Source organism: Streptomyces sp. CA-294286, from assembly GCF_050947155.1.
Classification (GTDB): domain Bacteria; phylum Actinomycetota; class Actinomycetes; order Streptomycetales; family Streptomycetaceae; genus Streptomyces.
Window position 1 is genome coordinate 4921404 of sequence record NZ_CP192005.1, and the last position, 55814, is coordinate 4977217.

Here is a 55814-nt window from a genome sequence, read left to right on the forward strand (position 1 = left end):
CGGAAGCGCCGAAGTGCTCCAGCGAGACGATCCGGCCCGCGTCGCCCACGTACTTGTGCCAGGTCAGACCGATACCGGCTTCGACCGCGACCCGCGCCTTGACCGACGGGGGAAGGACGGCCTCCCGGTACTCCTGGTCCTGCTCCTCGAACCACTCCACCGACGGCATCGACACGACACGCGTCGGGATGCCCGCGGCCTGGAGCTCCTCGCGCGCCTCGACGGCGAGCTGGACCTCGGAACCGGTGCCGATGAGCACGACCTGCGGCTCCGCGCCCCGGCCGTCCGCCTCGGCGTCGAGGAGCACGTAGCCGCCGCGCGCGGCGTCCTCGTTGCGCTCGTACGTCGGCACGCCCTGACGGGTCAGCACCAGGCCCGTGGGGGCGCCCTCGCCGAAGACCTTGGTGTAGCGCTTGAGGATCTCGCGCCAGGCGATCGCGGTCTCGTTGGCGTCCGCCGGGCGGACGACGTTCAGGCCCGGGATCGCGCGCAGCGAGGCCAGGTGCTCGACCGGCTGGTGGGTCGGACCGTCCTCGCCGAGGCCGACGGAGTCGTGCGTCCACACGTACGTCACCGGCAGGTGCATCAGTGCGGACAGCCGCACCGAGTTGCGCATGTAGTCGGAGAACACCAGGAAGGTGCCGCCGTAGATGCGGGTGTTGCCGTGCAGCGCGATGCCGTTCATCTCGGCGGCCATCGAGTGCTCGCGGATGCCGAAGTGGATCGTGCGGCCGTACTTGTCCGCCCCGGGCAGCGGGTTGCCGTCGGGGAGGAACGACGACGTCTTGTCGATCGTCGTGTTGTTCGAGCCGGCGAGGTCCGCGGATCCGCCCCACAGCTCGGGGATGACCGCGCCGAGCGCTTCGAGGACCTTGCCGGAGGCCGCGCGGGTGGCGACGCCCTTGCCGGTCTCGAAGACGGGCAGCTTGTCCTCCCAGCCGGCCGGCAGCTCGCCCGCGGCGATGCGGTCGAACTCGGCCGCGCGCTCCGCGTTGGCGGTGCGCCAGGCGGCGAAGCCCTTCTCCCACTCGGCCCTGGCCTCACGGCCCCGGTCGAGCGCCTCACGGGTGTGCGCGATGACCTCGTCGGAGACCTCGAAGGTCTTCTCCGGGTCGAAGCCCAGCACGCGCTTGGTGGCCGCGACCTCGTCGTCGCCGAGCGCCGAGCCGTGTGCGGCCTCGGTGTTCTGCGCGTTCGGGGCGGGCCAGGCGATGATCGAGCGCATCGCGATGAACGACGGCTTGTCCGTGACGGCCTTCGCCTGCTGGATCGCGTCGTACAGCGCCTCGGGGTCCAGGTCGCCGTCCGGCTTGGGCTCCACGCGCTGGACGTGCCAGCCGTAGGCCTCGTACCGCTTCATGGTGTCCTCGGAGACGGCCGTCTCCGTGTCGCCCTCGATCGAGATGTGGTTGTCGTCCCACAGCAGGACCAGGTTGCCGAGCTTCTGGTGCCCGGCCATCGAGGACGCCTCTCCGGAGATGCCCTCCTGGAGGCAGCCGTCACCGGCGATGGCGTAGACGAAGTGGTCGAACGGTGACTCGCCGAGCGGCGTCTCCGGGTCGAACAGACCGCGCTCGTAACGGGCCGCCATGGCCATGCCCACCGCGTTGGCCACACCCTGGCCGAGCGGGCCGGTGGTGGTCTCGACGCCGGTGGTGTGACCGTACTCCGGGTGCCCGGGGGTCTTGGAACCCCACGTACGGAACGCCTTCAGGTCGTCCAGCTCCAGACCGAAGCCGGCCAGGTACAGCTGGGTGTAGAGCGTCAGCGACGAGTGTCCGGCGGACAGGACGAAGCGGTCGCGGCCCGTCCACTCGGCGTCCGCCGGGTCGTGCCGCATCACCTTCTGGAAGAGGGTGTACGCGGCCGGGGCCAGGCTCATCGCCGTACCCGGATGGCCGTTGCCGACCTTCTGTACGGCGTCCGCGGCCAGGATGCGGGCGGTGTCTACGGCCCGCTGGTCCAATTCGGTCCACTCAAGGTCTGTGGTGGTCGGCTTGGTGCTCACCCTGGGTCAGGGCTCCTCTCCACAATGATTTGGGCCCGGTGACTATTCGCCGCACCGGGGCGTTGACGAGCCTACCCCCGTGCGAACGCGCGAGATTTCGAGTCCACGGCCCTGGAAAAAAGACGCGTACGTACCAGGGTGCGCGCGTGAAACGGGGTTCGCCTCCCGACGAACGCATTTCCGTATACATCGGGACACTACTCGTCGCGTACCCAGGGTCCTGGGCCGGTATCCGGCCGCTTCACGGGTGGCCCAACACGACCCCACCCCGGCGAAGGACGACGTATGGGCAAGGTCTACAGTGGCGTGGTACGCGCAAGTATTTACCGGGCCTTCACGTCCGGTGCTTGCTTCAGGAATTCTCTGTCAGGGGTGTGCGTGACGGCCGTCGAGTCCCGACCCGCAGGGGTCGCTTCGACTCCCAGCCCGGGGGGCCATCGGCCGTTCGGAGCCCGGGTCAAGGCGTTTGTTGCACTGACCAAGCCGCGGATCATCGAGCTTCTGCTGATCACCACCGTTCCGGTGATGTTCCTGGCGGAGCAAGGTGTCCCGGACCTGTGGCTGGTGCTGGCCACCTGTATCGGCGGTTACCTCTCCGCCGGTGGTGCAAACGCGCTCAACATGTACATCGACCGCGACATCGACGCGCTGATGGACCGCACGTCGCAGCGTCCGCTGGTCACCGGGATGGTGAGTCCGGGCGAGTGCCTCGTCTTCGGCTTCTCGCTCGCGGTGATCTCCACGCTCTGGTTCGGGCTGCTGGTCAACTGGCTGTCCGCCGCGCTGTCGCTGGGCGCGCTCCTCTTCTACGTGGTCGTCTACACGATGATCCTCAAACGCCGCACCGCGCAGAACATCGTCTGGGGCGGCATCGCAGGCTGCCTGCCGGTCCTCATCGGCTGGTCCTCGGTGACCAACTCGCTGTCCTGGGCCGCGCTGATCCTCTTCCTGGTCATCTTCTTCTGGACGCCGCCGCACTACTGGCCGCTGTCGATGAAGGTCAAGGACGACTACGCCCGGGTGGGCGTGCCCATGCTGCCAGTCGTCGCGGGCAACAAGGCGGTCGCCAACCAGATCGTGCTCTACAGCTGGGTCATGGTCGCGGTGTCGCTGCTGCTCCAGCCGCTCGGCTACACGGGGTGGTTCTACACCGCCGTCGCGGCCGTCACCGGTGGCTGGTGGCTCTGGGAGGCGCACGGGCTGCGGGCCCGCGCCAAGGCCGAGGTCACGGGCGCGAAGCTGAAGGAGATGCGGCTCTTCCACTGGTCGATCACCTACGTCTCGCTGCTCTTCGTGGCGGTCGCGGTGGACCCCTTCCTGCGGTAGGCCGGGTACGGCGTCCCGACGGGCGGGTCACGTGGTCAAGGCCACGCGACCCGCCCGTCGCGCGTTTCGCTACCCGTCGGTAGCATCCTGCTCATGGCAGACACGAAGCAGGCAGAGACGGCCACCCCGCAGGCGACCCTCAAGTCCGCCGAGCGCAGGACCGCCAAGCTGGCCAAGCAGATCGGCGCGTTCGCCGGCAAGCACGGCGGCGCCGAGGGCCAGCTCGCGTACCTCGGGCAGAAGGGCACCCGGATCGTCCTGGTGGGCGACGACGGCGCCTGGGGCGACCTGGTGGCCCCGACGTACGACGTGGCGAGGGCGGCCACCGAGCGGGCCGGCATCACCGTCCACGAGGACTTCGACGGCGAGTTCGCGGCGAAGGTGGAGACCGGCCCGTACGAGTGGAGCCGGATGGCCGGACTCCAGATCGGCGGCCCCGCCAACCCCTCTTCCGGCAAGCCGTAGCAGTACCCGTCCGCGGGGCTCACCCGTTAGGACCAGTGGAAGACGCCTTCAGTCCACGGTCTGCGCAGGGAGCCCCCGATGATCACCGCCCCGCCGTCGCTGGTGGACCAGTACTGCCACGGGGTGCTCCGCACCGAGCTGGGCCTCGGCACCTTCGAGGCCCACCTCGGCAGCACGCCCGCGCCGCCCGCACCGGGCACCACCTTCTTCGACACCCAGACCGGGTTCGCCGTACGCCGCTGGTGCCCGCCGCTGCTCGGCCTGGAACCGCACTGCCCGCCCGCCCGCTACCTCGCCCGACGCCGCGAACTGGGCGTCCTGGAATCGGGCCGCCGCCTGCTGCGCGGCTCCGGCATCGCCACCTACCTCGTCGACACCGGTCTGCCGGGCGACCTGACGGACCCCGGGGAACTCGCGGCGGCGGGGGACGCCGAGGCGCGGGAGATCGTACGGCTGGAACTGCTGGCCGAACAGGTCGCGGACACCTCGGGCACCGCGGAGGGGTTCCTCGCCAATCTCAGCGAGGCGATGCACGCGGCGACGAGGTCCGCGGTGGCGTTCCTCTCGGTCGCCGGAGTACGGGACGGCCTCGCGTTCGCCCCGTTCCCGCCGGGTCCCGGAGAGGTGCGCGGGGCGGCCGGGCGGTGGCTGGCGGGACGCCGGGCCGGGGAGGAACTGAGTGACCCGGTGCTGCTGCGGCACCTGCTCTGGAACGCGGTCGGCTGCGGGCTGCCGCTGCAACTGCACGTGGCGGGGGACCCGGCACAGCTGACGGAGTTCGCGGCCGCCAGCGCGGGCCTGGGCACGGACCTGGTGCTGCTGCACGGCTCCCCGTACCAGCGGGACGCGGCCCGACTGGCGGGTGTCTTCCCGCACGTGTACGCCGACCTCGGCCCCGCCGTGGCACACACCGGGGCGCGCGCCGCCGCCGTACTCGCCGGGATGCTGGAGCTGGCGCCGTTCGGGAAGCTGCTCTTCTCCAGCGGGGCGCGCGGCCTGCCCGAACTGCACGTGGTGGGCGCGCACCAGTTCCGCGACGCGCTGGCACGGGTGCTCGGCGGGTGGGTGGCCGACGGGGCCTGGTCGAAACCGGACGCGGAACGGGTCGCCCGGATGCTCGCCGCGGACAACGCCCGCCGCGTCTACCGGCTGGACGCCGGCGACCGGGCCGAACGGCCGGCGGCGTGACCGGACGGCGGGCGCCCGCCGGAGCCGCCCTGCGGCGCGGCTAGACGGCGGTGGTGACCGGGGCGTCCGGCTGCGCGGGGACTTCCGGAATCTCCTCCACAGGACGCTCGCGCAGGCTCAGGGCCAGCCGGAGCACCGCGATCCACATCAGCGACGACAGCAGCATGTGCAGGCCGACCAGCAGCTCCGGGACCTGCGTGAAGTACTGCACGTAACCGACGACGCCCTGTGCCACCAGCACGATCAGCAGGTCGCGGGAGCGCTTGCGGGTGTCGTCCGGGGCGTCCACCATGCGCAGCACGAACCACATCGCGAGGGCCAGCGCGCAGACCACCCACGCGGAGATCGCGTGGAGGTGGGCCGCGTCGGTCCAGTCCCACGGCATGCGCGGCACCTCGCTCTTGTCGCCCGCGTGCTTGCCGGAGCCGGTCACCGACGTGCCGAGGACGAGCAGCAGCACGGTGGTCACGACGATCGCCCACGACAGCTTGCGGACCGGGCCCGGCACGCGCGGCCGCGGCGGGCCGTCGCCCTCACGGGTGCGCTGCCAGGTGATCACCGCGACCGCGAGGAGGCCGTTGGCGGCCAGGAAGTGGCCGGCCACCGTCCACGGGTTGAGGCCGGACAGCACGGAGATGCCGCCGAGCACCGCGTTGCTCATCACCAGCCAGAACATCAGCCAGGCGGTCCTGGTGAGGCCGCGCCGCCAGGGCTTGGTGGAGCGGGCCGCGATGATCGCCCAGCCGACGGCCGCCGACAGGACGTACGTCAGCATGCGGTTGCCGAACTCGATCAGACCGTGGATGCCCTGCTCGGGCGTGGTGATCAGACTCTCCGACGTGCACTTGGGCCAGGTGTCGCAGCCGAGGCCGGAACCGGTCAGCCGGACCGCGCCGCCGGTGACGATGATGAGCACGCTCATCACGACGGCGGACAGCGCGGCGCGCTGGAGCGTACGGGGCGTGGGCGTCCATCGCTTGGCGATGAGGGCGAGGGGGGTCAACACGGCAACCATCGTAGGCCGGAGCTTGTGCAGCTTTTCACGAGGGGGCCCGGTACGCCGTGTGACGTCACTCGCAAGCCGCTTCGGGCCCTACTCCCAGCGGAAGAACCTCGCCGCCGCGCCCAGACCGAGCACGGCCCAGCCGGCCAGGACGCCCAGGTGGGCCCACGGCATCGACGCGCCGTGCTGGAGGACGTCGCGCAGCCCGTCGGAGAGGGCCGAGATGGGCAGCAGACCGAGCACGCTCTGCACGCCGTCCGGGAACTTGTCGAGAGGGACGATCACGCCCCCGCCGACGAGGAGCAGCAGGAAGACGAGGTTCGCGGCGGCCAGCGTCGCCTCCGCCTTGAGGGTTCCGGCCATCAGTAGCCCGAGCCCGGAGAAGGCCGCCGTGCCCAGGAGCAGCAGGAGGAGGACGGAAAGGGGGCCTCCCTGCGGCGACCATCCGAGGCCGAGGGCGATCGCGGTCAGCAGGAGCACCTGGAGCACCTCGGTGACCAGCACCGACAACGTCTTGGCGGTCATCAGCGCCCAGCGCGGCAGCGGAGAGGCGGCGAGCCTCTTGAGGACGCCGTAGCGCCGCTCGAAGCCGGTGGCGATGGCCTGACCGGTGAACGCGGTCGACATGACGGCGAGCGCGAGGACACCGGGGGCGAGGAAGTCGACGGACTCGCCCTGGCCGGTGTCGATGATGTCGACGGCCGAGAACAGGACGAGCAGCAGCGCCGGAATGATCACGGTCAGCAGGAGCTGTTCGCCGTTGCGCAGCAGCATCTTCGTTTCGAGCGCGGTCTGGGCGGCGATCATCCGGACGAGCGGGGCCGCTCCGGGCATCGGGGCGTAAGGGGCGGTACTCATGGGCGGAGGTCCTTACCGGTCGGCTCCAGGCTGTGCCGTTCCGGGGGCAACCCCCGGACCCCCGGCCGGAGGCGGTCGGGCGTGGCGGGGTTCATGGGCGCAGGTCCTTACCGGTCAGCTCCAGAAAGACGTCTTCCAGGGTGCGGCGCTCGACCGAGATGCCGTCCGGCATCACTCCGTGCTGCGCGCACCAGGTGGTGACCGTGGCCAGGAGGTGCGGGTCGATCTTGCCGCTGATGCGGTACGTCCCGGGGACCAGTTCCTCCGCGAGGGTGTCCGTCGGCAGGGCCTTCAGCAGCGACGCGAGGTCGAGGCCGGGGCGGCCCGTGAAGCGCAGGGTGTTCTCGGCGCCGCCCCGGGAGAGTTCGGCGGGCGCGCCCTGGGCGATGACCTTGCCGGCGTCGACGATCACGACGTCGTCGGCCAGCTGCTCGGCCTCGTCCATGAAGTGGGTGGTGAGGATGACGCTCACGCCGGATGCGCGCAGTTCGCGGACGAGGTCCCAGGTGGAGCGGCGCGCGTGCGGGTCGAGACCGGCGGTCGGCTCGTCGAGGAAGACGAGTTCCGGGCGGCCGACGACGGCCATCGCGAGCGCGAGGCGCTGCTGCTGGCCGCCGGAGAGGCGCCGGTAGGTCGTACGGCCGCAACTGCCCAGCCCGAGGCGCTCGATGAGCACGTCCACGTCCAGCGGGTGGGCGTGCAGTGTGGCCATGTGGCGGAGCATCTCGTCGGCGCGGGCTCCGGAGTAGACGCCGCCGGACTGGAGCATGACGCCGATGCGGGGACGCAGCTTCGCCGCGTCGGCGATCGGGTCGAGGCCCAGGACCCGGACGGTGCCCGCGTCGGGCTTGCGGTAGCCCTCGCAGGTCTCGACGGTGGTGGTCTTCCCGGCGCCGTTGGGGCCGAGGACGGCGGTGACGGTGCGGGGGGCGACGGTGAGGTCGAGGCCGTCGACCGCGGTCTTGGATCCGTACCGCTTGACCAGGCCGGTGACCTGGACGACGGGCTCATGTGACATGGGAGCGAGTCTAGGCGGCGGGGGACGGGGGCCCCGGCGGGGGGCGGGTGCGTGCGTAGGGGTGCGACGCGGCCGGTGGCGCGGGTCGCCGCGCCCGCAGGAGGGCTGTGTCATCTCCCGTGGCCGGTGCTTCCTCGGCCGCCCCGCGCGCGCACGCCACCGCATCGCCGAGCGGGTGGAGGCGGGACCTTCTCCCGTCGATTGATCCTGCGCGAAGCCTTTCCCCGAAGTGCGGGCGGGGGAGCGCCCGAGGACGGTTTGGCCGGGAAGTCCTCCCAGGTCACGCGGGTCGGCGGCCGGGGAGACGCGGGTGCGTGGGGGCGGGTGCGGGGAGGTGGCGGCATGCCGCGGGGGCGTCCGCGGCGGCTCGTGGGAGAGCCTCCGCTCCTGTCGCCCGATGATCATTTCCGCAGGTCAGCTTAGGTTTACCTAAGTGATGCAGTCCACGGATCTTGTTCCGGGACCGGGTTGTCACGCTCTGAAGAATTACGCAACAATGGTGTTGTGAAATACGACGGCGAGGTCCCCCAGGAGGACGTCGCGACAGGTGAGCGGTCCACCCGCAACCGTGTCGCGCGATCCATCCTGGACCACGGGCCGTCCACCGTCGCCGACCTGGCGAAGCGGCTTCGCCTCACGCAGGCAGCCGTGCGACGCCACCTCGACGCGCTGGTCGCCGACACCGTGGTGGAGGCCAAGGAGCAGCGCGTCTACGGTGCGCGTACGCGCGGGAGGCCCGCCAAGGTCTTCGCGCTCACCGACTGCGGCCGGGACGCCTTCGACCAGTCCTACGACACGCTCGCGGCCGACGCCCTCACCTGGATCTCCCGGGCGGCCGGCGGCGGCGAACAGGGCGAGGCGGCCGTCACCGCGTTCGCCCGCGCCCGGATCGCCGCGCAGGCCGAGGCGTACCGGGAAGCCGTCGAGGCGGCGCCCCCCGAAGAGCGCACCGAGGCTCTGGCGAGGGCCCTGAGCGCCGACGGGTACGCTGCTACGGCGCGAAGCGCACCGGTCGGAGAGCAGCTGTGCCAGCACCACTGCCCTGTCGCCCACGTCGCGGAGAAGTTCCCGCAGCTGTGCGAGGCGGAGACCGAGGTCTTCTCCGCACTGCTCGGGACCCACGTCCAGCGGCTGGCCACCATCGCCCACGGCGACGGGGTCTGCACGACGTACATCCCCAAGGTCAGTCACACCAGCCAGACCAGTCATTCAGCATCAGCAAGCACGGCCGGGAGGAACCCCGCATGACTCTCCCTATCGAGGAGACTGCCCACCCCGAACTCGAGGGTCTGGGTACGTACGAATTCGGCTGGGCCGACCCCGACGTCGCCGGCGCGGCAGCCAAGCGCGGCCTGTCCGAGGCTGTCGTCCGCGACATCTCGGCGAAGAAGAACGAGCCCGAGTGGATGCTGAAGCTGCGTCTCAAGGGCCTGAAGCTCTTCGGCAAGAAGCCCATGCCGAACTGGGGCTCGGACCTGTCGGGAATCGACTTCGACAACATCAAGTACTTCGTGCGTTCGACGGAGAAGCAGGCGCAGTCCTGGGAGGACCTGCCTGCCGACATCAAGAACACGTACGACAAGCTCGGCATCCCCGAGGCGGAGAAGCAGCGCCTCGTCGCCGGTGTCGCGGCCCAGTACGAGTCCGAGGTCGTCTACCACCAGATCAACGAGGAGCTGGAGGCGCAGGGTGTCATCTTCATGGACACCGACACCGCGCTGAAGGAGCACCCGGAGCTCTTCCAGGAGTACTTCGGCACCGTCATCCCCGTCGGCGACAACAAGTTCGCGTCGCTGAACTCGGCCGTGTGGTCCGGCGGCTCGTTCATCTACGTGCCCAAGGGCGTCCACGTCGAGATCCCGCTCCAGGCCTACTTCCGTATCAACACGGAGAACATGGGCCAGTTCGAGCGCACGCTGATCATCGTCGACGAAGACGCCTACGTGCACTACGTCGAGGGCTGCACCGCGCCGATCTACTCCTCGGACTCGCTGCACTCCGCCGTGGTCGAGATCATCGTGAAGAAGGGCGGCCGCTGCCGCTACACGACGATCCAGAACTGGTCGAACAACGTCTACAACCTGGTCACCAAGCGCGCCGTGGCGTACGAGGGCGCGACCATGGAGTGGGTCGACGGCAACATCGGCTCCAAGGTCACCATGAAGTACCCGGCCGTCTACCTGATGGGCGAGCACGCCAAGGGCGAGACCCTGTCCATCGCCTTCGCGGGCGAGGGCCAGCACCAGGACGCCGGCGCGAAGATGGTGCACATGGCGCCGAACACGTCGTCGAACATCGTCTCGAAGTCGGTGGCGCGCGGCGGCGGCCGTACCTCCTACCGCGGTCTCATCGAGATCGGCGAGGGCGCGCCCGGCTCCAAGTCCAACGTGCTGTGCGACGCGCTGCTGGTGGACACCATCTCCCGCTCGGACACCTACCCCTACGTGGACGTCCGCGAGGACGACGTGTCCATGGGCCACGAGGCGACCGTCTCCAAGGTCTCCGAGGACCAGCTCTTCTACCTGATGAGCCGCGGTCTGACCGAGTTCGAGGCGATGGCGATGATCGTGCGCGGTTTCGTCGAGCCGATCGCCAAGGAGCTCCCGATGGAGTACGCCCTGGAACTCAACCGGCTGATCGAGCTGCAGATGGAGGGCTCGGTCGGCTGACCGTCCCCCTCCGTCCGCACGTCCCGACTTCTTGATCCAGAGAGAGAGCACCACGACAGCCATGGCTGAGGCCCAGACCAACATCCCGGTGGGTTCCACCACCTCCGGCTCCCTCGCGGTGGCGGCGGAGTCCACCGTCGCCACCCGCATGAGTGCGCCGCCGTCCTTCGACGTGGCGGACTTCCCGGTGCCCCACGGCCGCGAGGAGGAGTGGCGGTTCACCCCGCTCGCCCGGCTGCGCGGTCTGCACGACGGCACCGCCGAGGCCGGCGGCGTGCTGACCGTCCGGGTCGACGCCCCCGAGGGCGTCACCGTCGAGACGGTGGACCGCTCCGACGCCCGCCTCGGCAAGGCCGGCACCCCGGTGGACCGGGTCGCCGCCCAGGCGTACTCGGCCTTCGAGAAGGCCTCGGTCGTCTCGGTGCCCAAGGAGACCGTCCTCACCGAGCCGATCCGCGTGTCGGTGCACGGCGAGGGCGGCACGGCCTACGGCCACCAGGTCTTCGAACTCGGCGCGTTCGCCGAGGCCGTGGTGGTCATCGACCACACCGGTGACGGCGTGCTCGCAGCCAACGTGGACTACGTGCTCGGCGACGGCGCCAAGCTGACCGTCGTGTCCGTGCAGGACTGGGCCGACAAGGCCGTCCACGTGGCGCAGCACAACGCGCTGGTGGGCCGCGACGCCTCCTTCAAGTCCGTCGTGGTGACCTTCGGCGGCGACCTGGTCCGGCTGCACCCGCGCGTCTCGTACGCCGGTCCCGGCGGCGAGGCCGAGCTGTTCGGCCTGTACTTCACGGACCAGGGCCAGCACCAGGAGCACCGCCTCCTGGTCGACCACAACGTCCCGCACTGCAAATCGAACGTGGCCTACAAGGGCGCCCTCCAGGGCCAGGACGCGCACGCGGTGTGGATCGGTGACGTCCTGATCCAGGCCGCCGCCGAGGGCACCGACTCGTACGAGATGAACCGCAACCTGGTGCTGACCGACGGCGCGCGCGTCGACTCGGTCCCCAACCTGGAGATCGAGACCGGCGAGATCGCCGGAGCGGGCCACGCCTCGGCGACCGGCCGCTTCGACGACGAGCAGCTCTTCTACCTCCAGTCCCGCGGCATCCCCGAGGACGAGGCCCGCCGCCTGGTCGTCCGCGGCTTCTTCGCCGAGCTGGTCCAGCAGATCGGCGTCGACGACGTCGAGGAGCGCCTGCTCGCCAAGATCGATGCGGAGCTGGAGGCTTCCGTCTGATGACGTTCGTACGAGTGGCCGCGCTGAGCGAGCTGGAGACCGACACCCCCAAGCGGGTCGAGGTCGACGGCACGCCGGTGTCCCTTGTCCAGACCGAGGGCGAAGTCTTCGCGATCAACGACATCTGCTCGCACGCGAACGTCTCGCTGTCCGAGGGCGAAGTCGAGGACTGTGCCATCGAGTGCTGGTTGCACGGCTCCAGCTTCGACCTCCGTACCGGAAAGCCGTCCGGCCTGCCCGCGACGCGCCCCGTCCCCGTATACCCCGTAAAGATCGAAGGGGACGATGTGCTCGTCTCCGTCACCCAGGAGTCCTGAGTACCCCATGGCAACGCTTGAAATCCGCGACCTGCACGTCTCCGTCGATGTCGAGAACGGCACCAAGGAGATCCTCAAGGGCGTCGACCTGACCGTGAAGCAGGGCGAGACCCACGCCATCATGGGCCCGAACGGCTCCGGCAAGTCCACCCTCGCGTACTCGATCGCGGGTCACCCCAAGTACACGATCACCAGCGGCACCGTCACCCTCGACGGCGAGGACGTCCTGGAGATGTCCGTCGACGAGCGCGCCCGCGCCGGCATGTTCCTGGCCATGCAGTACCCGGTCGAGGTCCCCGGCGTCTCGGTGTCCAACTTCCTGCGCACGTCGGCCACCGCGCTGCGCGGCGAGGCCCCCAAGCTGCGCACCTGGGTGAAGGAGGTCAAGTCCGCGATGGAGCAGCTCCAGATGGACCCGACCTTCGCCGAGCGCAACGTCAACGAGGGCTTCTCCGGCGGCGAGAAGAAGCGTCACGAGATCCTCCAGATGGAACTCATGAAGCCGAAGATCGCCATCCTCGACGAGACCGACTCGGGCCTCGACGTCGACGCGCTCCGCCAGGTCTCGGACGGCGTCAACCGCGTCCGCGAGACCGGCGAGGTCGGCACGCTGCTGATCACGCACTACACGCGCATCCTGCGCTACATCAAGCCGGACTTCGTGCACGTCTTCTCGGCGGGCAGGATCGTCGAGTCCGGTGGCCCGGAGCTGGCCGACCAGCTTGAGGCCGAGGGCTACGAGAAGTACACGAAGGGTGGCGCAGCCGCGTGACACAACTGCCGGGCCTCCTCGACACGGACGCGATCCGCAAGGACTTCCCCCTGCTGGACCGCATCGTCCACGGGGACAAGAAGATCGTTTACCTGGACTCCGCCGCTACTTCCCAGAAGCCGCGCCAGGTGCTCGACGCGCTCAACGAGTACTACGAGCGGCACAACGCGAACGTGCACCGCGGTGTGTACACGGTCGCCGAGGAGGCCACGGCACTGTACGAGGGTGCCCGCGACAAGGTCGCCGCCTTCATCAACGCGCCGAGCCGCGACGAGGTCGTCTTCACCAAGAACGCCTCCGAGTCGCTCAACCTCGTGGCCAACATGCTCACCTGGGCCGACGAGCCCTACCGGGTGGACCGCGACACCGAGATCGTCATCACGGAGATGGAGCACCACTCCAACATCGTGCCGTGGCAGCTGCTCTCGCAGCGCACGGGCGCGAAGCTGAAGTGGTTCGGCCTCACCGACGACGGCCGTCTCGACCTGTCGAACATCGAAGAGATCATCACCGAGAAGACGAAGATCGTCTCCTTCACGCTGGTCTCCAACCTGCTCGGCACGGTCAACCCGGTCGAGACGATCATCCGGCGCGCGCAGCAGGTGGGCGCGCTGGTCTGCATCGACGCCTCGCAGGCCGCCCCGCACATGGTCCTGGACGTGCAGGCCCTCCAGGCCGACTTCGTGGCCTTCACCGGCCACAAGATGGTCGGCCCGACCGGCATCGGCGTGCTCTGGGGCCGGCAGGAACTCCTGGAGGACCTGCCCCCGTTCCTGGGCGGCGGCGAGATGATCGAGACCGTGTCGATGCACTCCTCCACGTACGCCCCGGCGCCGCACAAGTTCGAGGCCGGTACGCCCCCGATCGCGCAGGCCGTCGGCCTCGGCGCGGCCGTGGACTACCTCTCGGCGATCGGCATGGAGAACATCGCGCGCCACGAGCACGCGATCACCGAGTACGCCGTCAAGCGCCTGCTCGAAGTCCCGGACCTGCGGATAATCGGCCCGGCGACGGCCGAGGACCGCGGTGCGGCGCTCTCCTTCGCGCTGGGCGACATCCACCCGCACGACGTGGGCCAGGTCCTCGACGAGGAGGGCATCGCGGTACGGGTCGGACACCACTGCGCGCGTCCGGTCTGCCTGCGCTACGGAATTCCTGCGACCACGCGAGCGTCGTTCTATCTGTACTCCACGCCCGGAGAGGTCGACGCACTGGTCGACGGGCTGGAGCACGTACGGAACTTCTTCGGGTAGGGCGGGGAACACTGTGAAGCTGGATTCGATGTACCAGGAAGTCATCCTGGACCACTACAAGCACCCGCATGGGCGCGGTCTGCGCGACGGCGACGCCGAGGTGCACCACGTCAACCCCACGTGCGGCGACGAGATCACGCTGCGGGTGAAGTACGACGGCGAGCGCATCGAGGACGTGAGCTACGAGGGCCAGGGCTGTTCGATCAGCCAGGCCAGCGCCTCGGTCCTCAACGACCTCCTGGTCGGCAAGGACCTCGCCGACGCGCGGAAGATCCAGGAGACGTTCCTGGAGCTGATGCAGTCCAAGGGCGCCGTCGTGCCCGACGAGGCGATGGAGGAGATCCTGGAGGACGCGGTCGCGTTCGCCGGGGTGTCGAAGTTCCCCGCCCGGGTCAAGTGCGCCCTGCTGAGCTGGATGGCATGGAAGGACGCGACCGCCCAGGCCCTGGGCGAGAGCGCGAAGAAGGAGACGGCATGAGCGACGAGACGACTGTGACGACCAAGCCGGCCTCCGAGGAAGAGGTCCGCGAAGCCCTGTACGACGTGGTCGACCCCGAGCTGGGCATCGACGTCGTCAACCTGGGCCTGATCTACGGGGTGCACGTCGACGACGCGAACATCGCGACCATCGACATGACGCTCACCTCGGCGGCCTGCCCGCTGACCGACGTCATCGAGGACCAGGCGAAGTCCGCCACCGAGGGCATCGTCAACGAGCTCAAGATCAACTGGGTCTGGATGCCGCCGTGGGGCCCGGACAAGATCACCGACGACGGCCGCGAGCAGCTGCGCGCGCTCGGCTTCAACGTCTGAGGTTCCCCCCGTACGGGCGAACCTATGTACGGCTGTGCCCCCGGTGCTCCGCGTGAGCGCCGGGGGCACAGCCGTGTCCGCTGCCGCGTCCTGCCGCGGCCGGGTGCCTCAGTACCGTGGCTGCGGCGGGACCCGGGCCGCCTCGATCAGCGCCGGGGCCAGGCCCTCGCGCCGGATGCGCTGGTCGACGTAGAGCAGGCCGGTGGTGAGCTGCGGGAAGTACGTGACCAGGATCTGGCTGAGGAAGGTGCCGAGCAGGCTGATCAGCACGTAACCGCCGACCGAGAGCATGGTCTGTACCGCGGCGGCTGCGTCGTCCGTGTGGTCGACGTCCATGCCGGGGATCATCGAGAACATGCCCAGCAGGTTGAACGGCATCTGGATGAGCCAGCTCGCCATCGTCGCCATCAGCCACAGCAGCAGCGTGATGCCGAAGACCCGCCACCACGAGCCCTTCACCAGCCGGGCCGAGCGGCGCAGCGCCCGCACCGGGCCCGCGGACTCGAAGACGGCGACCGCCGGGGCCAGGCTGAACAGCACCCACAGCCACACGACAACGGGCGCGAGCAGCAGCCCCAGCCCGAGACCGACCGCCGCCCACACGCCCGTTCCTCCCCCGCCCCCGTTCTCCGCGATGGTGATCATCAGCGCCACGTAGCCCGCGGACAGCAGTGTCCCCACCAGCAGGGAGAGCAGCCACGGGACCGCCAGCGCCCCGAGCACCGCCGGGAACCGGCGCACCGCCCGGCCCCACACCTGGCGGAACGTGACCGGGCGGCCGAGTACGGCTTCCTGGAGCACGGCGGGCGACGCCGCCTGGGTCAGCGCGGCGGCGGCCATCAGGCACAGCACGCCGAAGAGGGCCGCCACGCCGAAGGTCACGGCGACGGTGACCAGGGCCGCAGTGGGCGGCTCGGAGTCGTTGGCACGGATCGAACGCTCGATCACGTCGAACTCGGCGGTGCACAGGGCGTACGCGACGGCCATCGCGCCGCAGGCGACCAGCAGCGCCGTCCCGTACGCCACGACCGCCGTGCCCAGCAGCGGCTTCCAGTACCGGCCGAAGGCCGAGAAGGTGCCGCTCAGGATGTCGCCGAGGCCCAGCGGGCGCAGGGGGACCACGCCGGGTTTCGGCGCGTCCGGGAGCGGCGCCCAGCCGCCGTTCCAGCCGTATCCGGGGCCCGGGGGTCCGGGCGGGGGGCTGCCGGGGGGTCCGCCCGAGTAGTGGGTCACTGCGTGCTCCATGAGGTGGGTGCGTACGAGGGAAAGATCGGCGGCCCACCGTATCGGGGTTCGAACGGTCCGCGGAACTCCGTGCGGCGGCGAGAGCGGGCGTCGGCGCACACAGGGGCGGTTCAGCCTCGGCGGGGCGCGGCGAGGACCGCGGCGAGGGCCCGGTCCACGCTCGCCGCGAGGTCCGTGTCGCCGGAGACCACCTCGCGGATCGTGCGGTCGCGGTCGACCACCAGGGTCAGGCGATGCAGCCTCGGCGTGCCGGCCACCCGGAAGGTGGGCAGTCCCAGTGCGGTCGCGAGGGCCAGCTCCGCGTCCGAGAGCAGCGGGAAGCGCAGGCGCTGTTTCGTCGCGAACTCCGCCTGCTCGTGCGGGGGTTGGGTGGAGACGCCGTGCACCGTCGCGCCCGCCGCGCGGAAGTCGGCGAGCCGGTCGCGGTAGGCGCAGGACTGCCGGGTGCAGCCCGTCGCGCCCGGGATGCCCGCCCAGCCGGCCGGGTAGGCGGCGCGGCGGGCGTAGGCGCCGGGGTAGAGGTACAGGACGGTGTACGGGGTGGGGGCGGCGACCGGATCGGCGAATCCGCCGTCGTGGCGGCGGAGCCGGAGCGCCGGGAGGGCCCTGCCGCGCAGGAGGCGGGCCGAGGCCGTGATGTCCGTCGCTGTCCGTTCCGTCGGCGTGCTGTTGATTGGGGGCCTCCCTGCCTCGTTGACCTGCGGTGATGATGCTGCCATAGTCAGTTCCGAAAAGGAACTGAGGGGCGGGGAAAGCGTGTTGGGGACTTTCAGGGACATACCGAGGGCCATCTGGCTGCTGGCGTTCGGGATCTTCTTCAACAGCGCGGTCGCCTTCACCTTCATCTACCTGTTCGTCTACCTGACGGACGAGCGGGGCCTGTCCGTCCCGCAGGCCGGACTCCTCAGCGGCATCGGCGGCCTCGGACTGGTCACCGGCAACTTCACCGGAGGCTGGTTCGGGGACAGGTTCGGCCACCGGCGGACGCTGCTGTGCGCGGCCGTGCTCGCCGGGGCGGCCCTGTGCCTGCTGCCGCTGATTCCGGTCGCCGCGTTGTACGGGCTGCTGCCGCTGTGCCACTACGCCCAGGGCGCCGTCCGCGCCTGCAACTCCGCGCTCGTCGCCGTCAGCGTCCCCGACGAGGTCCGCCGACAGGGCTTCGCCGTGATGCGGGCCGCGGGCAACGCGGGATTCACCGTGGGGGCGCCGCTCGGGGCACTGGTCGCGCTCACGTTCTCGTACACCACCCTCTTCGTGGCCGACGGGATAGGGACGCTCCTCTTCGCCGTGTACGTGGCCCGGGTGATGCCCGCGCGGGGAGCGGCGGTCCGCAGGCCGGAACCGGGCGGCGGCAAGAGCATCCGGCGGGAGCTGCGCGACCGGCCCGCCCTGGTGGTGCTGCTGGTGTCGGTCTTCCTCGCCGACCTCGTCTACCGGCAGCTGTTCTCGACCTTCCCCGTCTTCCTGACCGACCACGGCTTCAGCACCCAGGTGTACGGGTGGCTGTTCGCCCTCAACGGCGGCGTCATCCTCCTGCTCGAACTGCCCGCCGCTGCAGCACTGCGGCGGTACGCGCCCCTGGCCGTCGTCGGGACAGGTCTGGTCCTCGTCGGCCTCGGCTACGGACTGCTGGTGTTCGGGGCGGGGATCGGGCTCGCGGCGGCGATGATGCTGCTGCTCACGGCCGGGGAGATCCTGTACAAGACGCCCGCGACGGCGTACGTGGCGGACCAGGCGCCCGCGCACGCCCAGGGACGGTTCCAGAGCCTGTACGCGGGGGTGTCGGTGAGCGGGGTCGTACTGGCGCCGCCGCTGGGCGGGGCGCTGTACGCGGCGTCGCCGGAACTGCTGTGGCCGGCCTGCACCGTACTGGCCGTGCTGGCCGGAGCAGCGGTGCTGGCGGCGGGCCGGATGCGGGCCTCCGGCACGGCCGGGCCCGGTGACGTGCGCCCGGAGGGCGAGACCGGTTCGCCCACGCGGGCCGCCGCCGGTTAGGTTTCCTGTCATGACCGATACGACTGTTTCCCGCACCACCGGCGCCGTCGCCGCCGGACTCGCCACCCTCGCCGCCGACGGCACCGTCCTCGACACGTGGTTCCCGGCACCCGAACTCGTCGCCGAACCCGGCCCGGCCGGGACCGAGCGCCTCACCGACGAGCGCGCCGCCGAACTGCTGGGCGCCGCCGCACCCAAGGCCGTCGGCCCCGACGCCTGCCGTGGCGTCGAGGTCGTCGCCGTACGCACGGTCATCGCCTCGCTCGACGACAAGCCGCTGGACGCCCACGACGCGTACCTGCGCCTGCACCTGCTCTCGCACCGGCTCGTCCAGCCGCACGGGCAGAACCTGGACGGCCTCTTCGGGCTGCTCGCCAACGTGGCCTGGACCTCGCTCGGCCCGGTCGCCGTCGACTCCGTCGAGGAAGTGCGGCTCAACGCGCGCGCAGAGGGACTGCACCTGTCGGTGACCTCCGTGGACAAGTTCCCGAGGATGACGGACTACGTCGCGCCGAAGGGCGTGCGGATCGCGGACGCGGACCGGGTGCGACTGGGCGCGCACCTGGCGTCGGGCACGACCGTGATGCACGAGGGGTTCGTCAACTTCAACGCCGGAACCCTGGGGACGTCCATGGTGGAGGGGCGGATCTCGGCCGGCGTCGTCGTCGGTGACGGCTCCGACATCGGCGGCGGCGCGTCGACGATGGGCACGCTGTCGGGCGGCGGGAACGTGCGGATCACGCTCGGCGAGCGCTGCCTGGTCGGCGCCGAGGCCGGCGTCGGCATCGCGCTCGGCGACGAGTGCGTGGTGGAGGCGGGGCTGTACGTCACCGCCGGGACGCGGGTGACGATGCCGGACGGACAGATCGTGAAGGCCCGGGAGCTGTCCGGGGCGTCGAACATCCTGTTCCGCCGGAACTCGGTGACCGGTGCCGTCGAGGCCCGGCCGAACAACGCGGTCTGGGGCGGACTGAACGAGGTGCTGCACAGCAACGGCTAGGAGGCCGTGTTGCAGGAAGCGTGGACGGCTGGACGCGGGTGCGGGGGCGGCCGGGCAGTGGTAGCCCCCGGCCGCCCGGCCGGCATCGGGGTCCGCCGAGCCGCGTGACCTCCGGGCCGTGGGGGTGCAGGAGCGCTCCTGGCCCCGGCCCGCAGGAGGCCGGCCGCCGCCCCTCACCCGTCCCCGTCCCTGCCCGCCCAGGTCGATGGTGGACGGGGTGGCGGGCACCCGTCCGGGGTCTGACATGATCCGCGCAGACGAGGCGCGGGCCGGTCCGCGCGGTGAGGGGGATCGTGCATGGGCGTGCGTACGGGAGCGAAGGCGGCGGCGGTGCTGTTCGGGGCGCTGGCCCTCACCGGCTGTGACGGCTTCCTCGTACCGGAGGGGGAGGGAGTGCCGCGAGCTGCCGGGAGCAGCGCCGCTCCCGCTTCCTCGTCGCCGACGCGCGGGGCCGCGGCCCCCGACGGTCCCGGGCGCCCCGTCGCGCCGCGACCGGACGGCGCCACGGACGGCCCTTCGGCCCCGCGCAGCCCTCGTGCCACGCAGCTCCCGCCCGCCACGCAGGACTGCCCCGCCGGGGTGCGCGTCGACATGGGGGAGATCCAGGCGGCCCTGATGCACCGGCTGGCCACCCTCACCCTCACCAACTGCGGCGAGGCTCCCTACCGGCTCTCCGGCCGCCCCTCGGTCAAGGCGTACGCCTTTGACGGCACGCTCGTGGACATCGAGGTGAACGTCCGCGAGGAGGGGAAGAAGGCCGACGCCGAGGTGGTGCTGCCGCCCGGCGGCGTCGCGTACTCCCGGCTCGACTGGCGTCCCTACGACGGGGTGGAGAAGGCGCAGACGCTCAGGATCGCGGCAGGGCCGGGGCACTCGGCGCGCAGCTTCGCACTGGAGGAGGACGTGCGGATGGTCGACGCGTTCGACGTCACGCCGTGGGACCTCGCTCCGCCGCGGTGACGCACCGGACAACACCCTTGACCTCAAGCGGACTTGACGTTCCAGAGTGACCCCCGTAGCCGCGCACGGAACCCGCCGGGCGCGCCAGCGAGGAGACCGACATGACCGCGACCGTGACCCGAGACCGCCCCGACCTGACCCGGCCGGGGGTCGGCGTCGTCAAGGTCAGCACCTGGGACGTCGGCTCGTCCCGCGCGCAGCGGGCGGCCGTCGCCGCCATCGAGCGGGCGTGGCTGTCACGGGACTGGCCCGACACCGGACTGCTCTCGTACAGCGTCTACGTCGGCGAGGACGGCAGGACGCTCATGCACTACAGCCAGTGGCGCAACGAGGAGGCGTACGGGGCGTTCGTCACCGAGGAACGCGACGGGCGGAACGCGGAGATCGACGCCGCCGTGCCCGGCGTCCAGCGGCTGCGGCTCGACTCCTACGACCTGTACCGCAGCAGCCTCACCGAGGGGGACGACCGGCTGCCGGGCAGCGTGGCCCTCGTCGAGGTGGACTTCGAGGGACCCGACCGGACGCGGGCCCGGGAATGGGTGGACGCCGTGTTCGCCGTGCTGGAGGGCCCGTCCACAGAGGCCGACGCCCCGCGCACCGTGGCCGACGGCTCGCTCGCCGCGCACTTCCACGTGAGCCGTGACGGCGCCCGCGCGCTCAACCTCGCCGAGTGGGTCGACGCCGCCTCGCACGAGGCGATGATGAACGCGCCGAAGGGCCCGGCGGGGGAAGTGCCCGCCGAGTGGCGGCGCGTCCACGAGTTTCCCGGCCTGGCGGCCAGCCGAGTACGGCGCTACACCCCCGCGCTGACGCTCGGCGCGGGGGTGTAGCAGACGTACGGCAGCGGTCCCGCCGTACTACGGGCGGAAACGCAGCACCTGCGGGTCGTGGTCGCTGTTCTGGTCGGCGAACTCGGCGTTGATGTGGACGCTGTCGTAGCTGAAGCCGCGGATGGCCGGGCTGGTCAGGATCTGGTCCAGGACCTGGCTGTTGCCCTGGAAGACGTACGAGTAACGCTCGCTGCGGGGCAGGGACTTGATGGCGGCGGTCAGGGCGCCGTCGGCGGTCAGGGCCTTCGTCGTGGCGGAGAACTCGAAGTCGTTGATGTCGCCGAGGACGAGGACGTTCGCCCGGCGGTCGGCCTTCAGGACCTCCTTGACGAAGGCGTTCACCGACTGCGCCTGCTGGAGGCGCTTGGTCTCCGATGAGCGGACCGGCGGCTGGTGGTGCGAGGTCAGGGCCTCGTCGCCGCCCTTGGAGCCGAAGTGGTTGGCGACGAGGATGACCGGCTTGCCGCGGAAGGAGAACTCGGCGGCGAGCGGCTTGCGGCTGTTCTCCCAGGCGGCGTTCGCGGGGTCAACGCGGCCGGGGGAGTGGGTGAGCGCGGCGCGGCCCCTGTCCCGCACGACGCCGGTGGGCGTCGTCGCGTCGCCGCCCGCGCGGTGGGTGAAGGAGACGCGGGCCGGGTGGTAGAGGAAGACCTGACGGATGTTGCCGCCGGGCTCGCCGCCGTCCTTGTTGTTCTCCGGCGCGATGGAGGTCCAGGCGTACGCCGGGCCGCCCGCCGCGCGGATCGCGTCCGCGAACTTCCGCACGGTGGCCTCGGCGCCGACCGTGCCGTCGTTCTTCGCGCCGTTGTCGTCCTGGATCTCCTCCAGGGCGACGACGTCGGGGGAGGCGAGGTTGTCGACGACCGCGCGGGCGAGGGCGTCGAACTTCTCCTGCGGGTCGGTCGGGTCGAGGTTCTCGACGTTGTACGTGGCGACGGCCAGCTCGTGGCGCGACTGCGGGCGGGTGCGTTCGCGCTTGAGGCCGCGGTCGGCGACTGTGCCCAGGGTGCGGGCGGTGAGCGTGTAGCCGCCGTACTGGTTGAAGTCCAGCGGGCCCTCCGCGCCGCCGGTCAGCACGTCGCCGACGTTCGCCTTCGGGAAGGGCCGTTCGGCGAGCGGCGTCAGCTGCTGGATCTGGAGGCGGCCGGTGTTCTGCGAGGCGTAGCTGCCGTAGAGGGTGCCGCCGCGTCGGGTGTCGTTCTCGTACGGCTTGACGGTCACCCACAGCTGGGCGTGCGCGTCGGACGCGCCGACCACCCGGGAGGTGCCGATCCGCACGTTGGTGCCTTCGAGAGCCTCGTAGTGGTCGAGGGCGTAGCGGGAGGGGGCGAGGGGCAGGGCGTTGATGCTGTTCTCCGCGGCGGGGTCCCCCTGGGGGGCGTAACGGGCGGGCACCGTACGGGAGTCGATGAGGACCGGGGCCGGCACCGGGTTGTCGGAGGAGACGACCGTCACCGTCGGCCTGGAGAGCTGGGTCAGCGACTGGTTCCCGGACTTCGGGCCGCCGGGTATGTACTCGGTGACGGTGCCGGAGACCTTCACCGCGTCGCCGACCGCGACCGTCGGCGCGGAGCTCGTGAAGACGAAGACGCCCTCGCTGGTGGCGGGGTTGCCGTCACCCTTCGGGTCCTGGAACCAGAAGCCCTTCGAGCCGTACGTGCGAACCCCCGTGACGATGCCCTCGACGTCCGCCACCTGCTGACCGGCGAGCGGGGAGACGCGGGTGGCGCCCTGGATGTCGTGGATGCGGACCGGGGCCGTGTCTCCCGCGGCCGCGCTCGTGGCCCCGGTCAGAAGGCCCGCGGCGAGCGCGGTGGTGAGAAGGGTGGCGACCGCGGTGGTCCTCGGCAGGCCGGTGATCTTCGGCAGGGAGCGGCGGGACGTCATCAGGGGACTCCGGGGAGGTGAGTGCGGCGGGGGGTGGGCGAAACAGTTCTACGCGCGTCAATCTCTTGCGTACGTACGGGTGTTGTCAAGGTTTGTCGGATGATCCTCCGATGGACGAAACCTGACGGGTACATGAACCCGGTGGGATCGGTGCAAATGCGTCTACGCTGGGGGCCGCTCGATCGAAGTGCCCCCAGGCATGTGCCCCGAGGAGAACCCCCAGATGTCCGAAGACCGTCCCACCCTGCCGCCGGTGCGGCTGCCCTCGGACGCGGAGCTGGCGCGGGACGCGCTCGCCGCGCCGCTGTTCGCCCGCGCCGTCCGACTGGCCCGCTGGGTGGCTCCCGGCACCCGGGTCGACGCGGCAGGCGAGCTCTTCGACGCGCAACTGTCCGAAGCGGCGAAGGTGCTGGACCTCGGACCGGCGGACGGTGTCGAGGACGCCGAGGACGCGGCGGCGTACGCGAGCGAGGCATGGCGCACGGCCGTCGACACCGGCCTCGTCGACGTCACGGACCCGGACGACCCGGAGGCCGAGGGGGCGTCCGGAACGGCCGAGCCGGGCGACGCACTCGCCCTGGTCGCCCAGGGCAGCCCGCAGGAGGTCCTCGCGTTGTGGCTGGAGGCCTTCGAAACGGCCTTCGCCGACGCCGCCGCCCCCGTGCTCGACGACCTCGGCGCGCTCCTCGACGACGGCGGCGCACTCGACTTCGAGGCCCTGGACTGGGACCCGCAGCAGGAGGCGGAGGACCTGGAGGGCGTCCTCGGCAACCTGTACCTGCTGACCGTCGCCGACGGCGGCACGGGCGACTCCCCGGTGCCGCTGCCCGCGCTCGCCGCTTCGATGATCGTCCCCGACGACATGGGCGAGCCGACCGACGACGTACTGGAACAGGTCTCGGACGTCATGATGCGCCTCGACGGCCAGTTCCAGGTGCTGGAGGCGGTGGGCCTCGTCGAGTACACACCGGTGGACGAGGCGCTGATGGCGGAGGAGGAGCCCGGGGCGCCCGCCGCGGCCGAGGAGTTCGACGAGGAGGACGTGTCCCGGTACGGCATGGTGCGGCTGACGCCGCTGGGCCTGTACGGGGTGCGGGCGCGGATGCTGGAGGCGGGGGTCGACGCCCCGGCGGTCGGCGACCTCGCCGACAAGGGCGCGGACGTACTGCTCGACGGCATCGCGCACTTCCCCGAGCTCGCGGGCCGCGCGGAGATCGAGCAGTGGCTCGCACAGCGTGAACCCGCCGACGCGGCACGGGAGTTGCTGGCATCGGCGCGCGGCGGCGACCCGGGCGGGCCACTGCGGCGGCTGCGCTGCCAGCAGGCGCTGTCCCTGGTGGGAGCGGCTGCGGAGACCGCCGTACGCGAGCAGCTCGACGATCTCGAACTGGGCGGTCTCGCCCGGGTGTGGCTGGTCGAGCAGGGTTCGGCACGGGTGCCGGCGCCGCCGGAGGAGATGGTGTTCTGGCTGGCCGTCGACACCATCGCCGCACAGTTGGAGGTGGCGGACGAGGCGTCGCCCGAACTCAGGGAACTGGTCGCCGGGCTGACCGGACGGCACGAGGGATTCTTCGAGCGCGCGTGGCGGGTCGGGCACCCGGCGGTGGCAGAGGTGCTGGAGGCGGTGGGACGGCTGCACCCGGAGAAGGGGGCGGCGAAGGAGGCGCGCAAGGCGGCCTTCAAGGCGCGGTCGCGGAGGTAGGAGACGTTCGGGGGCCCGGGGCGGGCGCCCGCCCCCGTGGGCGGCCCGCGAGGTGCGCGTGCCGGGTAGGCCCGCGTTCTGTGCTCACGGGTCGGGTTCGGGTGGGCGGGTGGGCCTGCCGCCCTTCGGGGGCGTGGGCGATGGGCCCTGTGGGTGAGGTGTGTGTGCCGGGGCGGGCCCGCGTTCTCTGCTCGCAGGTCGGATTCAGGAGGGTGGGCCTGCCGCCTTGAGGGGCGGGGACGATGCGCCCTGTGCTGCTGCTGAGCCTGTCGGCCTGCCCGCCCCGGCTCCCCGGCTCCCCGGCCCCAAGTCCTTGGCCCTCGGCTCGTCCGGCCGACCCCAGCCGTCGGCCGGGGGGAGCAGCCCGGCCCGGATCCGGGGCGTCAGGTACGCAGGTACGAAGCCCCGTTCAGATCCAGCACCGTGCCGGACGCCCACTCGGCCGCCGGGGACGCCAGCCACAGCACCGCCGCCGCGACCTCCTCCGCGGACGCCACCCGCCCGAACGGGCTCTGCGCACGGATCGCCTCCCCCTCGGCCCCGACCAGCCGGTGCGCGACCCGCTCCGTCTCGAAGAACCCGGGCGCGACGGAGGCGACGCCGATCCCGTACGGCGCGAGGTGCACGGCGAGCGACTGGCCCAACGCGTGCACCGCCGCCTTCGTCGCCCCGTACGCGGGATGGTCGGGCTCGCCCCGGAACGCGCCGCGCGAGCCGACGTTGACGATCCGGCCGCCGCCGCCCTGCCCGATCATCCGGTGGGCCGCGAGATGACTGAGGTGAGCCGTCGCGAGGAGGTTGACGGAGACGTGGCTCTGCCAGGCGGCGGCCCAGTCCTCGTACGACGTGGTGGCGGGCGGGTGCGGGAGGTTCACGGCGGCGTTGTTGACGAGAACGTCCAGTCCGCCGAGGCCGTCGGCGGATTCCCCGGCGACGGCGAAGGCCCCCTCGGGGGTGGACAGGTCGCCTCCGACGAGCACGTGACCCGTCCCGGAGAGCGAAGAGAGCGTCTCCTGGGCCTCGTCGCGCCGTGAGCCGAAGTGGACCGCGACCCGGTCGCCGTTGGCCGCGAACGCCCGCGCCAGCGCGCGCCCGAGACCGCGCGACGCCCCGCTGACGAGGACGCGTCGGCCGGTGGACGGGAAAGGGGTGGAGCGGGGTGCGGTGGCGTTGGCCGGAGGGCTGGAGGGGGCGGGTGCGTCAGTCATGTGGATCATGATGCCGCGCCCGCGCCCGCGCTCGTCCCGCGCCCGCGCCCGCGGGGTGGCGGAGGGCGACGGCCGCTCCTCGGCGCGAGGTACTGGACGCTGCGCGGCGTCCGGGTCAGTGTCCGGATCGGTCGGGCAAGAAGCGGGCCATCCACGCCGGAAACCCGCGGCGGCGGGGCGTGGCAAGAGGATCGGACGCGGACGCGGATGCAGACGCAGGCTCCGGCGCGGACGCAGGCTCCGGCGCGGGTACAGGCGCAGGCGCGGGAGATGTGTCCCGGGTTGCGGCGGTGGCAGGGAAGGGCCCCGCCGGTGGCGCTGGTGTCGGCGGGGGTGACGGTACGGCGGAGGGGAGGCCCGGCGGGCCTGCGGGGACGTGAGGGGGCGGGGCGGGGCGGTGCGGAGGGCTCGTGGCGCCGCGCGGGGGCCCGGCGGGGCGGTGCGACACTTCCGAGGGGTCGTGCGGGGGCGTGGCGTTGCGAGGTGGCGGGTTCGCGGGGGTGTGCGGGGGCGTGGCGGGTCGGTGTGACGGGTTCGCGGGGCCGCGCGGCGGCGTGGCGGGGTCGTGCGGCGGGTTCGCAGGGTGGAACGACGAGGCTGCCGGGGGATGCGGGGGCGTTCGCGGGTCCCGGGCGGCGCGGGAGTCCCGCGCGGGGGCGGGAGGCGCTGGGGCTGCTGCCCGTGGGGCGGCGGTGAACGGGGACGGGGCGCGGGGGGAGCCACCCTCGGGCCACGGTGCGGGAGCGCGCCGGGCCGGGGCGCGGAACGCCTCCGGAATCGCCTCCTCCAGCTCGGGCCCGGCGTCGACCAGTTCGGCCAGCGCCTCCTCGTGCTCCCGTACGACCCCCAGGATCGGCTCCTGCTGCCACCACGGTTCGCAGCCCACCACCTGTCCGGCGCACCAGGCGAGCGCCTCCGGCCCGGTCGGGCGGTCGGCCGGGTCCCTCGCCAGGCAGCGCCGCAGGAAGTCCTGCCATTCCTCGCCGGGTACGCCCAGCAGGTCGGGAGCCTCGTGCAGGGTGCGGTGCATGACGTCGCGGGCGGTGCCGGAACCGTACGGATTGCGGCCCGTGCTGGACAGGGTGAGCAGCGCGCCCAGGGCGAACACGTCGGCGGGCGGACCGACGGCGGCGGCTCCGGCGGATCCCGTGAGCTGTTCCGGGGCGAGGAAGCCGAGCTTGCCGTCCGCGGTGTCCTTCGCCGTTCCGAAGTCGAGGATCTTGGGGCCGGTCCGCGAGACGACGACGTGGGAGGGCTTGAGGTCGCGGTGTGTCAGACCGGCCGCGTGCACGGCCCCCAGGGCCTGGGCGAGCGCGGCGCCGAGGGCGCCCAGGGCGGCCGAGTCCATCGGGCCGAGCGTGCTGATCGTGTCCACGAGGGAGGGGCCCGCGCAGAACTCGCTGGCCAGCCAGGGGAGTTCGGCGTCGGCGTCCGCGTCCAGCACGGTTGCCGCGTACACGTCGTGGACGGACCTGGCCGCCGAGGTCTCGCGGCGGAAGCGTTCCCGGAAGCCCGGATCGGCCGTGATACGCGGGTGCACGGTCTTCAGCGCCACCAGGTGCCCGTCGGGGCCCCGCGCGAGGTCCATGCGTCCCGTTGCGCTCTCCCCGAGGGGGGACACGACGTGGTAGCGCTCCGGTCCGGCTGCGGATGATGCGGCTGCCATGCCCGTGGTCCCCTCTTCTCGACCCGGCCCCGAGCCGCGGATGTGGCTGCCGGACGCAGTGTGCGACGCGGGGGAGGGGCTGCGTGGTTGCGGCCGTCGCAGGTGGTGACGCATCCCACGGGCGCACGTTCCCCCTGCTCCGCCGCATACTCCCACGTACGTGCCCGGATGCGCCCGCGTGCGGGCCCATGGCCCGGTGAGGTGCGGTACCCGAATGCCCGCGGGAAGTGTCCGGCGCGGTCGGCGAGCGTCCTGCTGGGGGGCCGGCGCTCAGCGGCCCACGGCGGGCGGCCCGTGCGCGCACGGTCACCGGGTCCGCGTGCCGGGTCGGCCCGCGGCGTCCCGTCCCGTTCGAACAGCGAGCCGGTCGCGTACTCGAAAGGGAAGTGGCCGCGGGTGCTCCTGACGCGTTCTCGGCGACCCGGAGGTCGGCCCCGCGCCCTCCGGCGTCCCGACCGGCACGCCCTCGGCGGACCGGCCGCCGCGGCCTTCCGGGGAGTTCCGCGGCTCGGGGCGGGGCGCACGCCCGGTCGGCGACGTTGGGGCCGGTGGGAGCCCTGCGAGGGGCCGGACCTGGGAGGCGAGTGGGAGACGGGCATGGCATCTGCCGTCCGGTGGGCGCATACTGAAGGTAATGACAAAGCCAGCCGGAGCCCGGCGACACCTGCCGTCCAGTCCCTTCAACGTCCCGGCCCCGGCCGCCCCGCCCATTGAGAACTACGAGGTGGGAGACCGGGTTTCGCATGATCAATTCGGACTCGGACGAGTCGTGGGGGTCGAGGGAGACCTCGCCGTCCTCATCGACTTCTCCGGACGCCAGGGGCGGATCCTCAGCCCCTACTCCAAGTTGACCAAGCTCTGAGCCTCCGTGGCTCCGGGATAAAACGCCCCCGCCCCGTATCCGGATCATCACGATTCGGGAACGGGGCGGAGTCGTTTCGTGCTGCGGGTTTGGAATACGTGCGGCCGGTGTTCGCGGGACCCGTGTCCGATTCGAGCTCTACGGAGCGGGTTCCGCCGCCTCGTTCATCGCGTCGGCCCACTCGACGAGGAGCATCTCGTACTCCTCCGAGGGCCAGGCCTCGTCCGTCGTCTGCGCGTCCACGAGTCGGCGGATCGCCGCGTTCGTCTGGTCCGCGCCCGGGGACGGCGCCCCGGCGGCGGACGGAGAGGTGGTGGACATGCCTTCCAGGCTACGGGCGGCCATCGGTGCCCAAACCCATCGGGCGCGTGGTGTCGGTCACGCGTCCGCCCTCTCCGTCCCCGCCCGTACCACGGATCCCTACAGCGCCTGAGCTGCGGGCTTCACCATGCCGCGGACCGTCCGGGACTTGACGAATTCCCCCATGCCGGTCATTTCCCACTCGCCGCTGAACTGCTTGATCAGCTTCGCCATCATCACGCCGGTCTGCGGCTCCGCACCGGTCAGGTCGAAGCGCACCAGCTCCTCGCCCGTCCGGGCGTCGATCAGACGGCAGTACGCCTTGGCGACCTCGGTGAACTTCTGTCCGGTGAAGGAGTTCACCGTGAACACCAGTCCGGTGGCGTTGGCCGGGATGCGGCCCAGGTCGACGACGATGACCTCGTCGTCGCCCGCGCCCTCACCCGTCAGGTTGTCGCCGGAGTGCTTGATCGCGCCGTTCAGGATCGACAGCTTGCCGAAGTAGCAGCTGTCGATGTGCTTGCGGTCCGGCCCGTAGGCGATGACCGAGGCATCCAGGTCGATGTCCTTGCCGCGGAACGCCGGCTCCCAGCCCAGGCCCATCTTGACCTGTGAGAGCAGCGGCTGCCCGCCCTTGACCAGGGAGACGGTCTGGTTCTTCTGGAGGCTGACCCGGCCCTTGTCGAGGTTGATCTTGCCTGCGCCCGGTGCGGGAGCGGCGGGCGCGGCCGGGGGAGCGGCGGGTGGCTGCGGGGCGGCCTGACGAGGGTCGTACGACGGGACGGGGGCGGCCGGGGCGGAGGCGGGTGCGGCGGGAGGCGCCGCCGGGACGGCGGCCGGAGCCGGGGCGGGCTCCTCGACCGAGACGCCGAAGTCGGTGGCGATGCCCGCCAGGCCGTTCGCGTAGCCCTGGCCGACCGCGCGGACCTTCCACGCGCCGTTGCGGAGGTAGACCTCCACGACCACCAGCGCGGTCTCGGAACCGAGCTGCGGCGGGGTGAAGGACGCGATCACACTGTTGTCGTCGGCGCCGCGCACCGTGGCGGTGGGCTCGATGCCCTGGAACGACTGGCCGGCCGCGTCGGGGCTCGCGGTGACCACGACCCGCTCGATGCCGGGCGGCAGCGCACCGGTGTCCACCACGATCGCGTCCGGGGCCGAGCCGCTGCCCGAGCGGTAGGTCACGCCCGGCCCGGTGGGCTGGTTGTAGAAGATGAAGTCGTCGTCGGAGCGCACTTTGCCGTCGGCGGTGAGCAGCAGGCCCGATACGTCGAGCCGCACCGGGGCGGCCACGTCCACGGCCACGCGGGCGGTCGGAAGCGGAATGTTCGAGCCAGGGGTCATTGCGGTCATGCCTGGGGTAACGACCGAAGAGGCTTTGCCGTTCCCTTACCTTGCGACGAATTCCGTCAAGGAAGCGGCCGGGACCCGAGAACGCCGCTGATCAGCGGTTACGCGGATGATTGCGGGCGGTGCGCTCGTTGCCGAACTTGTACGCACCCGTCCAGCGGGCCATGACGAGCTGCTGGTCCCCGGACTTCACCTCAAGGAGGAACTTCGCCGCCCGGCCGCCGCGCAAGGTGGACGCGGCGCGCTCGCGGTGCGTGATGGTGACGGTGCCGTCGGCACGCTGTTCGTAACGGAATCCCTGCGGTTTGGCCATGGACCGCATGGTTCCCGCCAAGTCCCGCTCCCGCAACCGGGTTTCCGCACACGGGCCGACGTGACGCACGGGCCGACGTGACGCACGCGCCGACGTGACGCACGCGCCGATGTGACGCACGCAACCGCGTGATGACGCACGGGCCGGACGGCCGGAGCGGACTCAGTAGGGCCATTGCGGCGGGTCCACGCAGAACGCACCGCCCAGAAGGTCGTGCTCCGGGTCTCCCGGCTGCGGTTCCCCGTGCTCCGCCAGGAGCTTGTCCGCGTACTGCTCGGAGTCGTCCTGCGGTGCGTAGCCGAGCGCGCGCGCCGACGAGAGGTCCCAGCGCAGCCGGGTGTTGGCGGACGACCCGTACACCACGGTGTGCCCCACGGACGGCGCGGTCAGCGCCGCGTCGAAGAGCCGGGCCGCGTCCCCCGGGCTCAGCCACAGCGACAGCATCCGTACCGACGTGGGTTCCATGAAGCAGGAGCCGATGCGCACCGACACCGTCTCCAGGCCGTCGCGGTCCCAGTAGAGCTGCGCGAGGTCCTCGCCGAACGCCTTGGACAGCCCGTAGAAGGTGTCCGGACGGTGCGGCGTCCCCACCGGTACGGGAGGGCCGTCCGGACCCGGCAGCGGGGTGAATCCCACCGCGTGGTTGCTGGAGGCCTGGACGATCCGGCGCACGCCCGCCTTCCTGGCCGCCTCGTACAGGTTGTACGTCCCCTCGATGTTCGCGCGGAGAATCTTCTCGAAGGGGGCTTCCAGGGAGATCCCCGCCAGGTGCACGATCGCGTCGACGCCCGCCACGGCCTCACGCAGCGCGTGCTTGTCGCCCAGATCGGCGGTCACCGCGTGCGGCTCGCCCTCGATGGGCGTCGCGTCGAAGAGCCGCAGCGTGTACCCGTACGCCGGGAGCAGGCCCCGCATCAGGGTGCCCATGCCGCCGGCCGCACCGGTGAGCAGGAGCGTAGGGGGCGTGCCGGGGGTGCGGGGCGAGTCGGACATGGAAGAGGGCTCCTCGGGAGTTCCACGGGACATGCCGGTGGGGACGGCGACCGTCGCGACGCTATGGAGCCGGTCACCGATGCGTCAAGTGGTCGGCCCCGCACGGCGATTCGCCCCGCACCACGAGCGCGAGAGCGACCGCCGCCCCGCACCCGGCGAGCCCCACCAGCACCGCCCGGTGGTCGAGCACCGCGATCAGCGCGGAGCCCGCCGCGACGGCGACCGTCATCGGCCCGTACACCAGGAAGTGGGCGCTCGCCGAGACACGTCCCAGCAGCACGTGCCGCGCCCCCGCCCGCCGCTTCGCGCCGTGGCCTGCTCTCGTCGTCACCGGTGACCGCCTCCTCCTCGGGGATGCGGTCAGCGTGGCAGCGGCGAAGCGGTGCACGGATCGGCAGATCGCCCTGGGCGGAACGCCTCCGCGGGCCTCAGACGACGAGCCGCGGGAAGGCGGGACGCCTAAGGTGTCCAGATCGCGCGGTCGTGGGCGAACAGCACACGCCCCGGGTCGAGCGCGGCCAGCCGCGCCCACCACGGGCGGGCCGCGGGGCCGGCGCCCGTCCGGTGGGCGAGTTCCGCGTGGCTGTAGTCGGAGGCGAAGTCGTAGGCCTGACCGGCCAGGACGGTGACGCACCCCGAAGGGGCGGTCGGCTCGACCACCAGCGACTGGTGACCGTCCGTGTGACCCGGCGTCGGCACCACCGTCACACCGGGCCAGACCTCCGCCTCACCGTCCAACTCCTCGTAGGTCACGGCTCGTCCGCGCGGGTCCACCAGCGTGTCGATGGTGTAGTCCCCGGCGCGTGCGGCGGCGAGTTCCTTCGCCTGCACGAAGACGGGGAGCCCGGGGCGCAGCTCGCTCAGGAGCGGGTTGCCGCCGATGTGGTCGAAGTGCAGATGGCAGTTCACGACGGCGTCGAGGTCCTGCGGGGCGACCCCGGCCGCTGCCAGAGCGGCGATCAGCTCCCGCCGCCGCGGGCGGTAGCGGGCCTCGGCGCCGGCGTCCCCCGCGCCGACGCCGGTGTCGAACAGCAGCAGCCCTCGCCGGTGGCGCACCAGGTAGGCCAGCGCCGCCTCCGCGCGCGCGTGCCCGGTGCCGGTCTCGGCGGCGGGACGTACGAAGTACCCGAGGTCGAGTCGGTGGATCGACGTCTCTTCGCTCATGCACCCACCCTGACACGGGACTTCGCCACTCTCCGCGCGGATGCCGGCTCCCGGCGATGAGTTTCGGGAACGGGACAGGTCCTTCCTGGCGACAGAGCTTCGTACCGTTTCAGGGAGAGGGACCAGATGGCCATCACCACGACCACCGCCCCCACCGCCGTCGTGTTCGATCTCGCCCCCGCGGCCCGGCGGGTGGCGGAGCTGGTCGCCGGCGTCAGGGACGAGCAGTTGCCCGGACCCACACCGTGCGCGGAGTTCACGGTGCGCGATCTGCTGGCGCATCTGGCGGGGCTCGCCGCGGCGTTCCGGGACGCCGCGGTGAAACGGGCGGGGGCGTGGAGCGAGAGGCCCTTGGCGGAGGGGGCGGGGCATCCTCTCACCGCGGACTGGCGGCGGGTCCTCCCGCGACGGCTGACGGAGCTCGCCCACCTCTGGCGGGCGGGCGAGGCGTGGCAGGGGTCGGCGCGGGCGGGCGGCGTCACGCTGACGGCGGGCGTCGCGGCGCAGGTCGCGCTCGGTGAACTCGTCCTGCACGGCTGGGACCTGGCGCGGGCGACCGGACAGCCGTACGCCTGCGACCGGCCCAGCCTGCAAGTGGTGTACGCGCTGCTGGCGCCGGAGGCCGACAATCCGGCACGTGCGCCGATGTTCGCTCCGGTGGTGGACGTGCCGTACGGATCGGACTTCCTGGACCGCGTGGTGGGGCTCGGCGGACGCGACCCCCGGTGGACGCCCGCCGCGTAGGCGAGGACCGGCCGGTTCCGTCCGGGGACTGACGGCGGACCGAGTGCCGTGCATACCATGCGTGGCTGTGACGCACACATCCCTGCGTCACCATCCGCCCGAGGGGAATCAGCGTGCGTACGAAGGTACTTCCCACCCTGTTCTGCGCCGGTCTCATAGCCGCCACCAGCGTGCTTACCGGCAGTGCCGCCACCGCGGCGCCCACCAGCACCGTCGCCGGACCTGCCGACCGGGCGGCCCAGGCCGACGGCATCCGCGCGAAGCTGGAGAGAATCGCGGGGGTGACGGTCGTCTCGGAGACCGAGAAGGAGGGCCGCCCCTTCTTCACCCTCACGTTCCGCCAGCCCGTCGACCACGACAATCCGCGCCGCGGCACCTTCGAGCAGCAGTTCACTCTGTGGCACAGGGCGGAGACCGCCCCGATGGTCCACTACACCGGTGGCTACACCCTGTCCTCCAGCACCCGCGAGCTGACCCGCCTCCTGGACGCCAACCAGGTCAGCGTCGAGCACCGGTTCTTCGCCAAGTCCGTCCCGGCGGGGAAGGTCGACTGGCGCAAGCTGACGATCCAACAGCAGGCGGCGGACGAACACAACATCGTGCAGGCGATGAAGCGGATCTACCGGGCGAAGTGGCTCGGCACCGGCGCCAGCAAGGGCGGCATGACGCAGGTCTACCACGAGCGCTTCTACCCGCAGGACCTGGACGCCGTCGTCGCGTACGTCGCCCCGAACGACGCGAACAACCGCGACGACCACGTCTACGACCAGTTCTTCAAGACCGTCGGCACCGCCGAGTGCCGCACCGCCCTGGACGCCGTCCAGCGCGAGATGCTCGTCCGCCGCAAGACGCTCCTGCCGCTCTTCGAGGCCACCTCCAAGGAGCAGGGCCTCACCTTCAAGCAGCTCGGCTCCACCGATCGCGCCTACGAGTTCTCCGTCCTCGACCAGGTCTGGAACTTCTGGCAGTCCGGCACGTACACCGACTGCCCGACCGTGCCCGATGCCAAGAAGGCCACCGACCAGGAGCTCTACGACTGGTCGCTGGGCCACGGCCTGAGCATCTACTCGGACGCCGACGCGGGCCCCGCGGGCACCGGCCCGTACTACCGCCAGGCCGCCGCCCAGCTCGGCTGGGCCGATCTCAAGTTCGCCCACCTGCGCGACGTCCGCAACCACCCGGACATCTACCAGCCCAACTCCCTCCTGCCCGCCGACATGCGGACCTCGTACAGCGGCTGGGACGCCAAGGACGTGGACCGCTGGGTGAAGACCCGGGGCGAGCGCATGATGTTCGTGTACGGGCAGAACGACCCGTGGAGCGCGGAGCGGTACCGCCCGAGCAAGCACGACTCGCACCTGTACGTCGCCCCGAACACCAACCACGGCGCCCTCATCTCGAAGCTGACGCCGGAGCACCGCGCCGAGGCCGAGGCGACGGTCAAGCGCTGGGCCGGCGTGCGGTAGCCGGGCGGGGAGAAGGGGTGCTGTGCGCGGTGCGGGCCCGCGCACAGCACCCGGGTGCTACCTGCCCAGCGCCGCCTTCATCATCTTCTGCGCGACCGGCGCGGCCAGGCCGTTCCCGCTGACCTCCGAGCGGGCCGCGCCCGAGTCCTCGACGAGGACCGCCACCGCGACCTCCTTGCCGCTCGACGCGTCCTTCGCGTACGACGTGAACCAGGCGTACGGCGTCTTGCTGTTGGCCACGCCGTGCTGCGCGGTGCCCGTCTTGCCGCCGACCTCCGCGCCCGGGATGCGGGCGTTGCTGCCGGTGCCGTCCTCGACGACCGTGACCATGGCGCTGCGCAGCTGCTCGGCGGTGCGCTCGGAGACGATCCGCTTCGTGCCCGCGCCGTCCCCGTGCTCCTCCAGCACGTCGCCGCCCGCGCTCGTCACCTCGGACACCAGGTGCGGGGCCGGCAGTTCGCCGCCGTTGGCCAGGGCCGCCGAGACCATCGACATCTGGAGCGGCGTCGCCGTCACGTCGAACTGGCCGATGCCGGTCAGCGCGGTCTGCGCCTTGTCCAGGCCCGTGGGGTAGACGCTCTCGTACGCCCGCACCGGCACGTCCAGCTTCTCCGCGTTGAAGCCGAACCTCTCCGCCGTCGCCCGCACCTCGTCCTGCCCGAGGTCGACGGCCAGCTTGGCGAAGACGTTGTTGCAGGAGTACTTGAGCGCGGTGCGCAGGCTCGCGTTCTCGCAGGGCGCGGAACGGTTCTCGTTGTGCAGGACGGTCCGGGTGCCGGGGAGGGTGTACGGGTCGGGGCTGGACGTCGGCACGTCCACCGACCCGTACAGTCCGTGCTCCAGTGCCGCCGCCGCCACGACCAGCTTGAAGGTGGAGCCGGGCGGCAGCGGCTGGCGCATCGCCCGGTTGGTCATCGCCTTGTCCTCCTCGTCCTGGTCGTTCAGCTTCTTCCAGGCCGCTCCGTCGCTCTGCCCGCTGATCGTCGAGGGGTCGTACGAGGGGGTGGAGACCATGCCGAGGATCCGGCCGCTGCCGGGGTCGATCGCGACGGCCGCCCCCTTGCTGTCGCCGAGCGCCTCGTACGCGGCCTTCTGCACGTCCGGGTCGATGGTGGTGACCACGTTGCCGGGGCGCGGGGTCCTGCCGGTCAGCAGGTCGGACGGGTTCTTGAGGCGGTCGTCGGTGCCGTCGAGGACCTTGCTGTAGATCCCCTCCAGCTGGGTGGCGCCGTACACCTGCGAGCGGAAGCCGGTCACGGCGGCGTAGAGCTTGCCGTCGGTGTAGGTGCGCTTGTACGCGAGGTCGCTGCCCTCCGTCTTCTTCGATCCGGTGACCGGGGAACCGGCCACGATGATGTTCCCGAGCGGCTGCGCGTACTGCGCCATCAGGTTCCGCCGGTTGTTCTTGTCGTTCGCGAGGGCCTCGCCTTCGTACGCCTGCACCCAGGTCACTCGCACCAGCAGCGCGAGGACGAGCAGCAGGCAGAAGACGGCGGTGTGCCTGATCGTCTTGTTCATCCTGATACGGAGGACGAACGGGTCCCGGACACGAGTTCCGTTACGCCCCGTTTCTCATGCTTTCCTCATCCGGCGCGGAACCCGGCCCCGCCCGCCCGATCGTCCACCGGCCCGCCCGCCTCAGCCCGGACGGATGAATCCCGACTCGTACGCCGTGATCACCGCCTGCGTACGGTCCCTGGCGCCCGTCTTCGCGAGTACCGCCGCCACGTGGCTCTTCGCGGTCGCCGCCCCGAAGCCCAGGGCAGCCGCGATCTCCGCGTTGCTCAGCCCCTTCGCCATCAGCCGCAGCACCTCGGCCTCCCGCTCGGTGAGCCGCCCGGCCCAGGGCGGGGCCACCGCGTTCCGGGTGCCGTACGAGGCGGCCAGTGCCCGTACCGCCGCCGGGAAGAGGAGGCTGTCGCTCCGGGCGACCAGGCGCACCGCCCGCACCAGGTCCTCGGCCGCCGACCGCTTGAGCAGAAAGCCCGCCGCACCCGCGCGCAGCGCGTCGTACACGTAGGAGTCGTTCTCGAAGGTGGTGACGACGACGATCCGGGGCGGGTCGGCGTGGGTGGCGAGGATCTGCTCGGTGGCGCGGATGCCGTCGATCTCCGGCATCCGTACGTCCATCAGGACCACGTCGGGCCGCAGCGCCCGCACCACCGACACCGCCTCCGCGCCGGTGCGCGCCTCGCCGACCACCTCCAGATCGGGTTCGGCGTCGAGAATGACGCGCAGGGCGGTACGCACCATGCGCTCGTCGTCGGCGAGGACGAGACGGACCGGGGCGGGACCGGCGGCTGGAGGTGCGGAGGCGGGGTGGGTGGAACCGGGTCGGGCGGAGCCGGGGTGGGCGGGGCGCGGCTCGGCGTTGGGGGCGTTCATCGGTCGTTGCTGTTGCTGTTGCTGTTGCTGTTGCCGTTGCCGTTGTCGTTGCTGTTGCCCTCGTCCTCGCGGTGTGCGTTCTCGTACCCGGGGTCCCGGGCGTCGAGGAGCCGCCCTCCCGTGAGGGGCAGCCGTGCCGTGACGCGCCACTTCCCGTGGTGCGGGCCGGCCTCCGTGCGACCGCCCAGCAGGGTCGAGCGTTCGGCCACGCCGCGCAGGCCACGGCCACCCCCGGGGCGTACCACCGGGGCTTCGGTGGGCAGCGGATTCTCCATCACGATCTCCAACTCCTTGTCCCGCACGTCCAGTCGCAGTGTCACCGGCATTGCCCCGGCGTGCCGCAGCGCGTTGCTCAGCCCCTCCTGCACGATCCGGTACGCCTCCCGGGACACCTGATCCGGCACCTTCGCGAGGTCGCCTTCCACGCCGAGCGCGACACGTGCACCGCTGCGGGCCAACAGGTCGTCCAGGGCGTCCAGGGACGGGCCCACGAACCCGTCCGCTTCGTCCTCGCCGCGCCGCAGCACCCCCAGCACGGCGTCGAGTTCACCGACCGTACGCCGAGTGGTCTCCTCGATCGCGGTCAGCGCCTCCCGTACGAACTCCACGTCCGAGGCCCGCCCGCTGTCCAGCACCCGGCGCGCGGCCCCCGCCTGGAGGGTCACCGCGCTCAGTGCGTGCCCGACCGAGTCGTGCAGCTCCCGGGCCAGCCGGTTGCGTACGGCGAGGTCCGCGGCCCGGCGCTCGGCCGCCGCCAGCCGGTCGGCGGGCGTCGGTCCGAGAAGGACGGGGGCCGACCGGGCGAGCAGTGCGGCGCAGGCCGCACTCGCGGCGGCGAGAGCCACCATCGAGAGCAGCCCCGCGAACGGCATGAGTGCCAACAGCCAGTCGTGCCCGGCCAGTTCCGGCACCCCGTACGGGGAATTCCGCAGCGCCGGCACGAACGGCAGCGCCAGCAGCAGACCCGCGAACGGCGTCAGGGCGAGGGTCGCCCCGCTGACGATCCCGCCGAGCACCAAGTGCAGCGTGAACCACCCGGAGGTCCGCAGCCGGGCCGCCCGCGTCCGGGCCGGGCCCTCCGCGAGCCCGTCGCCCCGGGTCCAAGCCGCCGCGTGCCCCCTGCTCGCCCGCGCTTCCCCGAGCAGCCCGAGCGAGCGGATCGCCGCCACGGACAGCGGCCGGGCGGGGGCCAGCATGCCGAAGGCGGCGATCAGCGGCAGCGTCGCCGCGAAGGACAGGAGCTGCGTCGTCACGGAGGCGAAGGGGCTGCGGTCACCGGTCAGGGGCCCGACGACGACCATGGCGAACAGGTGGAACGGCATCAGCAGGGCGCCTCCGACCACCAGGTGGAGCCAGCCGATCCGCGCGCGTCTCCCGAACAGCCGTGTCCGCAGCGCCCGTCGCGTCATGCCGTGGGCCGCCGGCGCAGTCGCAGGAGGAAGGCGGAGCCGCCCACGAGGGCAAGAAGAGCGATGATCACCTTGGCAGCGTAGGACAAGAGCGTCAGCGCGGGGGGTGTGTCTGCGCCGCCGCCCGCGAACGGCAGGGTGACGAGCATCCACCCGGCCGTGCAACCGACCGCGCCCGACGTCACCCAGGCGACCCCGAGCACCACCTTGGCCGACAGCCGGTTCACGTCGTGCTTCGTCTGCCCCGAGCGACTCGTGCGCCCCGTCCGCAGCACGAGCACCAGCACGCTCGCCGCACACAGCACGGTGAACCCCGCGTGCACTCCCTCCACGATCCGCTGATCCACCGACAGCGGCCCCTCGCCCGCCGGATCGCCGCCCGCGGCCCGCAGCATCTGCGGCACGGCGGCAGCCGTCGCCAGGAGGGCCGCCGTCCCACCCAGAGCGGTCAACCCGCGTCCGACGGGCGGAAGCTGCCCGGTCCGTCCCTGCCACAGGTGCGCCCACCGTTCCTTCGCGTACAGCACGAACAGTGCGCCCAGCGTGATGCCCTGCACGATGAAGCCCCCGTACACCACGCCGAAGACCCACTCGTCGAGGAACGAAGCGCTGCCGTCCGGGGCGGGAGCATCGGCGCCCCCGCGGAACGCCTTCACCAGCAGTTGCAGCGGGTACGCGGCCATGATCGGGGCGAGCAGCCCGGTCGCCACCCACATCGGCAGCACCAGCAGCGGGGCGGGAACGCGCCGACCCCACGCCTGCGTCAGCAGGAGCGCCAGCACGATCACGCACGCGTCCATCGCCACGGTGACGGTGTTCGCGGCGGCCATCGCCGCGGGCCGCTCCAGCAGCGGGCTCCCGTCCGGAATGCCCAGCCGCCCGCCCGCGATCCACACCACCTTGAGCGACACGTACGGCACGCAGGCGAGCACGGCGAGGGCCCGCAGAACGCGGCGGGCGGGGGCGAGCGGACGGGAGGGACCGGCGTGTCGCACCGAGCCGGGGTCCTGGGTGAGCGGGGTCGTCTGTGTCATACGCACCACACTCCCGGCCGGCCGGCCCCCGCCACCTCCTGCGCACCGACGATCCGCCTCCGCCGTACGGGGGAGAAGGCCGCCGGGGAAGGGTGAGCCCCGGGTGTCCGCCCTCAGCCCTCCACGGCTCCGAGCGTCAGCACCACCTCGGCGATCTCCTCGCCGCGCGCGTTCGCGTAGCCCCGCTCCCGCCCCGTCACCACGAACCCGCACTTCTCCATGACGCGGATCGACCCGCTGTTGTCCGCCGCGGCCCGCCCGTGCAACGGACGGTCCGGCACCAGGTCGAGCAGCGCCCGGAGCGCGGCGGTGGCCACCCCGTGGCCCCAGTACTCGCGCCCGATCCAGTACGTGATCTCCCGCTCGCCGGGCGGACCGAACACCGAGGCGTGCCCGACCACGGTCTCCCCGTCGCCCACCACCGTCCGGCAGATCACCCGCGGGTCACGCCGCACCCGCGCCCAGTGCGCGGCGAAGTTCCCCCGGTCCGCCGGATCCTCGCTGGTGAAGGCGGCCATCGTCAGGGACGTGGTGTCGGTCATCTGCCGGTAGAAGACGGGCAGGTCGCTGTCGCGCACTTCGCGCAGGGAGATGTGCAGAGGCATGCAGGGAATGTACGTGGGCCCCGCACGGTTGGGGAGAGTGGTTGAAACTTGTTGCATCGGAGAGAAGACACATGGCCACCCCCGCCGTCCCCCCAGTCACCGACCCCACCTCCGCCGCGCCGCTGCGCGTCGAGATCTGGTCGGACATCGCTTGTCCCTGGTGCTACGTCGGCAAGGCCCGCTTCGAGAAGGGCCTGGAGGCATTCGCGCACCGCGACGACGTCGAGGTCGTGCACCGCTCCTTCGAGCTGGATCCGGACCGCGCCAAGGACGACGTCGCGCCGGTGCTGGACCTGCTGGCCCGCAAGTACGGTCGCACCCGCGACGAGGCGCAGGCCATGGAGGAGACGGTGGCCGCGCACGCCCGCGCCGAGGGCCTCGACTACCGCACCCACGGCCGGGACCACGGCTCCACCTTCGACATCCACCGCGTCCTGCACCTGGCCAAGGCACGTGGGCGCCAGTCCGCGCTGCTGGACCTCGCCTACCGCGCGAACTTCGCCGAGGAGTCCTCCGTCTTCGACGACGAGGTCCTGGTGCAGCTCGCCGTGGCCGCCGGACTGGACGAGGCCGAGACGCGCGGCGTGCTCGCCGACCCCACCGCTTACGCCGACGACGTGCGAGGCGACGAGCGGGAGGCGGCGGAACTGGGCGCCAACGGCGTCCCGTTCTTCGTCCTCGACCGCCGGTACGGGATCTCCGGCGGCCAGCCCGCGGAGGTCTTCACCGAGGCGCTGGAGCAGGCCTGGCGGGATCGCGCCCCGCTGAAGCCGGTGACGACCGCCGCCGAGGGTGCGACCTGCGACATCGACGGAAACTGCGCCTAGTTCAGGCCGAAACGGGTCCGAAAAAGACCTGTGGACAAGGGAGTTGACGCAGGGGCACAGTGGCCCGCATGACGACGCCCGCGCCCCTGCGCAACCTCGCTCCCGACGAATTCGCCCCCGAGACGACGTACCTCAACACCTCCTCGTACGGGCTGGCTCCGCGCCGTACCGTCGAGGCCGTCAAGGCGCTCGCCGAGCGGAACGCCACCGGCCGCGACCCCAACCCCGGCTCCTACGAAACCGTCGAGCAGGCACGTGCGGCGTTCGGCCGGCTGCTCGGCGTTCCGATGCAGCGGGTCGCCATCGGCGCGTCGGTGTCGGCGCACGTGGCCGTGGTGGCGGCGGCTCTCGCTCCGGGCAGTGAAGTCCTGCTTCCCGAAGGGGAGTTCGCCTCGCTCGTCACGCCCTTCTCGGTACGGGACGACCTCAAGGTCAGGTACGTGGGGCTGGAGAGCCTGGCCGAGGAGATACGCCCGGAGACGGCGCTCGTCGCCTGGTCCGGGGTGCAGTCGGCGGACGGCAGGGTCGCCGACGACACCGCGATTCGGCAGGCCGCCGCAGCACACGGCGCGCGGACCCTGCTGGACATGTCGCAGTCCGCCGGCTGGCTGCCGACCTCGGCCGGGCTCTACGACTACACGGTGACCGGCGGCTACAAGTACCTCCTGGGCCCGCGTGGCACGTCCTTCCTCACAGTCTCCGAACAGGCACAGGAGTACACCCTGCCGTTGCAGGCCGGATGGCTGGCGGCCGAGGACACCTGGGCCAGCAACTACGGACCGGTGAGCCGCTTCGCCTCCACCGCCAGGAGGTTCGACACCTCCGCCGCGTTCCTGTGCTACGTGGGGGCGGTGGAGTCGCTCGCGCTCGTGGAGTCGGTCGGCGTCGCCGCGATCCACGCCCACAACGTCGCGCTGGCCGACCTCTTCCGGGAGGGCGTCGCGGCCCTGGGCCACACTCCCGTTCCCTCGCCCGGGTCGGCGGTGGTGGCCGTACCGGGGCTCGGCGAACAGGCACAGGAGCTGGCGGCGGCGGGGGTCATGGTGTCCGCGCGGGCGGGGAATCTGCGGGCGTCGTTCCACCTCTACAACGGGGCGGGGGATGTGGAGCGGGTGCTGGAGGTCCTGGGCGGGGGGCGGTAGGAGGTTGGGGGAGGGGGGCGGGGTTCGGTGGGTGTGTGGTCTGCGGCCTGCGGCCTGCGGTGTGTGGTGGGGGACGCAGGGCGGGGTGTGCGGCCCGGGGCGCGCCGTCCGGCGGGGGTGCGGGGCCTCCGGTGGGGGTGCGCCGTCCGGTGGGGGCCGCCCCCTTGCCCGCCCGTTCCGCCCCCTTGGGGCGGCCCCGTCGCCCAAGGGGACTGCCGGGGGGCTCGTGGGGCTCGCGGGGGCGAGGGGGCGGCTTCGGCGTGCGGGTCAGGGACGAGGGCGGGGGCGACGGGCCTTCAGCGTTGCTGCGGTGCCCGCGAGGAGCAGGGCCGCGCCGCCGGCCACCAGGTAGAGCGTGGCCGAACTGCCGCCCGTCTCGGCCAGGTTGACCGCCTCCTCGGCGGGGGCGGGCGGGGCCGCCTCGATGACCCCCGCCGTCTGCGGCTGCACGTCGGCGGGGGCTGCCGAGGGAGCGGCGGACGGGGCGGCGGACGGAGCGGCGGGGGGCGCCTCCGCGGTCCGTACCTCCGGCACCGTGCACCCCGTCTCCGCCAGCGTCACCACGCCCTCCACCTCCGCCACGTTCAGCTTCAGCGGATTCACCGACACCTTCAGCTCCAGGGCGGCGGCCGCCGCCGTCCGCGTGGTCGTGTGCGTCTTCGACAGGGTCAGCGCGACCTCCCCGACCCCGGGGACGGCCACCCGCGTCACGCCACCGGCGGTCAGGGTGACCCGCTTGCCGAGCACCGTGACCCGCCCCAGCACGTTGGCCTCCGCCTCGGGGCGGGCCCCCGCCACGCACACCGCCCTGGACGTCACCTTCTCGACCTCGATGAGCGACAGCAGCGGCAGTCCGGGCACGTGCACCTTGGCGCGTGCGAGTTCCGCACGCCCCTCGGCCCGTTCGCCCTCCGCGGTCGCCTTCGCGGTGGCGGCGTCCGCGCGCAGCAGCGAGACGGGACGCCCGCCGTCCACTCCGTCCAACGTCACGCTGAGCGCCGTGCGCTGCGCGCTCGCCGGGGCCTGCACCTCGTTCAGGGCGGCCTTCACCGGTACGTGCACGGTCCTGTTGAGCAGGGAGACGTCGAGCCCGGCCCGCAGCACGGACGCGTGCGCCTTCCCGGGCTCCGGGGTGTCACCGGTGGCATGCGCCGCACCCGCCGTCAGCAGCGTCAACGTACCGGTGGCCAGGGCGAGCGCCACCGCCCCGGCGGCGCAGCGGCGTGCGGGCATGCGGAAGAGAGAGCTGTTCAAGGTGGTGGAACCTCACAGGAGAAAGACGTCGCCGGGCATTCACCACGGGGGACACCGTGAGTGCGTCCGGCGACCGGAACACCGGAATCCTTACGCACGGAGAGTGAATGCACAGGCACGTGACGTCAGTTCACTCCAAAGGGGTGTTTCCGGCCGTACGTTCGCATCTTTCGCCACAGGTGTTCGCAGAAACCCCGGGACGGGCTCCCCGTCGGGGGCGCGCCCATGAGGACGTACAACGACCGGAGCCGCCCCCGCGTCACCCCGCGCCCCTCATCCGCCGTCCCTCACCCGCCCGTTCAGCACCACGTGCCGGGGCGCCCCCAGCACCCGTACGTCCGCCCGCGGGTCCGCCTCGTACACCACCAGGTCGGCCGGCGCCCCCTCCTCCAGGCCCGGCCGCCCCAGCCACTCCCGTGCCGCCCACGCCGTCGCGCCCAGCGCGTCGCGGGCGGGGATTCCGGCCCGCACTAGCTCGGCCACCTCCTCCGCGACCAGCCCGTGCGCGAGCGCGCCCCCGGCGTCGGTCCCGACGAAGACGGGGATGCCCGCGTCGTACGCCGCGCGCACCGTGTCGTACCGCCGTGCGTGCAGTCGGCGCATGTGGGCCGACCAGCGCGGGAACTTGGCCTCGCCGCCGTCCGCGAGGTGCGGGAAGGTCGCGATGTTCACCAGTGTCGGCACGATCGCGACGCCCCTCTCCGCGAAGAGCGGAATGGTGTCCTCGGTCAGTCCGGTCGCGTGCTCGACGCAGTCGATCCCGGCCTCCACCAGATCCCGCAACGAGTCCTCGGCGAAGCAGTGCGCGGTCACCCGCGCCCCCAGCCGGTGCGCCTGCGCGATGGCGGCCTCCACCTCTCCGCGCGGCCAGCACGGGGTCAGGTCACCGGCCTCCCGGTCGATCCAGTCGCCGACGAGCTTGACCCACCCGTCGCTCCGGCGCGCCTCGGCCGCCACGTGGGCGACCAGGTCGCCCGGTTCGATCTCGTGCGCGTAGTTGCGGATGTACCGCCGGGTCCTGGCGATGTGGCGTCCCGCTCGGATGATCTTCGGCAGGTCGTCCCGGTCGTCGATCCACCGGGTGTCCGCCGCCGACCCGGCGTCCCGGATCAGCAGCGTGCCGGCGTCCCGGTCGGTCAGCGCCTGCCGCTCGCTCGTTTCCGCGTCCACCGCGCCGTGCGCGTCCAGGCCGACGTGGCAGTGCGCGTCCACGAGGCCGGGCAGCACCCAGCCCTCCACGGTCGCGAACTCGCGGACTCCGAGGGGCCGTTCGTACGTGATCCGGCCGTCCACCGCCCACAGCTCGTCCCGTACGTCCTCGGGTCCGACCAGCACCCGCCCCTTCACGTGCAGCACCTCGTGATCACTCATGCCCAGCACTGTACGAGGAGGCACCCGGCGGCGAGCGCGCCCGCCGTAGCGGCCGTGGCAGCACGGCCCGGCAGGCGCAGGGGACTACCCTCGCCGGGTAGGCCCGAACACCGATGCGAAGAGAGCACCGTCGTGACACACCCCCTCCTTGACCTGCCCGCCGTCACCGCCGAGGACTTCGCGCGCATCGAACGACGGGTCGCCGCGCTGCTCGGCACGGGGCAGGACGTGGTGCTCATGCAGGGCGAGGCGCTGCTGCCCCTGGAGGCGTGCATCCGGGCCGGTGCGCCGCGCGGGTCGAGCGCGCTGAACATCGTCACCGGTCCCTACGGGCAGACCTTCGGCAACTGGCTGCGGGACTGCGGTGCGCAGGTCACCGACCTCGTGGTGCCGTTCCACACGGCGGTCACCCCCGCCCAGGTCGCCGAGGCGCTCGCCGCGCACCCGGAGATCGGCTTCGTGTCGCTGGTGCACGCGGAGGCGGCGACCGGGAACACCAACCCGGTCGCGGAGATCGGCGAAGTGGTGCGCGCGCACGGCGCGTTGTTCTACCTGGACGCGGTCGCCTCGATCGGCGCCGAGCCGGTGCTGCCCGACGCCTGGGGCGTCGACATGTGCGTCATCGGCGCGCAGAAGGCGATGGGCGGCCCGGCCGGGGTGTCGGCGGTGTCGGTGAGCGCGCGCGCCTGGGAGCGGTTCGCCGCCAATCCGCACGCGCCGCGCGGCTCGTACCTCTCCCTGCTGGACTGGAAGGAGAGGTGGATCGACGGCGGACGCAAGGCCCTGATGTTCGCCCCCGCGCAGCTGGAGATGCTGGCGCTGGACGCCTGCCTGGAACGGATCGAGGAAGAGGGCCTCGACGGGGTCACCGGACGGCACGCGGCCGCGGCCGCCGCGACCCGGGCCGGGGCGTGCGCGCTGGGCGCAGGAGTCGAGCCGTTCGTGTACGAGGCGCAGGACGCGGCGCCCGTCGCCACCACGCTGCGCGTGACCGACGGTCTCGACGCCCGGGAGGTGGTCGCCCGGGCGCTCGCCCTCAACCCGTCGGTGCCGCTGATCGCCGGCGGCGGGGCGCTCGCCAAGGAGATGATCCGCGTCAACCACTACGGACGGGACGCCTCCCGGCACGTCGTGCTCGCGTCGCTGGCCGCCCTCGGCGGGGCGCTCACGGCGCTCGGGCGGACCGTGGACAACGCTTCTGCCCGGCAGGCCGTGACGGAAACCTGGCCCGGCGAGTAATTCACGAAACAATAACGGGGTAATACCCGGAATTAACCAAAAACGGGAAGCCGCTTATTCACCGCAGCTTCCCGTTTTCTTATGCCCGCTCTCCCAAAGGTTAAACACCGAGATTTCCGGGCGGGTTCAGGATGGTTACAGACATGTGATCGACTCCACAGACAAGGAGATTTGCCCGGTAATTTCCGGGCAAATCGCCCTCATTCGCGACCGGTTCGCCGGAGACACCGGCTCGCGCGATAACACGTCGCTCCCGTTTAGCCAACCCTGCGCCACCATGCATTTTTTGATTTACCTCGGTAAATTTCATCGACATGACTGCCGCACAAGCAGACCTGCCGACCGAACAGCTGATGAGCAGAGACAATCTTCAGATAGACAGCCCACGAGTGGAGGACGGAGCCGCGATCTGGCGCATCGCCCGCGACTCCCAGGTCCTGGACCTGAACTCCTCGTACAGCTATCTCCTGTGGTGCCGCGACTTCGCCGCCACCTCCGTGGTCGCCCGCGACCGGCCGAACGGCGAGCCGATCGCCTTCATCACGGGCTACGTACGCCCGGAGCGCCCCGAGACGCTGGTCGTCTGGCAGGTGGCGGTGGACGACGCGCACCGCGGCCGGGGCCTGGCCGGCACGCTGCTGGACGCGCTGACCGTGAAGGTCGCCGCCAGCCACGGCGTCACCACCGTCGAAACGACCGTGACCCCGGACAACGTCCCGTCCGACCGGTTGTTCACCTCCTACGCCGAGCGCCGCGGCGCGTCCCTGAACCGCGAGGTCCTCTTCGACGGAGGACTGTTCCCGCACGAGGCGGGCGGCGACGCGCACCTGCCCGAGGTCCTCTACCGGATCGGCCCCGTCGCGGCCTGACGACTCCGGCCGTCCGGCCCGCCGGGCAACCCCCGGCGCGGCCGTGGACGCCGACGCGTCCCGCAGCACCTTCGTACACCCGCCCTCTCCCCATCCCAGGAGACCGCAGTGACCATCACCCCGCCCGCCCTCAGCGTCTTCGAAACCCTTGAGTCCGAGGTCCGCAGCTACTGCCGCAGCTGGCCCGCCGTGTTCGACCGCGCGCAGGGCTCGCACATGTACGACGAGGACGGCCACACCTACCTGGACTTCTTCGCCGGGGCCGGCTCGCTCAACTACGGGCACAACAACCCGGTCCTCAAACGCGCCCTGATCGACTACATCGAGCGGGACGGCGTCACCCACGGCCTGGACATGGCGACGACCGCCAAGCGGGCGTTCCTGGAGACCTTCCAGAACGTGATCCTGCGCCCCCGTGACCTGCCCTACAAGGTGATGTTCCCGGGCCCGACGGGCACCAACGCCGTCGAGTCGGCGCTGAAGCTGGCCCGCAAGGTCAAGGGCCGCGAGTCGGTGGTGTCCTTCACCAACGCCTTCCACGGCATGTCGCTCGGCGCGCTCGCCGTCACCGGCAACGCCTTCAAGCGGGCCGGCGCCGGCGTCCCGCTGGTCCACGGCACGCCGATGCCGTTCGACAACTACTTCGACGGCCAGGTTCCGGACTTCCTGTGGTTCGAGCGCCTCCTGGAGGACCAGGGCTCGGGCCTGAACAAGCCCGCCGCCGTGATCGTGGAGACCGTGCAGGGCGAGGGCGGCATCAACGTCGCCCGCGCGGAGTGGCTGCGCGCCCTGCAGGACCTGTGCCACCGCCAGGACATGCTGCTGATCGTCGACGACATCCAGATGGGCTGCGGCCGTACCGGCGCGTTCTTCTCCTTCGAGGAGGCGGGCATCCAGCCGGACATCGTCACCCTCTCGAAGTCCATCAGCGGCTACGGCCTGCCCATGTCGCTGTGCCTGTTCAAGCCGGAGCTCGACGTGTGGGAGCCGGGCGAGCACAACGGCACCTTCCGCGGCAACAACCCCGCCTTCGTCACGGCAGCCGCCGCCCTCAACGCCTACTGGGCCGACGGCCAGATGGAGAAGCAGACCCTGGCCCGCGGCGAGATGGTCGAGCGCGCGCTGCTCGCCATCGCCGACGAGAACGCCGAGGCCGGCGTCAGCTTCCGTGGCCGCGGCCTGGTCTGGGGCATCGAGTTCACCGACAAGAACCGTGCCACCGCCGTCTGCCGCCGCGCCTTCGAGCTCGGCATGCTGCTGGAGACCTCGGGCCCGGAGAGCGAGGTCGTGAAGCTCCTGCCGTCCCTCACCATCTCCGCCGACGAGCTGGACGAGGGCCTGCGCATCCTGGCGCGCGCGGTCCGCGAGACCGCCTGACGGCTCGTCAGTACTTCCCTTCCGCACGTAAGAGAAAGGCCCAAGTCACCGTGATTGTCCGCTCGTTCAAGGACATCGAAGGAACCGACCGCCATGTGAAGGCGAAGTCCGGCACCTGGGAGAGCAAGCGCATCGTGCTCGCCAAGGAGAAGGTCGGCTTCTCCCTGCACGAGACGGTCCTGTACGCGGGCACCGAGACGTCGATGTGGTACGCCAACCACATCGAGGCCGTGCTGTGCGTCGAGGGCGAGGCGGAACTCACCAACGACGAGACCGGCGAGACCCACTGGATCGAGCCCGGCACCATGTACCTGCTGGACGGTCACGAGCGCCACACCATGCGCCCGAAGACCGACTTCCGGTGCGTGTGCGTCTTCAACCCGCCCGTGACCGGACGGGAGGACCATGACGAGAACGGCGTGTACCCGCTGCTGACAGAGGAGGCCTGAACCATGAGCACCCTTTCCCCGGACATGACGAACCCGACCGGCTCCGCCGCGGGCGACCTCTACCCGACCCGCGGCAGGATCGAGGTGACCACTCCGCGCCAGGACCCGGTGCTCTGGGCCCCGGACGCCGAGGGTCCGATCTCCGCCGGTGATCTCTCCGGCTTCGAGCGGGACGGCTTCCTCGCCGTCGACCAGCTCATCACGGACGACGAAGTCGCTCTGTACCGGGCCGAGTTGGACCGCCTGATCGCCGACCCGGCGGTCCGCGCCGACGAGCGGTCCATCATCGAGCCCACGACGCAGGACGTGCGGTCGGTCTTCGAGGTCCACAAGCTGAGCAGCGTCTTCGCCCAGCTGGTCCGTGACCCGCGGGTGGTCGGCCGGGCCCGGCAGATCCTCGGCTCGGACGTCTACGTCCACCAGTCGCGGATCAACGTCAAGCCCGGCTTCGGCGCCTCCGGTTTCTACTGGCACTCCGACTTCGAGACCTGGCACGCCGAGGACGGCCTGCCGAACATGCGCACCGTCTCGGTCTCGATCGCGCTCACGGAGAACCTGGACACCAACGGCGGGCTGATGATCATGCCCGGCTCGCACAAGCACTTCCTGGGCTGCGCGGGCGCGACGCCGAAGGACAACTACAAGAAGTCGCTCCAGATGCAGGACGCGGGCACCCCGTCCGACGAGGCGCTGACCCGGATGGCCGACGCGCACGGCATCAAGCTCTTCACCGGGCGGGCCGGCTCGGCGACCTGGTTCGACTGCAACTGCATGCACGGCTCGGGCGACAACATCACGCCGTACGCCCGCAGCAACGTCTTCATCGTGTTCAACAGCGTCGAGAACACGGCGGTCGAGCCGTTCGCGGCCCCCGTGCGCCGACCGGAGTTCATCGGCGCCAGGGACTTCACGCCGGTGAAGTAGCCGCCGCCGGTGGTAGGGAGCGGGGCGGGACCTCTTGGCGAGGTCCCGCCCCGCTCGGCTGCGCTACGCCCCCAGCGCCGGGTAGTCGGTGAAGCCCTTCTCCGTGCCGCCGAAGAAGGTCGCCGGGTCCGGGGCGTTGTACGGGCCCTGCGTCGCGAGCCGTGCGGGCAGGTCCGGGTTGGCGAGGAACAGCGCGCCGAAGGCGATCAGGTCCGCCGAACCGTCCTCCAGCAGGTCCAGCGCACGGTGGTCGGTCGGACCTTCCGTGGCGGGGTTCAGGATGAGGGTCCCGGGGAACGCGGCCCGCAGCACCTTGGTGAACTCGCGGTGCTCGGGGGCGGCTTCGACGGTGTGCAGGTAGCCGATGCCGAGCGGTGCGATCGCCTCGGCCAGGGCGGCGTACACCTCGGCGGTGTCGGTCTCGGTGATGTCGTTGTACGGGTTGCCGGGAGACACCCGCAGGGCGGTCCGCGCGGCGCCGATCTCCGCCACGACCGCCTCGACCACCTCGACGGCGAAGCGGATGCGGTTGCCGACGCCGCCGCCCCACTCGTCGGTGCGGAGGTTGGTGTGGGTGGAGAGGAACTGGTGGATGAGGTAGCCGTTCGCGCCGTGCAGTTCGACGCCGTCGAAGCCGGCCTCGACCGCGTTGCGGGCGGCGCGGGCGTAGTCCCGTACGGTCTCGCGGATCTCGTCGCCGGTCAGCGCGCGCGGCTCGGTGAAGTCCGCCATCCCCGTGCCGGTGAAGAGCTGTCCCGCCGGAGTGACGGCGGACGGGGCGACCGGTGCGAGGCCGTCGGGCAGCAGGCTGGGGTGACCGATGCGGCCCGCGTGCATGAGCTGGGCGAAGATCACTCCGCCGGCGGCGTGCACGGCGTCGGTGACCTTGCGCCACCCGGCGACCTGCTCCTCGCTGTGCAGGCCCGGGGTGCTGGGGTATCCCTGGCCGACCACGGAGGGCTGGACGCCCTCGGTGACGATCAGCCCGGCGGAGGCGCGCTGGGCGTAGTACTCGGCGACGAGCTCGGTGGGCACGCCGCCCTCGCCCGCGCGGCTGCGGGTCATCGGGGCCATCACGACGCGGTTGGCGAGGGTGGTTCCGGCGAGTTCGTACGCGGTGAAAGCGGTGCTGGTCATGGTGAATGCCCCCCAAGGCAGTGAGCGACAACAAAGGTTGGTCGGCCAAGTAAAGGCCAGGACGCCACTGTAGCGCATTGATTGGCCGACCAAGTTAAAGTGGTCGCAGAAATCCGCGCACCACCCCGAAGAACCGAGGAACACCCGTGAATGCCGAACCCGCAGACTGTCCCGGCGCGCTGTCGGCAGCCGCCATCGGCGGCCCGGTCAGCCACTCCCTGTCGGTGGTGGCCCGGCTGCACCGCATCGCGGCGGGCCGGGTGCTGCGCTGCCTGGGGCTCTACCCGGGACAGGAGTTCGTGATGATGCACCTGTGGGAAGCGGGCGCGGTGCGGCAGTCCGAGCTGATCAAGGCGGTGGGGCTGGACCCGTCCACCGTGACGAAGTCCCTCCAGCGGCTGGAGCAGGCGGGGCACGTACGGCGGCGACCGGACCCGGCGGACCGGCGGGCGTCCCTCGTCGAGGCGACGGAGACGAGCTGTGAGCTGCGGACGCAGGTGGTGGCCGCGTGGAGCGAGCTGGAGGACACGACCCTGGCCGGGCTGGAGGAGGGGGAGCGGCAGGAACTGCTGCGACTGCTGGGCAAGGTGGAGGCGAACCTCTGCCCCGCGGCGGCCGAGGAGTGCGCGGACTGACGCGCCCCCGGCGAACGACGGCGCGCGCGCCCCCTGCCTCACCGTGGTCGTACGCCAGGAGGTGCCGCACCGCGGTCGTACGCCGGGAGGGGCCTCACAGCGGTCGTACGACGGGAGGTGCCGCACCGCGGTCGTACGCCGGGAGGGCCGGTCGGCCCAGGACCGACCCCAGCTCCCGCAGGAAGCGATCCGTCGTCGCCCGCTCGCGCACCGCGACCCGCACCCACTCCTCCCCGAGCCCGGGGAACGTGTCGCCCCGGCGCACCGCGAACCCCCGCTCCCGCAGCAGCACCCGCACCTTGGCCGCCTCCGGCATCCGCACGAGGACGAACGGGCCGCGCGCCCCCTCCACCACGCGGACGCCCGGCAACTCGGCGAGCCCGGCCACCAGCCGGGACCGGTCCGAGGTGATCCGCCGGGCCGCCCCGGCCGCTTCCGCCGACGCCTCGGGCGACACGCACGCCTCCGCTGCCACCAGAGCCGGTGTCGACACCGGCCACAGCGGCTGCGCCCGTTCCAGCAGCGCGATCGTGGCGGGGTCGGCCGTCACGTACCCGACCCGCAGCCCCGCCAGCCCCCACGTCTTGGTGAGGCTGCGCAGGACGACCAGGCCGGGCACATCGGTCCGCCCGGCCAGCGCCTCCGGCTCGCCCGGCACCGCGTCCATGAACGCCTCGTCCACGACCAGCGTCCGCCCCGGGCGGGCCAGCCCGACGACGGTCTCCGCGGGGTGCAGCACGGACGTCGGGTTGGTCGGGTTGCCGACGACCACCAGGTCGGCCTCCTCCGGCACCGCCGCCACGTCCAGCCGGAAGCCGTCCCCGGCCCGCAGCAGCACCCTCCCCACCTCGTGCCCCGCGTCCCGCAGCGCCGCCTCCGGCTCGGTGAACTGCGGATGCACCACGACCGGGTGACGCGTCGGCAACGCGCGGGCGAGCAGTACGAAGGCCTCCGCCGCCCCCGCCGTCAGCAGCACCCGCTCCACCGGCAGCCCGTGGTGCGCCGCCACCGCCGCCCGCGCCGCCCGCCCGTCCGGGTAGGCGGCGAGGGTGTCCAGGGACGCGGCGAGGCGCTCCTTGAGCCACGGCGGCGGCGTGTCGGACCGCACGTTGACCGCCAGGTCGACCAGGTCCGCTGCCGCGCCGCGTACTTCGGCGTCGCCGTGGTGGCGCAAATCATGAACGAGAGGGAGCACAGGGTTCACCGTTCCGTATCCGCACAGACCGCCACCGCGCACGTCGCCATGGCCGGCCGCCCCGCAGGGCTCGACTTCCTCTTGGGCACCAGGAGTGCGCGACCCGGGCCGAGCGCGGCGAGCGCCGCCGCCTCCGCCACCGACGGCGTCCCCACCGCACTGAGCGCCCGCCCGGACGGGTTCGGCACCGTCACGTCGGCCAGCACCCGCGCCGCGTACGACAGGACCGGCACCCCGAGCCGCCACCCGCACTCGACGATCGCCCGCTCGCCGGCCTTCACGTCGACGGTGGCGAGCGCGGTGACGCCGGCCGGCTCCAGCCCCGCCTCCGCCAGCGCGCCCGCGACCAGCTCGTACAGCTCTTCGACGGGCGCGTCCTCGCAGGCGCCGACCCCGACCACGACCCGCATCAGACGGTCCACGCAGTCCACCGGACATCCTTTCGCGCGGCGAAACGGCCCCGCCCGAGGTGCGCCCCACCGGGCTCATCGACTAGCAAGGGCACATGGCGTTCATGGCGGTCCTCGTCGCGCTCGGCGCGTTCCTGATGACGCTGTTCGGTGGCTGGGTCGCCCAGCGCGTCACCGACCGGCGCCACCTCGTGCTGGGCCTGGCGGGCGGGCTGATGCTCGGCGTCGTCGGCCTGGACCTGCTGCCGGAGGCCCTGGAGGCGGCCGGCAACGAGGTCTTCGGCGTACCGGCCGCGCTGCTCCTGTTCGTCGGCGGCTTCCTCGCCGCCCACGTGGGCGAGCACCTGCTCGCCGGACGGCACGCGGCGCACGGGGGAGTGGAGGGCGAGCGCATCCCCCAGGTGGGGATGACCGCGGCTTCCGCCATGGTCGCCCACAGCCTCATGGACGGCATCGCACTCGGCGCGGCCTTCCAGATCGGCGGCGGCATGGGCCTGGCGGTCGCCCTCGCCGTGCTCGCCCACGACTTCGCCGACGGCTTCAACACGTACACGCTGACCCGCCTGTACGGCAACGCCCGCCGCAAGGCTTTGGCGATGCTGTTCGCGGACGCGGCGGCACCCGTCGTGGGCGCCGCGTCCACGCTCCTGTTCACCCTCCCGGCCGAACTCCTCGGCTGCTATCTCGGCTTCTTCGGCGGCGTGCTCCTCTGCCTGGCCGCCGCCGAGATCCTGCCCGAGGCGCACCACGACCACCCGGCCCGCTCCACCCTGCTCTGCACGCTGGGGGGCGCGGGCTTCGTGTGGCTCGTGGTGGGCCTGGCCGCGGAGTAGGACGCGCGGGCTCACGGCGTGGCACACCGCTGCACGAACCGGTACGCCATCTCCGGTGCCGCCGCCCAGTGCGTATGCAGATAACTGGCGTGCACACCGTCCTGAACGAAGCCTTCGACACGCCGCTGCGGATGCGTGAACCCCCACGCGGGAGCCGTTCCGGCACCGGGCTCGACGGCCGTACGGTGGAACTCGTGCCCGCGCAGCCGGGTCCCCGCGGCGGCCAGCGCACTGTCCCCGACGGCCACCGCCTCCCGGTATCCGAGCGTCAGCCTCTCGGACATCCGCGCGTCGGCGTCCAGTACGCCGCACATCGGCTGCCCGTCCAACGACCGTGCCAGGTACAGCAGTCCGGCGCACTCGGCGGCCACCGGCGCCCCGGCCGCGGCCAGTTCGGCGACGGCCTTGCGCAAGGGCTCGTTCGCCGACAGCTCGGGCGCGTACACCTCCGGAAAGCCGCCCCCGATCACCAGCCCCCGCGTGTCGTCGGGCAGTCGCTCGTCCCGGAGCGGGTCGAAGGGGACGACGTCGGCCCCGGCCGCGGCGAGGAGTTCGGTGTGCTCGGAGTAGGAGAAGGTGAACGCCGCCCCCGCGGCGACGGCGACGACGGGCCGGACGCGCGCGGCGCGCTCGCCGCCGCCGTCCCGCGCGGCCCGTTCGCCCGCCTCCCGCGCACCCGTCGTGTCCCCCTGCTCCGGACGCCACGCCTGCGCGCCCAGCTCCGGGGCGCTCCGGGCCAGTGCCAGTACGGCCTCCAGGTCGACCCCGGCCCGTACCTGCTCCGCGAGAGCGGACACCGACTCGACGGCTTCGGCCTGCCGCTCGGCCACCGGCACCAGGCCCAGATGACGCGAGGGCGTCCGGACCTGCCGGGCGCGGCGCAGCACGCCGAGCACCGGAACCCCCGACCCGTCGAGGGCCTCCCGCAGCAGCTCCTCGTGCCGGTCGGAGCCCACCTTGTTCAGGATGACGCCGCCGATCCGCACCTCGGGATCCCACGACGCGAAGCCGTGCACCAGCGCCGCCACCGACCGCGACTGCGACGAACCGTCCACCACCAGCACCACCGGGGCGCGCAGCAGCTTCGACACCTGGGCGGTGGAGGCGAGTTCGCCCTGCCCGGCGGCACCGTCGTACAGGCCCATCACGCCTTCGACGACCGCCAGGTCGCACCCGGCGGCGCCGTGCGCGAACAACGGGGCGATCTGCTGGGGCCCGCACAGGTACGCGTCCAGGTTGCGTCCGGGCCGCCCGGTGGCCAGTGCGTGGTAGCCGGGGTCGATGTAGTCCGGCCCCACCTTGTGCGGCGACACGGCAAGCCCCCGCCGGGAGAAGGCAGCCATCAGCCCCGTCGCGACGGTGGTCTTCCCGCTCCCCGACGACGGGGCGGCCACCACGATGCGTGCTACCACTCGATGCCCCGCTGGCCCTTCTGGCCCGCGTCCATCGGGTGTTTCACCTTCGACATGTCGGTGACCAGGTCGGCCGCGTCCAGCAGCGCCTGCGGAGCATTGCGCCCGGTGATCACCACGTGCTGCGTGCCCGGCCGGTCGCGCAGCACCCGCACGACCTCCTCTACGTCGATCCACCCCCAGTGCAGCGGGTAGGCGAACTCGTCCAGCACGTAGAACCCGTACGTCTCGGCGGCCAGGTCCCGCTTGACCTGCTCCCAGCCCTCGCGCGCCTTGTCCTCGTTGTCGGCCTGATCGTCGCGCTGGACCCAGGACCAGCCCTCGCCCATCTTGTGCCAGGCGACGGTGCCGCCCTCGCCCGTCGCACCGAGGGCCTTGAGCGCGTTCTCCTCGCCGACCTTCCACTTCGCGGACTTCACGAACTGGAACACCCCGATCGGCCAGCCCTGGTTCCAGGCCCGCAGCGCCATGCCGAACGCGGCCGTCGACTTCCCCTTGCCGACGCCCGTGTGCACCATCAGCAGCGGCCGGTTGCGGCGCTGGCGGGTGGTGAGCCCGTCGTTCGGTACGCTCGTAGGCTGTCCCTGCGGCATCGTTATGCAGCCTTCCTCGAAGTGCCCTGTACGTCCTTGACCAGCCCGGCGATGGAGTCCGCGCGCAGCTCGTCCAGCGTGACGGCGGTGCCGCCC

55 protein-coding genes and 1 pseudogene (2 of these 56 cut by a window edge) are annotated in these 55814 nt (G+C 71.9%); 28 read left to right on the plus strand and 28 right to left on the minus strand.

What is annotated here, in order from left to right; all coding sequences use genetic code 11:
• Window positions 1-2008, minus strand: partial view of a transketolase gene (tkt, locus tag ACQPZG_RS26405; protein WP_433548204.1) — the 5' portion only. 92 nt of this gene lie to the left of the window's left edge; 2008 of the gene's 2100 nt are visible here — the first part of the coding sequence; its start codon is at window positions 2006-2008; its stop codon lies beyond the left edge, outside the window.
• A gap of 372 nt (window positions 2009-2380) precedes the next feature.
• Here tkt and ACQPZG_RS26410 point away from each other — a divergent pair, with 372 nt between their 5' ends.
• The 3 genes from ACQPZG_RS26410 to ACQPZG_RS26420 all read left to right on the plus strand — a co-directional run bounded on the left by ACQPZG_RS26410 (window position 2381) and on the right by ACQPZG_RS26420 (window position 4987).
• Window positions 2381-3334, plus strand: a complete 954-nt coding sequence (locus ACQPZG_RS26410) for a heme o synthase (RefSeq protein WP_185025471.1) — start codon at window positions 2381-2383, stop codon at window positions 3332-3334.
• A 93-nt stretch (window positions 3335-3427) separates the two neighbouring features.
• Entirely contained in the window at window positions 3428-3799 is a 372-nt protein-coding gene (locus ACQPZG_RS26415; RefSeq protein WP_433548205.1) for a hypothetical protein, read from the plus strand.
• Between the two features lie 81 nt (window positions 3800-3880).
• Window positions 3881-4987, plus strand: coding sequence for an amidohydrolase (locus ACQPZG_RS26420; RefSeq protein WP_433549557.1), 1107 nt, complete (start codon window positions 3881-3883; stop codon window positions 4985-4987).
• 40 nt (window positions 4988-5027) lie between these two features.
• Here the strand turns inward: ACQPZG_RS26420 and ACQPZG_RS26425 are convergent, their stop codons facing one another.
• The 3 genes from ACQPZG_RS26425 to ACQPZG_RS26435 form a co-directional block, all read right to left on the minus strand.
• Entirely contained in the window at window positions 5028-6002 is a 975-nt protein-coding gene (locus ACQPZG_RS26425) for a COX15/CtaA family protein (protein ID WP_433548206.1), read from the minus strand.
• Window positions 6003-6080: 78 nt separating this feature from the next.
• Window positions 6081-6848: an ABC transporter permease gene (locus ACQPZG_RS26430; RefSeq protein ID WP_433548207.1), complete on the minus strand. Its 768-nt coding sequence runs from the start codon at window positions 6846-6848 to the stop codon at window positions 6081-6083.
• A gap of 91 nt (window positions 6849-6939) precedes the next feature.
• Window positions 6940-7866: an ABC transporter ATP-binding protein gene (locus ACQPZG_RS26435; RefSeq protein WP_433548208.1), complete on the minus strand. Its 927-nt coding sequence runs from the start codon at window positions 7864-7866 to the stop codon at window positions 6940-6942.
• 504 nt (window positions 7867-8370) lie between these two features.
• Here ACQPZG_RS26435 and ACQPZG_RS26440 point away from each other — a divergent pair.
• The 8 genes from ACQPZG_RS26440 to ACQPZG_RS26475 all read left to right on the plus strand — a co-directional run bounded on the left by ACQPZG_RS26440 (window position 8371) and on the right by ACQPZG_RS26475 (window position 14933).
• Entirely contained in the window at window positions 8371-9114 is a 744-nt protein-coding gene (locus ACQPZG_RS26440; protein ID WP_433548209.1) for a helix-turn-helix transcriptional regulator, read from the plus strand.
• Window positions 9111-10535 carry a Fe-S cluster assembly protein SufB gene (gene sufB, locus ACQPZG_RS26445; RefSeq protein WP_433548210.1) on the plus strand — a complete coding sequence of 475 codons (1425 nt, stop codon included), beginning with the start codon at window positions 9111-9113 and terminating at the stop codon, window positions 10533-10535. Before ACQPZG_RS26440 ends, sufB begins: the two co-directional genes overlap by 4 nt.
• 61 nt (window positions 10536-10596) lie before the next feature.
• Window positions 10597-11778 (plus strand): Fe-S cluster assembly protein SufD, encoded by a 1182-nt coding sequence (gene sufD, locus ACQPZG_RS26450; protein ID WP_433548211.1) that lies wholly within the window; start codon window positions 10597-10599, stop codon window positions 11776-11778.
• On the plus strand, window positions 11778-12095 hold the full coding sequence (locus ACQPZG_RS26455; RefSeq protein ID WP_433548212.1) for a non-heme iron oxygenase ferredoxin subunit: 318 nt from the start codon (window positions 11778-11780) through the stop codon (window positions 12093-12095). Before sufD ends, ACQPZG_RS26455 begins: the two co-directional genes overlap by 1 nt.
• A 7-nt stretch (window positions 12096-12102) precedes the next feature.
• On the plus strand, window positions 12103-12867 hold the full coding sequence (gene sufC / locus ACQPZG_RS26460; RefSeq protein WP_401593497.1) for a Fe-S cluster assembly ATPase SufC: 765 nt from the start codon (window positions 12103-12105) through the stop codon (window positions 12865-12867).
• On the plus strand, window positions 12864-14120 hold the full coding sequence (locus tag ACQPZG_RS26465) for a cysteine desulfurase (protein ID WP_433548213.1): 1257 nt from the start codon (window positions 12864-12866) through the stop codon (window positions 14118-14120). The genes sufC and ACQPZG_RS26465 overlap by 4 nt, the downstream gene beginning before the upstream one ends.
• A 13-nt stretch (window positions 14121-14133) precedes the next feature.
• Window positions 14134-14598 (plus strand): Fe-S cluster assembly sulfur transfer protein SufU, encoded by a 465-nt coding sequence (gene sufU / locus ACQPZG_RS26470; protein WP_433548214.1) that lies wholly within the window; start codon window positions 14134-14136, stop codon window positions 14596-14598.
• The gene (locus tag ACQPZG_RS26475) at window positions 14595-14933 is read left to right on the plus strand and encodes a metal-sulfur cluster assembly factor (protein WP_185025446.1); all 339 of its coding nucleotides are present in this window, start codon (window positions 14595-14597) and stop codon (window positions 14931-14933) included. Before sufU ends, ACQPZG_RS26475 begins: the two co-directional genes overlap by 4 nt.
• Window positions 14934-15041: 108 nt before the next feature.
• Here the strand turns inward: ACQPZG_RS26475 and ACQPZG_RS26480 are convergent, their stop codons facing one another.
• Complete coding sequence (locus tag ACQPZG_RS26480) at window positions 15042-16178, minus strand: hypothetical protein (RefSeq protein ID WP_433548215.1); 1137 nt, start codon at window positions 16176-16178, stop codon at window positions 15042-15044.
• 110 nt (window positions 16179-16288) lie between these two features.
• Entirely contained in the window at window positions 16289-16897 is a 609-nt protein-coding gene (locus ACQPZG_RS26485; RefSeq protein WP_433548216.1) for a peroxiredoxin, read from the minus strand.
• Window positions 16898-16937: 40 nt separating this feature from the next.
• Here ACQPZG_RS26485 and ACQPZG_RS26490 point away from each other — a divergent pair, with 40 nt between their 5' ends.
• From ACQPZG_RS26490 to ACQPZG_RS26505, 4 genes are all read left to right on the plus strand, one after another.
• Entirely contained in the window at window positions 16938-18173 is a 1236-nt protein-coding gene (locus ACQPZG_RS26490) for an MFS transporter (protein WP_433548217.1), read from the plus strand.
• Window positions 18174-18183: 10 nt separating this feature from the next.
• Complete coding sequence (dapD, locus tag ACQPZG_RS26495; RefSeq protein WP_433548218.1) at window positions 18184-19173, plus strand: 2,3,4,5-tetrahydropyridine-2,6-dicarboxylate N-succinyltransferase; 990 nt, start codon at window positions 18184-18186, stop codon at window positions 19171-19173.
• A gap of 297 nt (window positions 19174-19470) precedes the next feature.
• Window positions 19471-20133: a DUF4232 domain-containing protein gene (locus ACQPZG_RS26500; protein ID WP_433548219.1), complete on the plus strand. Its 663-nt coding sequence runs from the start codon at window positions 19471-19473 to the stop codon at window positions 20131-20133.
• A gap of 101 nt (window positions 20134-20234) precedes the next feature.
• A complete protein-coding gene (locus ACQPZG_RS26505; protein ID WP_433548220.1) occupies window positions 20235-20963 on the plus strand; it encodes an antibiotic biosynthesis monooxygenase in 729 nt (242 codons plus the stop codon).
• Between the two features lie 27 nt (window positions 20964-20990).
• Here ACQPZG_RS26505 and ACQPZG_RS26510 read toward each other — a convergent pair whose 3' ends face one another.
• The gene (locus tag ACQPZG_RS26510) at window positions 20991-22850 is read right to left on the minus strand and encodes an endonuclease/exonuclease/phosphatase family protein (RefSeq protein WP_433548221.1); all 1860 of its coding nucleotides are present in this window, start codon (window positions 22848-22850) and stop codon (window positions 20991-20993) included.
• A gap of 223 nt (window positions 22851-23073) precedes the next feature.
• Between ACQPZG_RS26510 and ACQPZG_RS26515 the strand changes: the two genes are divergently transcribed.
• Window positions 23074-24552, plus strand: a complete 1479-nt coding sequence (locus ACQPZG_RS26515; protein ID WP_433548222.1) for a hypothetical protein — start codon at window positions 23074-23076, stop codon at window positions 24550-24552.
• Window positions 24553-24935: 383 nt separating this feature from the next.
• On the opposite strand, the gene ACQPZG_RS26520 is transcribed toward ACQPZG_RS26515, so the two are convergent.
• Together ACQPZG_RS26520 and ACQPZG_RS26525 are read right to left on the minus strand one after the other, a co-directional pair.
• On the minus strand, window positions 24936-25760 hold the full coding sequence (locus tag ACQPZG_RS26520; protein WP_433548223.1) for an SDR family NAD(P)-dependent oxidoreductase: 825 nt from the start codon (window positions 25758-25760) through the stop codon (window positions 24936-24938).
• A 115-nt stretch (window positions 25761-25875) separates the two neighbouring features.
• Entirely contained in the window at window positions 25876-27426 is a 1551-nt protein-coding gene (locus ACQPZG_RS26525; protein WP_433548224.1) for a protein kinase domain-containing protein, read from the minus strand.
• A 634-nt stretch (window positions 27427-28060) separates the two neighbouring features.
• Here ACQPZG_RS26525 and ACQPZG_RS26530 point away from each other — a divergent pair.
• Window positions 28061-28288: a hypothetical protein gene (locus ACQPZG_RS26530; RefSeq protein WP_185025425.1), complete on the plus strand. Its 228-nt coding sequence runs from the start codon at window positions 28061-28063 to the stop codon at window positions 28286-28288.
• Window positions 28289-28426: 138 nt separating this feature from the next.
• Here the strand turns inward: ACQPZG_RS26530 and ACQPZG_RS26535 are convergent, their stop codons facing one another.
• The 6 genes from ACQPZG_RS26535 to ACQPZG_RS26560 form a co-directional block, all read right to left on the minus strand.
• The gene (locus ACQPZG_RS26535) at window positions 28427-28609 is read right to left on the minus strand and encodes a hypothetical protein (RefSeq protein ID WP_433548225.1); all 183 of its coding nucleotides are present in this window, start codon (window positions 28607-28609) and stop codon (window positions 28427-28429) included.
• A 99-nt stretch (window positions 28610-28708) separates the two neighbouring features.
• Window positions 28709-29941: a TerD family protein gene (locus tag ACQPZG_RS26540; RefSeq protein WP_433548226.1), complete on the minus strand. Its 1233-nt coding sequence runs from the start codon at window positions 29939-29941 to the stop codon at window positions 28709-28711.
• 91 nt (window positions 29942-30032) lie between these two features.
• On the minus strand, window positions 30033-30251 hold the full coding sequence (locus tag ACQPZG_RS26545; protein WP_433548227.1) for a hypothetical protein: 219 nt from the start codon (window positions 30249-30251) through the stop codon (window positions 30033-30035).
• Window positions 30252-30413: 162 nt separating this feature from the next.
• Complete coding sequence (locus tag ACQPZG_RS26550; RefSeq protein ID WP_433548228.1) at window positions 30414-31244, minus strand: NAD-dependent epimerase/dehydratase family protein; 831 nt, start codon at window positions 31242-31244, stop codon at window positions 30414-30416.
• 73 nt (window positions 31245-31317) lie between these two features.
• Window positions 31318-31575 (minus strand): hypothetical protein, encoded by a 258-nt coding sequence (locus tag ACQPZG_RS26555; RefSeq protein ID WP_433548229.1) that lies wholly within the window; start codon window positions 31573-31575, stop codon window positions 31318-31320.
• A gap of 128 nt (window positions 31576-31703) precedes the next feature.
• Complete coding sequence (locus tag ACQPZG_RS26560; protein WP_433548230.1) at window positions 31704-32408, minus strand: MBL fold metallo-hydrolase; 705 nt, start codon at window positions 32406-32408, stop codon at window positions 31704-31706.
• 126 nt (window positions 32409-32534) lie between these two features.
• Between ACQPZG_RS26560 and ACQPZG_RS26565 the strand changes: the two genes are divergently transcribed.
• Window positions 32535-33152, plus strand: coding sequence for a TIGR03086 family metal-binding protein (locus ACQPZG_RS26565; RefSeq protein WP_433548231.1), 618 nt, complete (start codon window positions 32535-32537; stop codon window positions 33150-33152).
• Window positions 33153-33265: 113 nt separating this feature from the next.
• Complete coding sequence (locus tag ACQPZG_RS26570) at window positions 33266-34618, plus strand: S28 family serine protease (protein WP_433548232.1); 1353 nt, start codon at window positions 33266-33268, stop codon at window positions 34616-34618.
• Between the two features lie 57 nt (window positions 34619-34675).
• Here the strand turns inward: ACQPZG_RS26570 and ACQPZG_RS26575 are convergent, their stop codons facing one another.
• The 5 genes from ACQPZG_RS26575 to ACQPZG_RS26595 all read right to left on the minus strand — a co-directional run bounded on the left by ACQPZG_RS26575 (window position 34676) and on the right by ACQPZG_RS26595 (window position 40045).
• Window positions 34676-36136 carry a peptidoglycan D,D-transpeptidase FtsI family protein gene (locus ACQPZG_RS26575; protein WP_433548233.1) on the minus strand — a complete coding sequence of 487 codons (1461 nt, stop codon included), beginning with the start codon at window positions 36134-36136 and terminating at the stop codon, window positions 34676-34678.
• 120 nt (window positions 36137-36256) lie between these two features.
• The gene (locus tag ACQPZG_RS26580; protein ID WP_433548234.1) at window positions 36257-37003 is read right to left on the minus strand and encodes a response regulator; all 747 of its coding nucleotides are present in this window, start codon (window positions 37001-37003) and stop codon (window positions 36257-36259) included.
• Window positions 37000-38412 carry a sensor histidine kinase gene (locus ACQPZG_RS26585; RefSeq protein WP_433548235.1) on the minus strand — a complete coding sequence of 471 codons (1413 nt, stop codon included), beginning with the start codon at window positions 38410-38412 and terminating at the stop codon, window positions 37000-37002. Before ACQPZG_RS26585 ends, ACQPZG_RS26580 begins: the two co-directional genes overlap by 4 nt.
• Entirely contained in the window at window positions 38409-39446 is a 1038-nt protein-coding gene (locus ACQPZG_RS26590) for a hypothetical protein (RefSeq protein WP_433548236.1), read from the minus strand. Before ACQPZG_RS26590 ends, ACQPZG_RS26585 begins: the two co-directional genes overlap by 4 nt.
• A 113-nt stretch (window positions 39447-39559) precedes the next feature.
• Window positions 39560-40045: a GNAT family N-acetyltransferase gene (locus tag ACQPZG_RS26595; protein WP_433549558.1), complete on the minus strand. Its 486-nt coding sequence runs from the start codon at window positions 40043-40045 to the stop codon at window positions 39560-39562.
• Window positions 40046-40173: 128 nt separating this feature from the next.
• Between ACQPZG_RS26595 and ACQPZG_RS26600 the strand changes: the two genes are divergently transcribed.
• Complete coding sequence (locus tag ACQPZG_RS26600; RefSeq protein WP_433549559.1) at window positions 40174-40878, plus strand: DsbA family oxidoreductase; 705 nt, start codon at window positions 40174-40176, stop codon at window positions 40876-40878.
• A 68-nt stretch (window positions 40879-40946) separates the two neighbouring features.
• Window positions 40947-42020, plus strand: a complete 1074-nt coding sequence (locus ACQPZG_RS26605) for an aminotransferase class V-fold PLP-dependent enzyme (protein ID WP_433548237.1) — start codon at window positions 40947-40949, stop codon at window positions 42018-42020.
• A gap of 267 nt (window positions 42021-42287) precedes the next feature.
• On the opposite strand, the gene ACQPZG_RS26610 is transcribed toward ACQPZG_RS26605, so the two are convergent.
• A complete protein-coding gene (locus ACQPZG_RS26610; protein ID WP_433548238.1) occupies window positions 42288-43274 on the minus strand; it encodes an SCO1860 family LAETG-anchored protein in 987 nt (328 codons plus the stop codon).
• Window positions 43275-43547: 273 nt separating this feature from the next.
• Entirely contained in the window at window positions 43548-44645 is a 1098-nt protein-coding gene (locus tag ACQPZG_RS26615; protein WP_433548239.1) for an amidohydrolase family protein, read from the minus strand.
• 132 nt (window positions 44646-44777) lie between these two features.
• Here ACQPZG_RS26615 and ACQPZG_RS26620 point away from each other — a divergent pair, with 132 nt between their 5' ends.
• The 5 genes from ACQPZG_RS26620 (at window position 44778) to thpD (ending at window position 49503) form a co-directional block, all read left to right on the plus strand.
• Window positions 44778-45884, plus strand: coding sequence for a pyridoxal-phosphate-dependent aminotransferase family protein (locus ACQPZG_RS26620; RefSeq protein WP_433548240.1), 1107 nt, complete (start codon window positions 44778-44780; stop codon window positions 45882-45884).
• A gap of 314 nt (window positions 45885-46198) precedes the next feature.
• Window positions 46199-46753: a diaminobutyrate acetyltransferase gene (ectA, locus tag ACQPZG_RS26625; RefSeq protein ID WP_433548241.1), complete on the plus strand. Its 555-nt coding sequence runs from the start codon at window positions 46199-46201 to the stop codon at window positions 46751-46753.
• A gap of 108 nt (window positions 46754-46861) precedes the next feature.
• Window positions 46862-48130: a diaminobutyrate--2-oxoglutarate transaminase gene (gene ectB, locus ACQPZG_RS26630; protein WP_433548242.1), complete on the plus strand. Its 1269-nt coding sequence runs from the start codon at window positions 46862-46864 to the stop codon at window positions 48128-48130.
• 50 nt (window positions 48131-48180) lie between these two features.
• Complete coding sequence (locus ACQPZG_RS26635; protein ID WP_185035693.1) at window positions 48181-48579, plus strand: ectoine synthase; 399 nt, start codon at window positions 48181-48183, stop codon at window positions 48577-48579.
• Between the two features lie 24 nt (window positions 48580-48603).
• Window positions 48604-49503 (plus strand): ectoine hydroxylase, encoded by a 900-nt coding sequence (gene thpD / locus ACQPZG_RS26640; RefSeq protein WP_433549560.1) that lies wholly within the window; start codon window positions 48604-48606, stop codon window positions 49501-49503.
• A gap of 63 nt (window positions 49504-49566) precedes the next feature.
• Here the strand turns inward: thpD and ACQPZG_RS26645 are convergent, their stop codons facing one another.
• On the minus strand, window positions 49567-50640 hold the full coding sequence (locus ACQPZG_RS26645) for an alkene reductase (RefSeq protein ID WP_433548243.1): 1074 nt from the start codon (window positions 50638-50640) through the stop codon (window positions 49567-49569).
• A 146-nt stretch (window positions 50641-50786) separates the two neighbouring features.
• Between ACQPZG_RS26645 and ACQPZG_RS26650 the strand changes: the two genes are divergently transcribed.
• On the plus strand, window positions 50787-51275 hold the full coding sequence (locus ACQPZG_RS26650; protein WP_433548244.1) for a MarR family winged helix-turn-helix transcriptional regulator: 489 nt from the start codon (window positions 50787-50789) through the stop codon (window positions 51273-51275).
• Window positions 51276-51369: 94 nt separating this feature from the next.
• On the opposite strand, the gene cobC is transcribed toward ACQPZG_RS26650, so the two are convergent.
• Window positions 51370-52470, minus strand: coding sequence for an Rv2231c family pyridoxal phosphate-dependent protein CobC (gene cobC, locus ACQPZG_RS26655; protein ID WP_433548245.1), 1101 nt, complete (start codon window positions 52468-52470; stop codon window positions 51370-51372).
• A 29-nt stretch (window positions 52471-52499) separates the two neighbouring features.
• A pseudogene (locus ACQPZG_RS26660) lies at window positions 52500-52880 on the minus strand (cobalamin biosynthesis protein); the annotation flags it as partial.
• Between the two features lie 104 nt (window positions 52881-52984).
• Here ACQPZG_RS26660 and ACQPZG_RS26665 point away from each other — a divergent pair.
• A complete protein-coding gene (locus ACQPZG_RS26665; protein ID WP_433549561.1) occupies window positions 52985-53713 on the plus strand; it encodes a ZIP family metal transporter in 729 nt (242 codons plus the stop codon).
• An 11-nt stretch (window positions 53714-53724) separates the two neighbouring features.
• On the opposite strand, the gene ACQPZG_RS26670 is transcribed toward ACQPZG_RS26665, so the two are convergent.
• The 3 genes in view from ACQPZG_RS26670 to ACQPZG_RS26680 are tightly spaced (at most 2 nt apart) and all read right to left on the minus strand, a layout consistent with a single transcriptional unit that may run on beyond the window.
• On the minus strand, window positions 53725-55125 hold the full coding sequence (locus ACQPZG_RS26670; RefSeq protein ID WP_433548246.1) for a cobyrinate a,c-diamide synthase: 1401 nt from the start codon (window positions 55123-55125) through the stop codon (window positions 53725-53727).
• Complete coding sequence (cobO, locus tag ACQPZG_RS26675; RefSeq protein WP_433548247.1) at window positions 55119-55718, minus strand: cob(I)yrinic acid a,c-diamide adenosyltransferase; 600 nt, start codon at window positions 55716-55718, stop codon at window positions 55119-55121. The genes ACQPZG_RS26670 and cobO overlap by 7 nt, the downstream gene beginning before the upstream one ends.
• A gap of 2 nt (window positions 55719-55720) precedes the next feature.
• On the minus strand, window positions 55721-55814 hold the 3' end of the coding sequence (locus tag ACQPZG_RS26680; protein WP_433548248.1) for a putative cobaltochelatase. The gene runs 1955 nt beyond the window's last position; only the last 94 of its 2049 coding nucleotides appear in the window; its start codon lies off the right edge, out of view; the stop codon is at window positions 55721-55723.

Bases quoted from the DNA above. Each gene is read 5' to 3' on its own strand.
- ACQPZG_RS26415 (WP_433548205.1), top strand. From the start codon at position 3,428: ATGGCAGACACGAAGCAGGCAGAGACGGCCACCCCGCAGGCGACCCTC.
- ACQPZG_RS26425 (WP_433548206.1), bottom strand. From the start codon at position 6,002: ATGGTTGCCGTGTTGACCCCCCTCGCCCTCATCGCCAAGCGATGGACG.
- ACQPZG_RS26430 (WP_433548207.1), bottom strand. From the start codon at position 6,848: ATGAGTACCGCCCCTTACGCCCCGATGCCCGGAGCGGCCCCGCTCGTC.
- ACQPZG_RS26435 (WP_433548208.1), bottom strand. From the start codon at position 7,866: ATGTCACATGAGCCCGTCGTCCAGGTCACCGGCCTGGTCAAGCGGTAC.
- sufB (WP_433548210.1), top strand. From the start codon at position 9,111: ATGACTCTCCCTATCGAGGAGACTGCCCACCCCGAACTCGAGGGTCTG.
- sufD (WP_433548211.1), top strand. From the start codon at position 10,597: ATGGCTGAGGCCCAGACCAACATCCCGGTGGGTTCCACCACCTCCGGC.
- ACQPZG_RS26455 (WP_433548212.1), top strand. From the start codon at position 11,778: ATGACGTTCGTACGAGTGGCCGCGCTGAGCGAGCTGGAGACCGACACC.
- sufC (WP_401593497.1), top strand. From the start codon at position 12,103: ATGGCAACGCTTGAAATCCGCGACCTGCACGTCTCCGTCGATGTCGAG.
- ACQPZG_RS26475 (WP_185025446.1), top strand. From the start codon at position 14,595: ATGAGCGACGAGACGACTGTGACGACCAAGCCGGCCTCCGAGGAAGAG.
- ACQPZG_RS26480 (WP_433548215.1), bottom strand. From the start codon at position 16,178: ATGGAGCACGCAGTGACCCACTACTCGGGCGGACCCCCCGGCAGCCCC.
- ACQPZG_RS26485 (WP_433548216.1), bottom strand. From the start codon at position 16,897: ATGGCAGCATCATCACCGCAGGTCAACGAGGCAGGGAGGCCCCCAATC.
- dapD (WP_433548218.1), top strand. From the start codon at position 18,184: ATGACCGATACGACTGTTTCCCGCACCACCGGCGCCGTCGCCGCCGGA.
- ACQPZG_RS26500 (WP_433548219.1), top strand. From the start codon at position 19,471: ATGGGCGTGCGTACGGGAGCGAAGGCGGCGGCGGTGCTGTTCGGGGCG.
- ACQPZG_RS26505 (WP_433548220.1), top strand. From the start codon at position 20,235: ATGACCGCGACCGTGACCCGAGACCGCCCCGACCTGACCCGGCCGGGG.
- ACQPZG_RS26510 (WP_433548221.1), bottom strand. From the start codon at position 22,850: ATGACGTCCCGCCGCTCCCTGCCGAAGATCACCGGCCTGCCGAGGACC.
- ACQPZG_RS26515 (WP_433548222.1), top strand. From the start codon at position 23,074: ATGTCCGAAGACCGTCCCACCCTGCCGCCGGTGCGGCTGCCCTCGGAC.
- ACQPZG_RS26520 (WP_433548223.1), bottom strand. From the start codon at position 25,760: ATGACTGACGCACCCGCCCCCTCCAGCCCTCCGGCCAACGCCACCGCA.
- ACQPZG_RS26525 (WP_433548224.1), bottom strand. From the start codon at position 27,426: ATGGCAGCCGCATCATCCGCAGCCGGACCGGAGCGCTACCACGTCGTG.
- ACQPZG_RS26530 (WP_185025425.1), top strand. From the start codon at position 28,061: ATGACAAAGCCAGCCGGAGCCCGGCGACACCTGCCGTCCAGTCCCTTC.
- ACQPZG_RS26535 (WP_433548225.1), bottom strand. From the start codon at position 28,609: ATGTCCACCACCTCTCCGTCCGCCGCCGGGGCGCCGTCCCCGGGCGCG.
- ACQPZG_RS26540 (WP_433548226.1), bottom strand. From the start codon at position 29,941: ATGACCGCAATGACCCCTGGCTCGAACATTCCGCTTCCGACCGCCCGC.
- ACQPZG_RS26545 (WP_433548227.1), bottom strand. From the start codon at position 30,251: ATGGCCAAACCGCAGGGATTCCGTTACGAACAGCGTGCCGACGGCACC.
- ACQPZG_RS26550 (WP_433548228.1), bottom strand. From the start codon at position 31,244: ATGTCCGACTCGCCCCGCACCCCCGGCACGCCCCCTACGCTCCTGCTC.
- ACQPZG_RS26560 (WP_433548230.1), bottom strand. From the start codon at position 32,408: ATGAGCGAAGAGACGTCGATCCACCGACTCGACCTCGGGTACTTCGTA.
- ACQPZG_RS26565 (WP_433548231.1), top strand. From the start codon at position 32,535: ATGGCCATCACCACGACCACCGCCCCCACCGCCGTCGTGTTCGATCTC.
- ACQPZG_RS26575 (WP_433548233.1), bottom strand. From the start codon at position 36,136: ATGAACAAGACGATCAGGCACACCGCCGTCTTCTGCCTGCTGCTCGTC.
- ACQPZG_RS26580 (WP_433548234.1), bottom strand. From the start codon at position 37,003: ATGAACGCCCCCAACGCCGAGCCGCGCCCCGCCCACCCCGGCTCCGCC.
- ACQPZG_RS26585 (WP_433548235.1), bottom strand. From the start codon at position 38,412: ATGACGCGACGGGCGCTGCGGACACGGCTGTTCGGGAGACGCGCGCGG.
- ACQPZG_RS26590 (WP_433548236.1), bottom strand. From the start codon at position 39,446: ATGACACAGACGACCCCGCTCACCCAGGACCCCGGCTCGGTGCGACAC.
- ACQPZG_RS26605 (WP_433548237.1), top strand. From the start codon at position 40,947: ATGACGACGCCCGCGCCCCTGCGCAACCTCGCTCCCGACGAATTCGCC.
- ACQPZG_RS26615 (WP_433548239.1), bottom strand. From the start codon at position 44,645: ATGAGTGATCACGAGGTGCTGCACGTGAAGGGGCGGGTGCTGGTCGGA.
- ectA (WP_433548241.1), top strand. From the start codon at position 46,199: ATGACTGCCGCACAAGCAGACCTGCCGACCGAACAGCTGATGAGCAGA.
- thpD (WP_433549560.1), top strand. From the start codon at position 48,604: ATGACGAACCCGACCGGCTCCGCCGCGGGCGACCTCTACCCGACCCGC.
- ACQPZG_RS26645 (WP_433548243.1), bottom strand. From the start codon at position 50,640: ATGACCAGCACCGCTTTCACCGCGTACGAACTCGCCGGAACCACCCTC.
- ACQPZG_RS26665 (WP_433549561.1), top strand. From the start codon at position 52,985: ATGGCGGTCCTCGTCGCGCTCGGCGCGTTCCTGATGACGCTGTTCGGT.
- cobO (WP_433548247.1), bottom strand. From the start codon at position 55,718: ATGCCGCAGGGACAGCCTACGAGCGTACCGAACGACGGGCTCACCACC.